The organism is Nitrospinota bacterium (assembly GCA_009873635.1).
In the GTDB taxonomy this organism is placed as follows: domain Bacteria; phylum Nitrospinota; class Nitrospinia; order Nitrospinales; family VA-1; genus LS-NOB.
Genome location: WAHY01000002.1, coordinates 148,530 through 198,063, shown reverse-complemented (window position 1 = coordinate 198,063; position 49,534 = coordinate 148,530). Strand labels below are relative to the sequence as shown.

Genomic DNA, 49,534 nt, shown 5'->3' with positions numbered 1-49,534 from the left:
TATCTATCCAGAATATGTTTTATATAAAATGCGGCTATGGAGAGATTTCGCATGCAGGCTACATATTCAGAAAAAAAGGACCATGTTTTATTTTCTCTCGCACCATGTTCGTCAAGAACACTCTCGAGGTATTCTGTTTCCTGAATCAGGCTGGAGTAAAATTTGCGGGATATATCCTTACCACCCTCAACTTTTTCACAAAACAAGCCACTTACTTTAAAAAATAATCGGGATGGTTCCTGGACAATTTGTAAAAACTCTTCTTCAGTAATAATCTGGATGAGGGATTTTGCTTCCATATGACTTACAATGCACTGGAAAGGGTTGGCATACCAAAAGTTACCTTAGTTTTCAGTATAACCGCATTCGAATTGAGTTAAAAGGCCACAGATTCAACAGAGAATTTTTTAGGCAGATATTTTTGCCAGATCTCGATATGGGAGTCTGGGCCAGATGGGATAACAAAGGGAATATACTGATGTTCCGGTTTTTTAGGGAGTTGAATTAGCTGCATATTCATTTCAAAAGGAGTTCGGTCTCCTTTTTTAAGATTGCATGTTTTACAGGCAACGACAATATTAGTCCAGTTGGTTTTTCCACCGCGTGATTTTGGAACCACATGGTCCACTGTAAGAGGATGATTGGATGTACCACAATACTGGCAGGTGTAATTATCCCGACGAAGGATATTTTTTTTGCTGAAAGCCAAACCCTTCTTACGGTTTCGCCGAACCATTTTCAAGACACGTATCACGGTAGGAAGTTGAAAACTGGTGGAAGGAGTTCGAACTGTATATCCAGCACTATCCAACTCCTCGGCTCTACCACCAAATACCATTGTAATAGCATGGCGTGCACTACAAAACTGGAGCGGTTCGTATGAATAATTCAAAACCAGGCTTTTAAACGAATCGAGCATATTTCCCAACCTCGCAAAGCTGCTTGAACTCTATTGCCAAACCCACATTAATTCGAAAAATTCTACTCCTACACCTTTAAGCTGTCAATAGCAAGAGAAGCAAAAGCGGTTATTATAGAATATTTCCCGCTCCCAGATGGTTTTTGGGGTCCAGACAATATTTAATTTTTTTTAAATCGCTCAAACCCTCTGGCCCAACCATTTTTGCAAAATATTTTTTTTTCAATTTACCTATACCATGTTCTGCGGAAACTGTCCCTCGCCATTTTAATATCTGGTCTGCGATTTGATCATACACTACTTTCGCTTTCTCCATCCTGCTTGATTCTGGCAGAAGATTTATATGCAAATGATTATCCCCTAAATGCCCAAACATAACATAATCCACATCGTTTTCTTCCAGCGTATTCTGGTAAAACCTCATCATTTCTAGAAAGTGATCATCTGGAACGGCCATATCTGTTCCAAGTTTAACTCTGCCAGCGCGACTATTTTCTTCATTTATAATTATTGGTATATCATGCCTGAATTCGTGGAATTTCTGAATATCTTTTGCCTCTTGAGCGAACCATGAATCATCCAGCATGACATTTTCTTCACTCAAAAACTCATACCAGTTTTCCATCGCCAGATCATAATCACTCCGATCAAAGACAGCCTGCTCAAAAAATAAAGCCGCGTTGGAGTTAGAAGGAATATTTGGGTGTTTGCTCATTAACCTTTTTAATGAGTTCTGGTCGAAATATTCTAAAGAACAAGGGTCTATTTTTGTTCCCTTTAATGACCTGATTTTCGGGATCAGTTCCCAGCATAAACTCTCTTTTTCAAAAAACAAAATTCCACTTACAAAGTCATATGGGCTCTTCTCAAGTCGAAGAACAATGTTTGTAAAGATTCCCAGTGTTCCATCTGATCCAATGAATAAGTCCAGCCAGTCCATCTCTGGACGAATATAATATCCAGCCGCATTTTTACAATTAGGACTCTGATAGGAAATTTCTGGAAAAAAAACACTACTGCCATCATCAAAACTCAAGGGTTCGCAAATTTTCAATCCCCTTTTGAGTATTGTTTTTCTTCCATCCACCAAAATAAGCTCTATTTCTTCGACATAATCACGAGTCACTCCATACTTATAGCTCCGTGACCCAGAAGCATTCGTGGCAAGAGTGCCTCCAAGAGAGGCCCATGTTTCTGTAGGGTTGGGCGGATAAAACCAATCAGTAGTTTTTAAAAAACTTTGCAGTTCATTTAAAGTGGTGGCAGCACCAACTTGCACAAATCCTTCGTCCTTTAAATCAATTTTATTTAGTTTCTCCAGCGAAACAATAATACCTTCAGAAGGGATGCGGGAAGCTGTAAGCCCTGTCCCCGCCCCTGCAACTGTTACAGGACGTGTTTCAGTTTTAAGAAAATCTGCAAGCTCTCCTGAAAATTCAGGAATTATAACTTCTTCAGCATTACCCTCAGAATAATTCGAAGCATCTTTCAAATATGGGGAGATGAACTCGGGCTTAGTTTTTCTGATCATTGAATTATCAAAGGTAGTAAAAACCCTGGTAGCCGTTATGTCGTTCAATAAGTTCTAATACTGTATAGACTTTGTCATTTTTCATTTCCGGCTGAGTAAAAATTTGTTTGTTTTCTAGTAGAAAACGTCTGATATAGTCAGCAAAAAAGTCATCGGTTTTTTGACCATGAAGTGTCATGTCATGTATTATTTCTGGATGTAGAATCGTCTTCAGTAGCAGAACCCTGTCGGCGACTCTCTTCCATTTTAGGTTGATTATGAATGAACTTTGCGTATTTGATCATCAAAACCACCATTCCTATTGCAAAGAAAACTGCCAAAGATAAAAATAAGTTTTCCACCCCACCCTCCAGTTAGTCATTTAAATATATTATATCACCACAATAATCTTCATGAAAGCGGGAGAACAAGTTAAGATAAGAGTCCTGCTTGACAGTGGGACTAAAGCATAAGTATCCTGATGTTGCCCAACACAATTTGCCTGTGTTGATTCTTTGAAAAATCTATCGTTAAGGATCAAACATTGAAAACGACTACAAAAAAATCCATAGAAATTGATGGTGTTACTTTACATTTGAGCAAGCCCGACTCGACCCGCCCTGAATGGATTGGACAGGATGAAGTCCTAAAACAAATTGAGGCCTGCTGGATGGTTGTTTCAGAAAAAGATTTTCCTCTCTCTCCAAGAATTACAGGTATGCCTGGAACCGGGAAAACAACCCTGGCAATGGTTGCTGCAAATCAAAGAAAACAGCCCCTGTATATATTTCAATGTACTAGCGACACGCGCCCCGAGGATCTGTTAATAACTCCTGTTTTGTCGGAGCATGGAAAAATTTCCTACCATGCTTCTCCCCTGGTGTGTGCCATGATCGAAGGTGGGATATGTATTCTTGATGAAGGCAATCGTATGAATGAAAAAAGCTGGGCATCGCTTGCCCCCCTTCTTGACCACCGACGTTATGTAGAGTCCATTATTGCTGGAATTCAGATTCACGCTCATAGAGAGTTCCGTGCATGTGTAACAATGAATAACGATGAGTCAACATTTGAGATACCAGATTATATCCTTTCCCGCCTGCAACCCACCTTGCAAATGACGATGCCTAGCTATCAGGATGAGTTGGACATACTTAGATATCATCTTCCATTTTCAGAGGAAGAACTTCTGAAAATGACAACGGACTTCCTGCAGAAATCTCACCAGTTGGAACTGGATTTTTCGCCGCGTGATGGCATCCACATTCTCCAATATGCCTTGAAACGCATCAGTCAAAATAAAGAAAGCCCTTTAGCCAAGGATGAATTATGGAAAGAAGCAGTCAGTAAAGTACTTGGTGAAGAAGCACTTGACCTGGATGCTCTTGCTGCCAGGAATAAAAGAGCTTTGGGAGATGAAAGACTGCCCATGGGACTGGGAGATTTCTTTTTCAATGATGACAGCCCATTGCATCCCGACAGCGATCAATAGGTTTACAAACTAATGAGTCAAATTCTCAAGCTCAGCTCTCGCATCAGCTTTTTGCCTGTGGTGCATGGAAGTGGAAGTTTTGCAAGAGAGATACGTCATCGACTATTATCCAATGCCTATAATTGCCTTGCGGTCGCACTTCCTCCTGAATTCAAACAAACAGTAGAAGAAGGCATCAAAATATTTCCAGGTATTTCACTGAGTTGTCAAGTTGAGAAGGACGGTGCAATGAATTACGTCCCTATTGATCCCAGTCAGCCGTTAATCATGGGATTACGCATTGCCCTGCAAGAGGGAATACCACGACATTTCATTGACTGGAGTACTGAAAGCTATGAAAAAAGAAGCATAGATTTTCCTGACAGCTTTGCTTTGAGCAAGATGTCTTATGAAAAATTAGTCAGTGTGCTTCTTCTAACCCAAAAAAGGCCCAAAGATAAGAGCCAGCACTTTTGGAGAGCCAGATGGATGGCCTACCAGCTTCATCAATTAGAGATGGAATATACAAACATAGTTTGCATATGTTCCATTCTGGATTGGCCTTGGATTAAAGAAGCCTATGATGAAAGGATGGAAGTCAGCCCTCCTAAAAAAGCTGATGGCTTGCCAATATTATATGGAGTTGAAAAACAAACCTTGTTTTTTGCATTAACAGAATTGCCCTATGTCACTTATTTATATGAAAAAAAACGTCAAGATTTGCGTCCTGATAATAATGCCCCAATTGACGGAGTTAAGGAAATACTCCTCCGAGCACGTGAATTATTTATTAAAAAGCACAAGATTCGTTATCACAATCTGACTTCGCAAACTTTCCAGATATTATTGCAATACATTCGCAATCTTACTTTAATGGAGTCCCGTCTTCTTCCAGACCTCTATACTCTCGTTAATTCCGCCAAACAGTTTGGCGGAGACCCTTTTGCCATCGCAGTTTTAGAAGCCGCACGAGAATACCCGTTCGCTCCTGCTGACAAATTACCTGATACGCTTTCACTTGGCATTGATCAGGCTTTGCCTGATGAGGAAGGTGCAAAACCGGTCTCCATGAAAAATCGTTTGTCAGAAACTCATCTCGAGTGGAGAACGCTGAATTTAAAACCAGAGCCCGACATACATACCCAGGAAAAGTGGCAGCATCACTGGGACCCTCATGGACAATGTTCCTGGCCGCCCGAAGATGAAAAAATTGAAAATTTGAATACACATGTGCGCGAACAAACCAAACTACTTTTGAGCCATGATCTGGCACGTACAGAAAAATTCACCTCATCTGTAAAAGACGGTATAGATATCAGGGATACACTTAGACATTGGTATACGGGAGACATATATGTCAAAGAAGTGCCTCCCTCAAGGGGGCAGGTTGAAATTATTGTATTTATATTCGACCCGGATCCCGAGCCCAAAAATTATAGCTGGTGCCAAACCTGGTACGCTGAGCATGATGAGGAATCTACATTATGTTTTTTTTCCACTGAGTATATGAATAATTTGGTTGGACCGGGTATTGGCCAAGCCACTTATGGTGGGTGTATGATGATCTATCCACCCCGCCCTATTCCTGATATCTGGAGAGACCCACGCATACAGTTCTCCGAAACCCTGGAAGAAAGACTGCTTGAAGCTTCTTTTTTTCACTCCCGGGAAACTCATATCACTGTCGTCTCTCCCTGCGCACCACGACTGACATGGAGAAGACTTGCTAAAAAATATGGCAAAAAAATAATTCATATTCCTTTAAAACGTTTTTCAAATCAGACCATAGAGAAAGTAAGGCGATTCCATGTACTGAACGGGAAGAATATCCGTTCCTATGCACAACGATTTATCCAGGACCTGTAAATTAAATGCCGATATATGTTCGCGAAGCCCAGGAAAATGATTTGCCGATATTGGTGCAAAACAACCTGTGTTTAGCGAAAGAAACAGAGGCTTTACAGTTAGACGGAGAAATATTGAGAAAAGGTGTATTGAAAGCCTTGGAAAGAGAAGAATGTCATTATTTTGTTGCTGAGCTTGCCGGGAAAGTGGTGGGACAAATGATGATAACTTATGAATGGAGCGACTGGCGCAATGGACTGATCTGGTGGATGCAAAGTGTATATGTTGTCCCGGAATTTCGTAAACAGGGAGTATTCAGGACTTTATTCAGGCATGTTGAAGAACTTGCGAAAGGCCATCGGCAGGTTAAAGCACTGCGCTTATATGTCATGCATGATAATAATACAGGTCAGAGCACATACAAGAGCCTGGGAATGAAAGACTCCGGTTATATTGTTTTTGAAAAAGAAGGTTTTGATTGAATGAGGTACGTAACAGCTCAGTTTAATTGGCTGGGTTTTTCCAAAGACAAGAAATCTTGATGAAGCGCCACATTACGAGAAAAAGCTTCCTGAACAGCATCCGGGAATACTCGGTCACATTCACTGAGATATTTCATCACAGCAATCATCCAGTCCGACTCATTTGGAGACTCAATGACGGCAATGTTTTCATCCTCGTAATCTTTACAAATTTGATCTGACATCCGAGTTGTTCCTGGCAGAGTGTCTTTCTTTATGATCGTTAGTGGACGAAGAGGATCAATATTTATAATTTCCAACCCCTGATATTGATTTGGAATGTCTTCTTCTACAAACTCCTCTATTGGGATTCCATTCACGTTGGTGAGCCCCGGTTGAGCTAATGAAGCAATATAAATAGGGACTCTTTTTATGGAAGCCTGCTCTGCATAGCCTTCACGAAGTATCGTTTCTTTATTCTCAGTTTGTCCAAAAACAACAAAATCCCAGCGACCATAAGTCAACCTTTTTTGTTTTTGAATAATGACGGTTTTTTCATAGGCCTTTACGAGCTTTTCGTAAACTTTTTGGTCTTTAGTCCTGACTTTAATTTTTGGCATTGAGTTACCTGATAAAAAAACTTACCAAAAACAATTATAACATGCGATGAGTCTTCAAGAATTAAGAGATGACAAAATTTTTACGCTAATGAATAATAAGCGTTATTTTAAATATTTTGGCAATATGGAACTTCAGCTTTGCTATACTAGAATGAGAAAAAACCGCGCTTTTAATAAGTCCCACCTGTAAATATCCTTACTTAATGGAAAGCAATAAGAAAATAAGTAAAGCAGCAGGTACTGTAAGTGGAATGACACTGTTATCCAGAATTTTCGGATTTCTGCGCGATATGGTCATTGCTATGGCTTTTGGTTCTTCCGCATCTGCTGATGCCTTTTTTGTAGCATTTCGAATCCCTAATATGCAGCGTAGAATATTAGGTGAAGGAGCGGTAACAGCTGCTTTCATACCTGTTTTTACCGAGACTCTGACGCAGAAAGGTGAGTCTGCCGCATGGAAATTGACCGCAAATTTATTCAATATCCTGCTTGTAATTTTATCTGCAGTGTCCTTACTGATTTTAGTATTTTCTCCTGCGGTTATTACTGTTTTTGCCCCTGGATTTCTTGATGAGCCGGGAAAGTTTGAATTAACTGTCAAGCTGACTCGCTGGATGGCCCCTTATTTATTTTTCATTGGTTTGGCCGCTTTTTGCATGGGCATACTCAATTCTCTTAAAGTATTTGCCCTACCTGCAGCTGCCCCAATATTACAAAATATAAGCATGATTGTGTCAGTTCTTGTCATTGCCCCACTAATGGATGAACCGATTATGGGTCTTGCCATTGGTGTTGTGGTCGGTGGGGCACTTCAACTATTAGTTCAGCTGCCAACTGTATTTAAAAAAGGTATGTGGCTGGAAATGAGTTTTGATTTCAGGCAGGAAGAAGTTGTCAAAATAGCCCGGTTGATGGGACCCGTTATATTCGGCCTGGCTGTTTATGAGTTGAATATTATGATTGATACCTTGATCGCCTCCATGCTTCCAGGCGGGTCAATTTCATATCTATATTATGGAAACAGATTAGTGCAATTACCGCTAGGTATATTTGCGGTGGCGTTGAGCGTGGCCCTTCTGCCCACATTATCAAGCCAGGCCGCAAAGGGAGATCTTAAAGAGTTGGTAAAAACTATTGGTTTCAGCATCCGGCTCATCCTCTTTATAACAATACCAGCCACAATTGGATTGATCATTCTTAGAGAGCCCATCATTAATACGATATGGGAACGAGGAGAGTTCCTGACAACTACCACTGAAGGCACAGCCATTGCCCTGCTTTATTATTCGGTTGGTCTATGCGCTTATTCGGGAATAAAAGTTATCGCGCCGGCCTTTTACTCCCTTCAAGACACTAAAACCCCAGCCAAAATAGGTATTTATGCCATGGTACTCAACATAGTATTAAATCTCATTTTAATGAAGCCTTTGCAGCATGGTGGTTTAGCACTGGCAACTTCCATAGCAGCCATATTTAATGTTGCTATGTTGATCTACCATTTAAGAAAGCGTCTGGGCCTGATGGGGGGAAGGAAAATATTACGTTCAACGATTAAAATGTTTGCTGCCTCACTGGCAATGGGTGCGGCCACTTTTGTTTGTCGGGAAAGCTTTTTTAATGTCACAGACTCAATTTCAATTCGTTTGATTGCTTTGACCGCTTGCATAACTGTCGGAATACTGGTATATGCCTTAATCTCTCATTACACAAAAAACGAAGAATGGCATTTTCTTCTGGAAATGAGAAAGAAAAAACAGATGCCTGTTTAAATTATGTCCACCAACATGTAAAAAAGGATACCCCCTATGCTCGTGACCTGCTTGGATTTAGAAGGAGTTCTAGTTCCAGAAATCTGGATTGCTTTCGCTGAAAAAACTGGCATTGAAAAATTGCGCCTTACTACCAGGGATATCCCCGACTACAATGAATTGATGCAGGGACGGCTCAAAATTCTCAACGATAACAACCTCAAGCTTTCTGATATAAAAGAAGTCATAGGAGGGATCGAGCCTCTTCCAGGTGCAAAAGAGTTTTTATCCTGGCTGGAAAGTGAATTCCAGGTCATAATTCTTTCTGATACTTTTAATCAATTTGCCGGGCCTTTGATGGCACAACTGGACTACCCTACTCTGTTTTGCCATGATCTGGTTGTTGATGATGCCGGGAAAATTGTCGACTACCGTTTACGGATTCCGGATGCAAAAACCAAAGCAGTGGCGGCACTGAAGGGACTTAACCTGAAAGTCATCGCGGCTGGAGATTCATACAATGATACAGGAATGTTGAAAGAAGCCCATGCCGGGATATTATTCAGAGCACCCGATAATGTTGTACAAGAGTTTCCCCAGTTTCCAGTAACTCGAACCTACGAAGAATTTAAAACAGCTATTCTTGAAGCCAGTAAAAAACTGGCTTGATTATTTTATTTCTGAATCAAGAAGTTTGCTTCCTATCCACCCTATATGGGGCGGCTTTCCGGGTTCTGTCTTGGCGGTGATTTTTGACCACTTTCCTTTTTGGTCAAGAACTTCTACCTGAGTATCACGAGTAAGGACATATAGAATTTTGCCTGTCTTGGTACTGGGTTTATCTCGCAAATTAGCAAAACTCACATTCACCTTAAAAAGCAATTTAAAATCCTTATCTTTTGCTACTTTAAGTGGAGCTTCTTTAATTGCTTCTTTAGGTATCAGGTCCTGTAATTTAATATCCAATTTTGTCACAGCGACCACTATAAATATCAAACCTAACAAAGTAATTCGAATAAAGGTCTGGAATTTGTTCAAACCTTTATCTGGATAAGGCTCTGGAGGTTCAGGAGGGTCGCATTGGATACAAAAATATCCCGGTGCAGGCAAAAGTGTTCCGCATACGTCACAGTATTGAAGCTTTCGTTTTAACTTGGGATAAGTTGCACCAGATTGCATAGTTTTGAAACTCAATTAAGCCGGTAAATTTGACTATATTTATTTTTTAAATATTTAATGAAGCAATCAGGATTGAGGTTTTCTCCTGTAACCTGTCGAACCAAAGCTGGAACTGATAACAACCTGCCCTGCTGATGAATTTTGGCACCAAGCCAGCCCCTTATAAGAGCCAGATTTCCTTCTTCGACCTGTTTTTCAATATCAGGTATTTCCTGCTTTAAGGCTTGATAAAACTGGCTGGCATATATGGCACCCAGCGTATAAGAAGGGAAATAGCCAAAAGCTCCTCCGCTCCAATGCGTATCCTGTAATACTCCGAGAGTGTCTGTTGGCGGCATGACCCCTAGATATTCTACCATTTTTGCATTCCACAACTCTGGTAAATCCTCAACCTTTATTGACTCGTCAAATAATCCTTTTTCCAATTCATAACGCAAAATGACATGCATGGGGTAAGTCACTTCATCTGCTTCAACTCTAATCAATGAAGGCTGACTCACATTAACTGCCTCATAAAACTTTTCTGTAGAGATGTTTGTGAAATTGTTCGGGAATGTATTTGCCAGCAACGGCAGGTATCGTGCACAAAAGGGTTTTCCCTGCGCAACCATACGTTCCCAGAACAACGATTGAGACTCATGAACGGCCATAGTCAAAGCTTCAGATACAGGGAGGTCGCGACCATCCTGCATACGTCCCTGTTCATAAAGACCATGTCCGGTTTCATGTATGACAGCATATAGTGATTCGACAAAGTTATCTTCCCGGTAACGAGTGGTAATGCGTACGTCTGTGGGGTGACTGCCTCCACAAAATGGATGTACCGAGACATCCATCCGTCCTTTGTCAAATATGAATCCCATTTCTTCACTTATTTTTCGACCCAGTGCTTCCTGTTCTTCAATCGGAAAATGGCCCTCTAGAATGGCAGTGTCTGGCTTGTAACCTGAGTCTTGTATGGATTTAATTAACGGGATGAGTTCAGCTTTAAGCTTATCGAACACGGGAGTGATTTCAGTTTGTGAGGTTCCTCTTTCATAAACATCTATATTAGCGTCATAAGCCTGCATATCAGGGAATACATATCCTGCCCATTTAATTTTCAAATCCACTAACCTTTTTAAGGCAGGGGCAAAATCTGAAAATTTATTTTCAGACCTGGCTTTCACCCAAATCTGATGTGCCCGGGAAGATAACTCGGCCAATTCAGTAACCAGTTCTTTCGGGGTCCGTGTTGCCATATCAAAATCCCGTCGGGCTTCACTAATATTGCACCATTCAAAATCATTAAATTCACCTTCATTTTTCTCGGGAAGCTGTTCCAGCAATTTACCCATTTCAGGGTGAGTGGTCTTTTCATGCAGGACTCCTGCCAGGGTTCCAAGTTGCTGGGCACGAGACTCTGCCGCACCGGAAGGCATCATAACTTCCTGATCCCAATGCAAGATACCCATAATCCCACCCAACCTGTTATTCTCTTGTAATCTTTGGACCAGCGCAGAGTAGGCCTCTTTTATTCCTTCATTCATTTTCTCGTATCAAATTATAAGTTAATGATTATTTTTGACTTCTGTCCCGGACAATACGCACCTTGCCTGAATCCATAATCAGAACTCTTTCGCCCGCTTTGAGGTCTTCATCATTCACCTGGACAATTGAATAAGGCTCACCTTCATCCGGCTGGATAATAAATTCGGAAGCATCACCACTCGTGATCACGTCTTCTGTTGCATGGCCCATAACTCCACCAACTACAGCGCCTCCCAGCGCACCCAAAGCACGTGTCGCAGTATTTCCTCCCAGTGTTGATCCGGCAAGCCCCCCTACGGTAGCTCCCGCTACAGCACCGGCTCCTGATTCGGTTCCTTTAATTTCCACATCTCTAACAGAAATAATTACACCCTTCTTAAAATATTGAGGAGAGCCCATTTCACTTCGATCATAAGTAGAACCAGAATGCAGCGAACAACCAGAAACAGATAGAAGAAGGATTATGATTAATAACGCTGTTAAATTTTTATACATTGCACACTCCTTGAAATTTTCTCTGGAATTATTCGGACCCACACCATCGCAAGATAAAATGAAAGGCTGTTTGCAGTCTATTATAATAATATCAAATCCACAGGTATTTATGGAATCCGATAAATAGTCTCTTGACTACCAAATGTTTATCCTTCTATTCCTGTCCTCAATAGATTTTTTGTCATCTATCAGTCATGTAAAATCATCAAATATATCTGTTTTGCGACGAGTGTATCCTTGACTTTTCAAAGGGCTTTTCCTATTATTGATAACAGTTCTCAATTTAAATCAAAGTCTTCCGTCCATAAATCCTCCTTATAATAGCTCAATAATACTTTGAAGGATTACCACATGCTGTTTAAAAAACAAAACTCACAGATCCTGAGGTCTGTTTTTTTTAAAATATTCATAATTTGGTCACTTTTTTTTAGCCAGTCTATTTATTTATTGGACCATGCTGAGGCTGCAAACGAGCAGACAATAGATAGAGTGAAAAAAATTGTCATGATGTTAAACATTGCGGCCAAAGAATTTGAAGAAGGTGTGGTGGATGGCCAAATTGTAGTGCCACCGGAATATGAAGAAAGCCAGGTATTTTTACAACAGGCAATTGAAAGGTTTGAAAGAGTTTCCTCTGAAATAAAAGATCCCCCAAAAAAAGAAGATCTAAAAAATCGTTTCACCTCAATGGCGACTATGGTCAAAGATAAGGTGGATTCGCAGTTAGTTTGGAAAGAAGTCAATAATATTAACTCTGATTTACTGGCAACATTTAATATCAATATCAATAAAATGCCTGTTTCCCCTGTTTCATTGGGAAACGGTAAAAAAATATTTGAGTCAAATTGTTCAGTTTGTCATGGAGTCAAGGGAAACGGAGATGGCCCTATGGCAAGCCAGTTTGATCCACCCCCTGCTGTTTTATCCGATCCTAAGCTTACCGGAGACGCCAACACAACCGCATACGACAATTTTGAGGTCATTAATGTAGGAATTGCCAACACCGCAATGATGGCCTGGTCCGGTGCGCTGTCAGAGACTGAGATCTGGGATGTTACCTACTACATCAGAACTTTTTCTAATGATAATTTAACACTCCCGCCTGTTAATATTGAACTCGAGGCGATGGAATCAGCGGGAGATTCTGAATCTGGAGCGGCCGACCAGGTGATCAGTGAAGTGCGTGGTCTTCTCGAAAATAGTTTGAAGATGTATAAATCCGGCCAGGTGGAAGATGCCGCAGAGATGGCTTTTGATGCCTATCTGATATATGAAAAAATTGAATCCAACCTTATTACCAAGGACAAGGATCTGGGTATCAATTTGGAATCGGCCTTCAGTAGATTCCGGGCAGAAATAAAGCGAAATGCTCCACTTAAAGATGTTGAATCACTACACAAAGAAATCAATCTCGATCTGGCAAAGGGTTTAGAATTACTTAAAAGTAAAGTCGGTTTTACAGGTATGTTTTTTCAGTCTTTCTCCATCATTGTTAGAGAAGGGTTTGAAGCTATCCTCATTATTGCCGCATTAATTGCCTTTTTAGTTAAATCCCGCAATCAGGCGCGTGTTAAATCCATTTACATTGGGGTGATTGCGGGTATTCTTGCAAGTTTTGCCACCGCTTATATCGTCCATGAAGTCCTCCATTTGAGCATGGCTAACCAGGAACTGCTGGAAGGCTGGATAATGTTAATCGCTGTTGTGGTTTTATTCTGGGTCAGTTATTGGCTGGTCTCAAAAATCGAAAACAAAAAATGGCAGAGTTATATAAATAAGAAAATGGTTGGTGCTTTGTCAAAGGGCAATACTTTCACCCTGGGTGCGGTGGCATTCATTTCAGTTTATCGGGAAGGGTTTGAGACGGTACTTTTTTATAAAGCTCTGTTTTTATACGCAGGTGATGAAACAGGCGGAATAATACCTGGATTTTTGGGTGGATGTGCTGTTTTAGGTATTGTCTTTTATTTAATCAATACATTGGGCATGAGAATTCCTATTAAATGGTTTTTTGGATTTACCAGTGTGCTTTTGTATTACATGGCGTTCACATTCATGGGGCGAGGTCTCCATGAGTTGCAAATGGGCGAACAAATTTCAATGACAGCGGCTAACTTTTTGCCATCAATTTCATGGCTTGGCATGTATCCAACCTGGGAAACATTCATTGGCCAGGGAATACTGTTTGGAGCTTTTGTGTTTGCGCTGATTTACACTTTCGTATTTCAAGCTGAGGCTGATTCCTCTCATTTAAAGGAGGAAACCTCTCAACTACAATTAAATATCAACTCAATCCACGACCTTATTGAACATATATCCCAACACGCCAAACGAAGTATGGCTTTCCTCAAAGACACTCCAGACAAGGACCTGCAAGAGCTTACAAATCATTTAAAAGAAATTGATATCAGAACTCACGAGCTGGTTGGGCAGGTAAAACATTTAGAAAACGAGCTTCAAGATGAATACGAAAAGCTCGCTAAAAAGGGGTTGGCAGATAAATAGAAGCGGGTAATTATAGAAAGAGTTAAAAAACTGATTAATGGATGTACCGCTTTTCTTTATTGGAGGTATGAGCGGGAAAAGACTGGTCACGATTTATCATATCCATTTTTTTATATTCTTCCCAGTTATCCCTGAACAAGTTAAATCCGACATAATCTAACGCTTGCATGATTTCCAGTTCAGAAATCTTTCCTTCTCCACCATCTATTTCACGAATCACATCTTCCAACTGTTCACAAAGGTTTGAAAACCGCTCTTCGTCTTCAAACATCATAAAATCTTTCATAAAGTCAAAGGACATCCCCGAATTCCCCCTAATTGGAGTGTTTTGTATTATCTACAATATTTATATTAGAATAAATTTTATTTACTGCAAGTATAAATTCTTCAATTTCTTTCTGTATCACAGAAAACGCCTTATCTGCCATACGCTTTGTGGAAAAAATTGACCCTCCCAATGCTACTGCTGAAGCCCCTGCAGAAAAATAATCCGGTATGTTTTCAGGATTTACTCCCCCTACTGCCATAAGCTTGATCTGCTCAAATGGCCCCTTTAATAGCTTGATATAGTCAGGCCCCATTTGAGAAGCAGGAAAGACTTTTACCATGGTAGCGCCTAACCGCCATGCTTTTTCAATTTCCGTGGGGGTTAAGGCTCCGGGGAAATAAGCTAGTTTATTTTTATTACAATATTCTGCAACTTCTTCATTCAGGTTTGGAGCTACAATGAATTTTGCTCCTGCGTCAATTACCTGTTCAGTGGATTCAGCGGATAATACAGTTCCAGCCCCTATGCAAAAATCTGGAAACAACTTAACAGACTGCTTAATGAGAAGAAGGGCATCAGGCGTGTTGAGAGTGATTTCAAGAAAACGAAGCCCCCCCTCGTATGCTGCTTGAAGGACTCCCTGCAGAGAATCTTTGTCAACTCCCCGTATAATTCCCATTACGGGCTCTTGCTCAAATAAAGTCAGGTCAAATTCAGCCATATTGGCCTAGACGTTGGCCTCTGATGTCAGCTTGTTATAGAATTCCAGGTATTCGTCTTTTTTATCCGAATTTCTAAGTTTCATAGCAGCACGTGGATGCAGATCCAGAATTCCGGTAATAACGTAAGGTATTGTGTAACCCCATTCGACATTTTCTCGCAACTCAACAAAATCACTTTGCAAAACTTGTAATATTGGTCTGATGTCGAATTTAGGATTTTTCAAAAAACCTAATAATAATTCCAAAGGACAGTTTCCAGCGGCTCTTCCTATTCCCCAAATGGTTCCATCCAAATAGTTAATATTTTGAATGATTGACTCAATCGTGTTGGCAAAAGCAAGCTGCTGGTTATTATGAGCGTGAATACCTAGCTCGCGGGTTGGCAATGCAGACTTATATTTTTTAGCTAGATAAGCAATTTGTTCAGAGTATAGTGCACCGAAACTATCGACCAGATAAACAACATCCACAGTACTTTCCTTTTCTATCTGTTCCAGCGCTTCATCCAATTCCCTTTCCCTGGCGTGTGACACAGCCATGATATTAATGGTGGTTTCATAACCTTTAGCGTTCAGTGTGTTAACAAGGTCAATAGCCTTATCAATATCTTTGACATAAGAGGCAACCCTCATCATGTCCACATAACTCTCAGACTTAGGGATAAGTGCGTTGGGATCAAATCGTCCAATATCAGCCATGACAGAAATCTTGCATTTTTTTTCAGTATCCCCGACAATGTTTTCAAGGTCCTGTTCTGTACAAAATTTCATGGGGCCAAATTCACCACGTTTAAACTGATTCTCGTCTGCCTTGTAACCCAGTTCAATATAATCAACACCAGATTGATTAACTGCGTTAAAAACCCTGCGGACAAGATCATCGCTGAACAGGTGATTGTTCATCAATCCCCCGTCGCGAATGGTGCAATCTAATACTTTAATCTCTTTTCGGTACATGATCTTAAATCTCCTAACGGGGGCCGATATGTGCCACCGGGAAAATGTATTTCAGTAAAACTTTCAATGAATTGGAAGTTGCCATTATATTTATTAAATAGGTGGGGGTCAATGAGATAATTCTCAATAGATTCTTTAAAAGTCCTTATATGACAGTAGTTTTCAAAATTTGCCCCCAAACCATTCACTTTGCTATAGAAAACCTCGTATCGGGATACAAAATATGACAAAAAATACATCTTTCTGGCTCGTGAAGCAGGAACCCTCACAATACAGTTGGGAACAATTTATAAAAGACGGGAAAACATACTGGGATGGTGTGCGTAACTATCAGGCACGTAACAACTTGAATGCCATGAAAAAGGGAGATCTGGTGTTCTTTTATCATAGCGTTACGGGAAAGGACATCAAAGGCATCGCAAAAGTTACACGTGAAGCTTATCCTGATCCTACCAGTGATGATCCGAGATGGCTGGTGGTCGACTTGAAACCGGTTAAGGCACTTCAGGAATCTGTCACCCTTGAAGAGATTAAGGCCCATAAGGATCTTCAGGATATAGCCCTGGTCAAACAATCACGTCTTTCTGTTATGCCTCTAACAAAAAAAGAAAGTCATATTATCCTCAAAATGGGTAAGACTTCTATCTAATCCCTTAATGATGATTTAAAGTATAGAAATTGAATTGACTTGAAAAAAATTGAAGTATAAATTTATCAAGCAATATTTTTTAATTAGAATCCCCAAAAATATTCCCTCTATTTAATGATCTTTCATCATATAAACTCTAAATACATGAGATAAGATATATGAAATCTGGCAAAATTCTGATTTTGATTATTAACCTATTGGTATTGATTAGTTGCTCGGGGGACAAACCTGATAATAAATCCCCAAGATCAACAGCAACAGACCCCCATGTTGAAGCAAAGCCTGTTGATCCTGCCCCAAACCCTACAAATTCTCAGAAATCACAACCGGATTTACATATAAGCGGTTCCCAAAATACTCATATTTCAGGTGCAGCTATAGGGTCAAGACATGTCAGCGGCCAATAAAGCTAAACAATTAAAAAACATGAAATCCATCTTAATATTTATTTTAATTTATTTGTTCTCTTCAATATCATTATCAATCGCAAGCCCAATGGAGAAATCAGCTTGCCTCAAAAAAGTGGGTGTCTTGAAGTTACCAAGAGAACAGGTAGCTGAATATGATGGGATTTGGGGACTCTTTCAGAAAAATGCAGAACTCCAAGATAATTCTGTTCAAGGGATTACTTTGGATAAATTAATCAACGCAATCCTTTTTAATCTGGAGTTTTTATGCAACACCATTGATGGGATCCCTTTTGACGAACTATCGGATTATGTCACTGTAAATCTGGCTGAGAAAGGTGAAGAAAAGTTCAGGCAGGAACTACTCAACCTTGGAAAAAATGAAGGGCAAATAGCAGTATGGTTTGAATTTGCTAAATTTGCCATAGCAAAACGTCATCGTTCCCTTGATCCCGAAAAAATCACACGCTCGATCCACTTGGCCCATCCATTTCTAGAAAGTTATTTGGAACTTGCCGAAAAAATAAATCGCAAAGAAGGCAAGAGCAATGCCGTTCAAGAGGCACAAAACCTGATAGACCAAATCCAGAAGTTTTTCGAAACAGACCCATATATGGCACAAGCTATTCACGAGAACTCCCAAATTCCATATGCTGATTGGGATGAAAACTATGGGGGCTCCTGAACTTTATGCGAATCGATTTCATTTTAATATCTAATTAGAGGAAATAATGAGTAATTTTTTAGTCATAGGCGGAACAGGAGTGATGGGAAGTGCAGCGATCCGAGCAATTCGGGAGAAGTATGGGGATTCAGCGAAAATACTGGCGAATTGGTATGGAAAAGAAGAGCCTGGTTTTACCATAGATGGTGCTGATGAAACGCTGTTTGGGGATATAAATGATCCGCAAGTACTAGATAAAATCAAAGCATTCGACAATGGTCAATTCGAAGCATTGTTTTATGCCACTGCCCTTGGTGAAGTGGGAGTCCCTATAGCTGAGGCCACTCCTGAATCAGTATCTCAATCCAATAAACTTTCATTTGATCCAATACCAAGGCTCGAATCAGAATTAGATATAAAAACAATCGTCACCTATTCTACGTTCTATGTGATCCGCCATCAACTTTCCACTTATGGAGCAATGGGTCATTCAAAGGAAGCGATTGAGAAATGGACTGTTGAAACAGGAAAATCCCGGCGTGTATGTATCCGTGCCGGCTTATTTGAGTCTCAATCATCCCGGGGTATTAAACTATTATTGAGAAAAACCGCAAAAAATCCTGATAACTTAAGAGATCCTTTACTCCGGTCCTATTTTGAAGGAAAAAGCTCTAAAGAAGGTATTCAGAAGTTTGAAGAAGGCATTTTTAATGAAGAAAAAGAGGCTTATGGAGATTGCAGAACTACTGCTGATGATTTATATCAATCCCATTTAAAGCTGTTTGAATCTCCAGAAGCTATTTTTATTAATGTCTGCGGAAAACGTATTTGGCTTTCAGATTCCCCTTTACTGCTTAAGGATTATTTATAAAATTCATGTTCTGTTGCAAAAATCCCCTGTTTTTCAATAGAAAACGCTATTGAGTTGAGTATTCGCAATAACAATAATTCATTTCAATTGATTTAACTTTGCTTTTATTTGATAATTGTGTATTCAATTATTTTGAAAACAAAGTACTTTCTCATTTATCCTTAATAAACTATGGATGTTAATGAAGCACAGAAGAAAGATGAGGCTGCAAAACCTCGTAGGTTTTCAAATGATGAAAACTTAAACACTCTTCTTAACAGTGTTGTTGACGAAGTGAGTGTTTACGCTGAGCGCCTGGGCGGACAAATCAAAAAGCTTTCTGATATAGGACGTGCCCTATCAGGTGTTTATGATTTGAACACTCTTCTTGAAATGATTGTTGATCAAGCTAGAAATTTTACTAATGCTGATGCAGGGACTTTATACATTGTTGAAAACAGTACCCTGCGGTTTCAAATAGTTCAAAATGATAGCTTAAAAATACGGATGGGGGGGAAAACCGGGGAAACCATCCCATTCCCACCTGTTGAAATGAAGGAGTCCAATGTTTCTGCTTTTGTCGCCTTAAAAGGGGTGTCTGTAAACATACCTGATGTATACGACACAGATCTTTTCGATTTTACCGGTCCTAAAAAGTTTGATAGTTCAACTGGGTATCGATCAAAATCCATGCTGGTTGTGCCTATGCGCAACCATGAAAACGATGTAATTGGTGTATTACAACTATTAAACGCAACCAATCCAAAAACCAATGAGGTGATCGCGTTTTCACAGGATTATGAAAACCTAAGCGAATCATTGGCATCTCAAGCAGCTGTTTCAATAACAAATGCCAAGCTCATATCCGATATGGGTGATTTGTTTGAAGCATTTGTAAAAGTTATGGCGACAGCCATTGATGAAAAATCTCCTGTTACAGGTGGGCACATCAGAAGAGTTGCAGAACTGACACTGACTATGGCTGAGGTAATCCATGACATCAAGGAAGGTCAATTTAAAGACATTACTTTCTCGCAAGATCAGTTATACGAACTAAGAATTGCGGCCTATATGCACGATATCGGAAAAGTCACAACGCCAGTGGAGATCGTTGAGAAGGCTAAAAAACTACAGACAATTTTTGATCGTATCCATTATGTTCGTTTGAGAATGGATTATATAATTCAAAAAATTAAACTGGAGGGGCAAAATAGTAAGATTGAGTTATTACAAAATGGAAATGACCCGGCCAAAATAAAATCATGTGAACAAGAAACACTCGAAAAAGTCGCAGAGATGGAAGAAATCAGGGATTTTGTTAACAAGTGTAACGAACCTGGCGAATTTCTTGAGGATGAAACTCTGGAAAGGCTCAAAGAATTGTCTAAGAGGACTTATCAGGACGAAGCAGGTGAAAGCCAACCTTTCTTAACTGAGGATGAGCTGTTAAACCTATCTATCAGACGGGGAAGCATAACAGAAGCGGAAAGGAAAAAAATGCAGGGTCATGCTGCTGTTACCCTGAAAATGTTAAAACAGATTCCTTTTACAAAGAAATTAAAAAATATCCCGAATTTTGCTGGAGCTCATCACGAATTCATCAACGGCAAAGGATACCCACTGGGATTGGCTGGGGATGAAATTCCATTTGAAGGAAAATTAATGGCTGTTACCGATATCGCAGAAGCATTAACCGCATCGGACAGACCTTATAAAAAAGCCATGCCCCTGGAAACTGTTTATCGAATTCTTCGCTCTATGGCAGAAAAAGGAGAACTCGACCCCAATCTGGTAGATCTTTTTATCGACAAAGAGGTTTATAAGATTTATCAGGAAAGACACGAAAATGGCGCTAATGAAAAGAAAAGTTCGGAAGCTGAAGTAAAATCTTAATCCTGCTTTTATCCAGTCAAACTATCACTCCCCCTAACCTTCTCCAAATAATATTTTGATTTGATTATTTTTATTTGCTCTTAGGCTTATAAGGTCCTGTGCGCAGATAATTATCATTCATTTTTACATGCTCATCAATCTGGGGAGTCTCCTGTTTCTCTGTATCGGGGTGACCATCCTCGAATTTTTTTGATAGAAGATCTTTAGTCTTATCTGATAGGATTAACGATCTGCGTTTACGGGCTTGGGTCTTTTTTTTCCCAAACGTTTTTTGATATCTTTTTTTGTCCTCATGGGACATATTCAGGATCATATTGCCTCGCAATTTAAAAATATAACATTTTAGAATTATAGCATTTTTTCTCTGAAAATCAGAATATGACAGTTTAAACCAGTTTCATAATAGTTTTTATGCATATTGAAAAAATAAAAACTGCTTTAAAAGAGCCGGAAATCAATGAGTCATTTTTGCGCTCTCTCATTATAGACCTTGATCACTTTGAATTAGCAAGAAGGCTGCACGAATTCAGCATTGAGCATAAAGTGCAGATTTTCCATCTTCTTGAAAGTGATGAGAAAAGGCAGGAGCTCCTCTATGAAACAGATATAGACAGTCGTCTTGAAATTCAAAAGTCCCTGGATCAGGATTATCTGGCCGCTCTCTTGGATGAAATGCCGGAAGATGAGGCAACTGACATCATCCAGGAGCTTCCTGATCAGACCCAGGAGGTGATCCTGGGCAAAATGGAGGCTGAGGATGCAGAAATAATCAAGGACTTGATAAAGTATGAAGAAGAAACAGCTGGTGGTCTAATGACTCCAGATTTCAATAAAGTTCATTTTGACAACAGAGCAGGTGACATCTTCACTAAAATCAGAAGAGAATCTAACAAGGAAATAATTCCATACTTTTATGTTGTTGATGAAAGTGACCAGTTGCTGGGTTTTTTCAAATTAAGAGATCTATTAAACATCCATACTTCCGCATTGGCTAAAGAGATTGTCCGCCCCGAAACCCCTAAAGTTCACCTGGATGATCCTTGCGAAAAAGTTGCCCAGGTCATGGGACAGGAGCATCTAAGCAGTTTGCCTGTTGTAGACAATAATAATGTAATTCAGGGAATCATCACTTTTGATGACGTAATACGTGCCATGCAAGACAGTGCCAGCGAAGATATATATACAATGGTTGGCACAGCTAAAGTTGACCCTTTTGCAAAAAAAATAAGAAATAAAATTATTGCGCGAATACCGTGGCTGTTCACAACATTTATTGGAGGACTGATCAGCGCATGGGTGCTTGGTCTGTATCAGACCACCCTGGCAGATTTTGCGGCGGTTATATTTTTTATTCCGTTTGTAATAGGTCTCGCAGGCAATGTAGGAATTCAGGGTGCTACCGTCATAGTCAGGGGGTTGGCAACTGGAGATATTCAAAAAGAAAATATTGCTACAGTGGTAAAAAGTGAACTTTCTGTTGGAATACTAAATGGAGTGATTTTTGGGTTGTTGTGTGGAGCCCTTGTTCATTTAGCCTCAGAATCGATCTTGCAGACAAACCCTGTTTTGGGTTTGGTGGTGGGCACAGGAATAGTTCTTGCTGTTTCGGTCGCCTCAATAATGGGTTCGTTAGCCCCTATTGTTTTCATAAACCTTGATATCGACCCCGCAATTAGCACTGGCCCTTTTATTACCGTTATCAATGATATACTTGGGTTGGCTATTTATCTTGCAACAGCGGCTTATTTCTTTTCAGTTTTGTGACAAATTATTCTTCTTCTGTAATTTCAACCTCTATTAAAGCGGTGTCTACTTCAACGTAGTCTCCTTCCATAACGTAAAACTCACTTATTATCCCTTCAACCTCTGATAACAGGGTAAAATAACCCTCAGAAATGATTTCAGCCACTGGGGTGCCAGGTGTAACCTTATCCCCTTTCCGGACAAGGTATTTATCAACCTTTCCAGAAGTCATGGTGTTGTACATGGCGGCCATAACAATATATTCCACCATTAGATATCCTCCAAACTATAGGTCTAAATGAAATTTACCAAAATTAGATTTTTCACAAGATAATTAAACAGTATAATGAATTATTTAACTTACAGATAACCATGAAACTAAGAACAGGCGACAGTCTTTATGAACCCTTCTCCAGGAATACTGGAGAAATTACTTCCATCATTGAGCATCCGGATGGAAAGATAGTCAAAGTTCGCTGGCGTATACCTGGCGAACTACCCCATGACACAGAACTTTTTTACAAAAAAGTTCAGCGATGTGTTCGAGATGGTTATTATGAACACACTCCAAAAAAGGACCCCGCCTAGCAGTTTTTAATGCTTATAGACAGTGTGAGAAGGACGCCCTGCAAGAATATTTTCTTTTCCCCAGTTCACCACATTCTTAAATTTATCCGATTGCATAAAGTCGTTGAATGCATCTTCAGAATTCCATTCAGAAACAATCAGGTAAGACTGCGCATCATTCACATCTTTATATAGAAAAGATTTTGAATGGCCTTCCATCTCGTTCATAACTTTTATGACCGCATCAAAAGCATCTTCAAAAACTTTTTCTTTACCGGGTATCATTTTATAATTCATTCCTATAGTAACCACATTTATCTCCTTTTTAGAAAACCAATAGTTAGAAAAGTCAGGCAACAAGTTCCAGCGTTTCGCTCGAACCATCCTGCTCAAAATTGATAGAGTTCATTCCAAATGTATTTTTTAATACAGCAACATTTTCTTTTTTATGCCCCAAAAATTGAGATATCTTTTTGGCCGGAACTTTGAAAGTTATAGACGATGGAACCTGTTCCAGGTTTCTGATCTTGTCTATCATCCGCTCACGAGCAATTCGGCTATCGACCAAATATCGAAATGAAGGGTGAAAAGGACCATCAACAAAATTATTCATTAATGATGAGTCAGGATGTAAACCCGCTCGTATAACCTTGATACCGGCTTGATTGAATTTAATCATAGCTTCTTTAACCGCCTCAATCATCCTTTCCAGATCCCAGGGCACATAAATTCCTTTCCGATACATATCATATAAAGCAGTATTTTTTACAACAAGTGTGGGATATATCCTTACAAAATCTGGCTTAAGCTCTATAACATCCATAACTGACTTGAGAAACTTTTGCTCACTATCCCCGGGAAGACCGGGCATCAACTGCAACCCCAACTGAAACTTCATAGTTCGGATAGTGTTTACAGCAGACTGAACAACATTAAATGGACATTCTCGACCCACCAGTTTTAATACTTCGCAGTCAGTGGACTGGATACCCAGTTCTACAGTTTTAACATGATATTGCCTCAACATAGATAAACGTGAGTTATCGATGAATAAGGCATGAGTAGAAACTCTTAATGATTGGATTTCTCCAGATATAATCCATGGCTGAACAGAGCTTAATAAATACTCCTGACGTTCAACAGGAATTCCAGTGAAACTACCTCCGTAAAAAGCCAGTTCCCTTTTTACGGTTAAAGGAGTTTCGTCCACTTCCCGAAAGTGAGTGCGCAAAGTCTCTCTCAACATCTTCCTGTCAGACTTCTTTTCAGCACCTGTGATTTTTTCTTGATTGCAAAAAGAGCAACGATAAGGGCAGCCTTCATGCGGAACAAATACTGGAATGACTAGTTGTTTTTTGTGTGTCACGAATATGATGTCAGCAAACAGAATTAATCAAAATAAGTTGGAAAGATAATTGAGGAACTGATTAAAGGATATCTTTTATCAGCTTTAGAGCTTCCTGATTTTGCATTATTGCGTCCTGAAATAACTTTAGCTGACTAATTAAGATAAGATATTGCTAAAGGGTCAACTATTTTTCCTGGCACTCACAACATCCATCATCAGTCCAGGTTACAGTAATATAATCAGGGAAAATAGTCTGTTTGTCAAAATTAGCCAATTCTATCTGATCACAGGTCAGATTGACAACTCCTTTGAGGTTGGCACCATGCAGGTAGGTGTCCATAAGCTCTGTCCCTTCCATATCAGCATCAGAAAGGTTGGCTTCGCTTAATACAGCGGCTGTCAAATCTGTTCCAATTAAGTTTGCATTACTAAGATCCGCTCGTATTAAATAAGCCGACGTCAAATCTGCATGGGCCAGGTTTGCGCCTTCAAGCTCCGCTCTCATTAATTTTGCGTTACAGAGATCCGCACCTTCCAGGTTGTGCTTTGACGCCTCAATTTCTTTTTTCTTTATAATCCATTCTTCGAGCATGATCTCGTATTACTTAAAAGTTTTATTCTGGGCCATTTAGTATCCAACTCTTCTAATTTTAAATCACACTATGTGAAAAAGTGAAATTAAAAGAATTCTCAGTTTTTAGGATAATCCGGAAAGCTTTCTATGGCCATTTTGGCAGCTGCCTGTTCGGCTTCCTTTTTACTTTTACCCAATCCTTGTCCTTTAACCTGGCTTTTTATCATCACAGCGACTTCAAACTTCTTGGCATGATCTGGACCTAATTCATTAATCACCTTGTAGGAAGGAGTGCAAATCCATTTTTCCTGTGTATATTCCTGCAATTCACTTTTAAAGTCTCTGAAAACGCCAGAGTGCGCAAAAGATGATATTTCTATTTCCAAGAGAGGAAGAAAAACCCTGGAAGCGGCCTCCAATCCACCATCTCTAAATAAAGCTCCTGCAACAGCTTCAAAAGCATCTGCAAGGATAGACGATTTATCTCTTCCTCCAGACAAGTCCTCACCCTTGCCCAGAAGAATATATTTACCCAATTCTATTTTCCGGGCGATTTTTGCCAGGCAACTTTCATTGACCACACCCGCACGAATTTTCGACAAGGTTCCTTCGGCATAGTCACTGTATTTACATACCAAGTAGTCACTTACTAAAACATCAAGTACAGAGTCGCCTAAAAATTCAAATCTTTCATTATGTTTTAAAGCTCCATTTCTTTCATTCACATATGATTTATGAGTGAGGGCTTTATTGAGGAGTCTCAGGTCAGAAAACTGATAACCAAGGGTGTCTTGAAGTGGTGCAACTTCATTTCTACGATCAGTGGATACTTCGATCATGATTGAAATTAATTTTGGAATTTTTTGAAAATTATTACTCCATTGGTTCCACCAAAACCAAAAGAATTGGAAACACACACATTCAGTTTTTTCTCACGAGCTTCATTCGGCACATAATCCAAGTCACATTCCGGATCCGGGGTTGTATAGTTGATGGTAGGGGGGATCATTTGTTTTTGTAGTGAAAGCAGGGTATAAATCGCTTCTACTCCCCCTGCAGCTCCCAACAAATGCCCTGTCATGGATTTAGTTGAACTGACTGCAAGCTTATAAGCATGATCTCCAAATGTGGTTTTAATAGCTTGGGTTTCAGTGGCATCGGCAGCAGTCGAGGTTCCATGAGCATTTATATAATCTACCTCTTCCCTGTTGATTCCTGCATTATTCAGGGCAAGCTTCATACAGCGTGAAGCGCCTTCTCCATTAGGCGAAGTTGCCGTTATGTGATGCGCATCACCATTAAGACCATACCCAATAATTTCCCCATAGATCCTGGCACCACGTTTTTTGGCAATTTCTAATTCCTCAAGAATGAGAACCCCACATCCCTCACCTATGACAAAGCCATCCCTGTCTTTATCGAATGGGCGACTGGCTCCCTGGGGGTTGTCATTACGGTGCGACAAAGCTTTAGCGGCATTAAAGCCAGCAATACAAAGTGGGGTGATAACCGATTCAGTACCCCCCGCAAACATCACATCCGCATCTCCATACTGGATGAGACGAGCGGCTTCTCCAATTGAGTGAGTCCCTGTAGCACAGGCCGTCACCACACAGGAATTCGGCCCTTTTGTTCCCATCAATATAGAAACCTGACCCGATGCCAGATTGGCAATAAGCATCGGAATAAAAAAAGGTGTGATTTTTTTTACACCGCGTTCCCGAATAATATCGTGATATTTTTCAATGGCAGGTAAGCCTCCCAGGCCAACTCCAATCATAACTCCGGCCCGTTCAGCATTCTTATCGTTGATCTCAATACCGGAATCTTCTAAAGCCATTTTGCTGCAGGCAACAGCATAATGGATAAACCGGTCCATCTTTTTTACTTCTTTACGATCTATGTATTCTTGTGGATCAAACCCCCTGACTTCTCCAGCAATCTTGACAGGAAAGTTTTCATCGGGAGTGAAGGTTTCAATGGAATCAACCCCAGAACGGCCTTCGAATAAAGCCGTTTCGTTTTCGCTCACTCCAAGACCAAGAGGCGATACGATCCCCAATCCAGTAACAACAACGCGTCTTTTCATGCATGCACCCTGGGGATTAAATGAAGGTCAATTAGTTGGTACGGCTGGTAATATAACTTGTTGCGTCTTGAACCGTTGCTATTTTCTCAGCCTCTTCATCTGGAATTTCGATATCAAACTCCTCCTCAAGCGCCATAACCAATTCCACAGTATCGAGGGAATCTGCTCCGAGGTCGTCGATAAATGAAGCTTCCGCGGTAACCTGCTTTTCATCAACACCTAACTGATCAACAATGATTTCTTTAACTTTCTCTTCAACTGACATAATTATTAAAACTCCTTGTTGGAATCACATCAACATACCACCATTTAAATTAATGACCTGCCCTGTAATATAACTAGACCTGTCAGATACTAAAAAAGCTACACAACGCGCTACATCCTCAGGCAGTCCCAGTCTTGCAAGTGGAATCTGCTCAATCAATTTCTGACGCACATCCTCAGCCAAAACCCGTGTCATTTCCGTATCTATAAAACCGGGTGCTATGGCATTAACCCTTATTCCCCTGGATGCTACTTCTCTTGCCAGAGTTTTTGTCAAGCCAATTACTCCGGCCTTGGAAGATGAGTAGTTTGCTTGCCCAAAATTACCCATCACTCCAACGATTGAAGCTATGTTAACAATAACTCCGGATTTTTGTTTCATCATCTGCTTTGCAGCCTGCTGGCTGCAAAGAAAACTCCCTTTGAGGTTGATATTGAGAACCAGGTCCCAATCACTTTCTTTCATCCTCACCATCAAACCATCGCGGGTAATTCCTGCGTTATTAACCAGAATGTCTACCGGTTTCCTGTCCTTTGAAATCGAATCAAAAACCTGTTGCACCTCTTCTGCGTTGGACACATCAATTTTAACAGCCGAGGCAGAACCTCCATTACTATTGATCGAGTCCGCAGCAGCCTGAGATCCTTCCAGATTCACATCACCAAGAACAACATGTGCACCTTCACGGGACAACTCTTCACTGATGGTTTTGCCAATACCCTGAGCTCCACCTGTGACCAAAGCTACCTTGTCCTGCAGTTCCATTTAACACCCCACTTGAACAATTAAATCAATTACCTTTCAGGGTAGCCAGGGTTTGCAACAAGCTTTCTCGGTCACCCACTTGAAAACAAGCAATGTCCCTATTAAATCTCTTCATCAGGCCAGACAAGACTTTACCCGAACCCAGCTCAACAACCCTCTCAATACCCTGATCAACCAATACCTGCATTGTTTCTGACCAACGTACGGGGGAACAAACCTGTTTAACAAGGGCTGATCTTGCATCGCTGCCTTTTGTGATGGGTTGGGCCTCGATGTTGGTGATTACAGGTATGGACAAATCAAAAAACTCAGTTTGTTCCAATTCTTTTTGAAGTTTAACCTCAGCCGGCTTCATAAGAGCACTGTGAAAAGGGGCACTCACCGGCAAAGGCACTGCCTTTTTTGCTCCAGCCTCCAAGGCTTTTGCAGATACCTGCTCTACAGCCTCCTTATGGCCCGCAATAACCGTTTGTACCGGGCTGTTCAAGTTAGCAGGTTGGACAACAGAAGATTCTGTGGAAACCTGATCGCACAATTCCTGTAGGGAGTCAATCGGCAATCCAATAATAGCGGCCATAGTCCCTACACCTACAGGAACCGCTTCCTGCATGAACTGGCCTCTCAACCTGACCAATCTCACCGCATCCTTAAATTGAAGGGCACCCGCAGCAACCAGAGCTGAAAATTCACCCAGGCTATGGCCCGCTGCAACTACCGAATCTATACCATTTTCCCTTAGTATTTTCAAGGCCATTGTACTGTGTACCAGTAGTGCTGGCTGAGTGTTTTCAGTTAACTTTAAAGTTTCTTCAGGGCCATTAAAACAGATACTTGCAATGTCAAACCCTAAAACATCGTTGGCCTCTTGCATTAGTTCACGAGCAGCTGGTAAATGGTCATAAAAGTCTTTCCCCATTCCAACAAACTGGGACCCCTGCCCTGGAAAAACAAAAGCTGTTTTTACCATTTAATCACCGCCGATCCCCAGGTCAACCCCGCACCAACAACTCCTAACATGGTTGTATCCCCTGACTTAATACGTCCGCTTCGCCTGGCTTCATCAAGCCCAATGGGTATTGAAGCACCAGAGGTATTTCCATACTTGTGAATGTTCATGAATACTTTTTCCATGGGGAATTTCAACCTCTCTGCAACCGCACTTATTATTCTTTGATTAGCCTGGTGAGGAACCAGAAGTTCAACATCTTCAGTGCTTAACTCATTGGCCCCCAAGGCTTCACGTATAACATCCGTCATCCTTTTAACCGCAACCTTGAATGTTGCATTTCCTGACATTTTAATAAAATATTTTTTATCAGTGATATCTTGCTTATTCACTCCTGTTCTCCCAATCCCGCCTGGAACACAGATGAGATCCGACAACCGACCATCTGAATAAATATGAGTGGACAAAATTCCTTTTGGTTCTTTCTGGTCTACCTTTTTTAACAGTAGAGCTCCTGCCCCATCTCCAAATAAAATGCAGGTGGATCTGTCTGTCCAGTCAACTATTCTGGAGTTGACTTCACTTCCAATGAGCAAAACATTTTCGTAACGCCCATTTTTCAAATATTGCTCGACAATTGAAAGCCCGAAAACATAGCCTGAGCATACTGCTGATATATCATAAGCAGCAGCTTTGAAAGCTTGCAGTTCATTTTGCACAAAACAGGCTGTTGAAGGAAATAATACGTCAGGGCTGGAAGTGCAGACTATAATTAAATCTACCTCATCAGGGCCAATACCTCCCTCTTCCAAAGCCTGTTTTGCGGCTTTTGCCGCCATCGTTGAAGCCGATTCATGTTCCGCCGCAATTCTTCGCTCACTAATGCCTGTACGTTCAATGATCCACTCATTAGATGTATCCAGAATTTTTTCAAGGTCTTGGTTGGTGAGAACTTTTTCTGGTAGATAAGCACCCGTACCTGCGATTACAGCCTTATAAGTATTGATCATCAGAATAAGAAGTTGTCAGGTTTAGTCAGTGCTTTTATCATTATTTTGATCAGAAATTGGTTCTTCCTTTTGAGGTTCTTCAGAATCACCTCCGAAAGCCATATTTTTAATTTGTTTCCAAATAGTACCTTTTGCGGCCTCAACGTCCATCAAATTGGATTCGATATCTTCACGAATATGAGCATTGATATTTTTCTCGCTTAATTCTCGAGCACAGTTGATGGCATTTTTTATGGCCTTGGGGGACGAACTACCATGAGCAATGATGACAACACCATTCACACCTAATAAGGGCGCCCCGCCCGTCTCTGAATAATCAACCTTTTTCTTGAACTGGTCCAACTGAGGTTTTAACAGCAAATACCCCAACTTGCTGAGCCAATTAGTTTGAAACATTCGCTTGAGGTTTGTTCCAATCATTTCAGCAAGGCTTTCGCTAATTTTGAGTGCCACATTTCCAGTGAAACCGTCACAAACGATTACATCTGCATTACCCCTGTATACCTCCTTGCCTTCCACATTTCCAATAAAGTTGATATGACTGGACTTGAGCATTTGAAAAGCCTCTTTGACGATTTCGTTGCCCTTGCCGTCTTCTTCCCCGATACTCAGCAATCCAACACGGGGCTTTTCCTTGCCCAGTATGTATTCAGCGAAAACATGCCCCATTATGCCAAATTGAAATAACTGGCTGGTTTTGCAGTCTACATTTGCTCCTGCATCAAGAAGAATCGCGTTGCCTTTCAAAGTGGGTAATTGAATTGTAATAGCAGGTCTGTCGACTCCATTCAAAGGCCTTAAAATTAACGTAGAATAAGCAAGAACGGCACCGGTATTACCGGCACTTAAAAAAGCCGATGCGGTACCATCTTTGACAAGGTCTAAACCAATTTTCATTGAGGATTTGCGCTTCGAACGCAGGACCTTGCCCGGGCTGTCGTGCATTTCTACGACTTCATCGGCGTGGACGACCTGAATCGGAAGGTTGTGATCGGGGTCGAATTTTTCTAAAACCTTATGAACCTGATCGGATATTCCGGTAAGAATGATTTCCGTTTCATATTCCCTAGCCGCCATAACCGCACCTTCAACAGCGGCTTCCGGAGCGTGATCGCCCCCCATCGCGTCAACCACGATCTTCATTTCTGGGTGTGGCTCCTTTCCGGCGAGCGTTGGGTATAATCTAGAGGGAAACTAATAACCAGTTATTGAGACAAGTAAGGTTTTAAACAGATTCGACTTCCATCACCTCTTTGCCCTTATAATATCCGCAATGCGCACAAATATGATGCGGACGAGCCATTTCATGACACTGAGGGCACTCGACAAAGGATGGAGCGCCCAGCCCATCATGAGACCGACGCATTCCCTGTTTTGATTTAGATGTTTTCTTCTTTGGGACAGCCATAATATCTCCCTATTTCAACTTGTCTTTTAATTGTTGTAATACAGCCAATCGCGGATCGAATGATCCTTCTTTTTCACAGCCGCAGTTTGTTTCATTAAGGTTTGCTCCACATTCTGGGCATAACCCTGCACAATCTTCCCGACACAAAGCAACTTGCGGCAGGCTCAATAATATCAAATCTCGAACTGGACAGGACAAGTCAATTTGACCCTCATCATAATATTCCTGTTCAACATCCAAGTCTGTAAGTTCAATTTCATCAGGTAGGTTATTATCTTCTACTCTGGGGATGAAATGAGCCTTAAGTTTTCCATTCACTGTAAAGTTAAAATCTTTCAAACATCTGGCGCATGTAACATGGAGCCCTGTTTGCACCCTGCCCTGACATAAAATCTCTGGGCCGATTTTTTCCAACCTTCCCTGAATCTTGATATCTTCAGTTAATGTACAGTCATCAATACTGAAGTGTTCTTTTGACTCACGCAACTCAAAATCCAGACCTTCTTCATAAATATGCTCAATATCAAAAATCATGGTTCGAAAAGCCTTTGAATTCAAACCCTTTACATTTCCGGAAGCCAATTCAGAAGGAGGGAAAAAAATTGAATGTTAGCTTTTCTAGTAATTTCAGTCAAGAAAATAATTCCCACCAGACATGAAGCCAACAAAAACCACTGAGCGTGGGGCCCAAAAAGACCGGCTAGCCGACGATAGTTGCTGAAGTCTGGAACAGCTTTTTAAAAAGCTCCCGAGCCTCTCGGGTGGAACCGGTCATGAACTTCAAGCATTCTTTTATCAAGGACATGAGTGTAAATTTGCGTGGTAGAGATATCTGAATGCCCTAACATCTGCTGCACTGACCTCAAATCTGCTCCTCTATCCAGCAAATGAGTGGCAAATGCATGTCGTAATGTGTGAGGTGATACATCGGTTTTTATATTGCACTGTTTTACATAATTTTTAAGTATTTTCCAGAATCCTTGCCGTGTCATGGGTTTGGCTCGCCGGGTCAGGAACAATTCTTCAACTTTATGCCCTTTGGCAAGCACAGGTCTTGAGTTTAATAAGTAGTCTTCCAAGACCTTTCTCGCAACCATGCCTATGGGAACAATTCGTTCTTTACTGCCTTTTCCCATGGTTCTTAAACAACCAGCAAGCATATCGAGATTATTGCCTTTCACAGAAACAAGTTCTGACACTCGCATTCCAGTCGCATAGAGCACTTCAAGCATCGCCTGATCTCTGAGGCCAATAACTGTTCCTGTATCAGGGCAATTTAAAAGTTTTTCAACATCTGAAATCGATAATACATTAGGGAGCTTTCTTAGCCTTCCAGGAGTTTCCAGAATTTCAGCGGGATTATTTTTGAGTTGCTTATCCTGAAAAAGATAACGGTAAAAAGACTTTATCGATGACAAACTCCGCGCAATGGAAGATGGTGACAACTCCTCATCACGCAATGAAAGAAGAAAACCGCGGATATCGTTAGTTGTAAGATCAAACAGGTCTTTATCTGAAAAAAATCTTGCAAAACGGCTTAAATCCCTACAATAGGCCTCAATTGTATTGGGAGATTGCCTTTTTTCGATTCTCAAATAATCGGAATATTCTTTAACCAAAGGGTTCATACAGAAATTATCATATAAAAATCAATAAGTTACAATTCTTATTTTCCTCTAGGTAAATTTCAACCAATCTGCTAAACTCGATAACTTGATTTGTTAAGACTGAAATTTTTAGCGCAATGAAACTAACCCTTTATTGGTTTTTACCCTTCCATAAGCTTAGGATTATTTAACCTCTCTGCAGGTCGCTTTCTATTTCCCGTTTGTCCAAACTGAATCGTACATCAATTAATTAACAACTACACTTAGACAACTATGTTGAATCAGGAGTTTATCAGAAATATTGGGATTATCGCCCATGTTGACCATGGGAAAACCACTTTGGTCGATTGCCTTCTAAAGCAAAGCGGTATGTTCCGGGATAGTGAACTCTCGGAAAGCTGCATCATGGACAGCAACGAACTGGAAAAAGAACGGGGGATCACAATATTCTCAAAAAATGCGGCGATAAACTACAAGGGATACAAGATCAATATCGTTGACACACCAGGACATGCTGACTTTGGGGGTGAAGTAGAAAGAATTTTAAAAATGGTCAGCGGAGTATTACTCCTGGCTGATGCGGTAGAAGGTCCAATGCCTCAAACAAGATTCGTATTAAAAAAATCTCTTGAACTTGGTTTAAAGCCAATTGTTGTTGTTAATAAAATTGACCGGCCGGCAGCGCGGGTAGAAAAAGTAGTCGACGAAGTTTTTGATTTATTCGTTGAACTGGGCGCAAATGATGAACAATTGGATTTTTCTGTTATCTATACATCTGCCAAACAAGGTATTTCCAGGTTGAATCCAGATGACCCGGATAGTGATATCACCCCTCTTCTCGATATGATTATCGAAAAAGTTCCCGCTAGCGAGGGTGATTCCGAAGGTCCTTTTCAAATGCTGGTATCATCGATGGATTACGATGATTACGTGGGAAGAATAGCAATAGGAACAATAACACGTGGCAAAATTCAAGCAAAAACCAGCTACACGCAAATTGATCGCGAAGGGAATAAACAGGTTTTTTCCCTTTCAAAATTATATACTTATCAGGGATTATCAAAAGTAGAGTCTGAATCCGCAACCACTGGCGATATCATCGGCATAGCGGGAATGAAGGAAGTCGAGATTGGTGAGACCATTGCTGATAACAATTGTCCAGAGCCACTGCCTGTCATTGAAATAGACGAACCAACTTTATCCATTCACTTTTCTTCAAACACCTCTCCTTTTGCTGGCCGGGAGGGTGAGTTTGTAACATCCAGACAAGTACGGGACCGTTTATTCAGGGAAACGCGATCCAATGTTTCTCTCAGGGTTGAAGAAACAGACACTCAGGACACTTTCAAGGTTTCCGGTAGAGGTGAATTACATTTAACTATTTTGATAGAGACCATGCGCCGTGAAGGTTATGAGTTTTCCATCTCCCGCCCAGAAGTATTGGTCAAAAATGTAGACGGAGTTCCGCATGAGCCGGAAGAGTTTGTCATCCTTGATGTTGATGAGGCTTATTTGGGTGCCGTAATGGAATCCATGGGAAAACGCAAAGGCACTTTACAAAATATGGATCAAGGAGAAACCACAGCCAGGCTTGAATTTGTCATTCCCACCCGCGGCCTTTTTGGGTTTCGTTCTGAATTCTTAACCTTGACCAAGGGAACAGGAATCATCAACCGTACCTTTCATAAGTTTATTCCGCATTGTGGAGATATTGCCCAGCGAATCAATGGTGCATTGATAGCAATGGAAGATGGCAAATCTACCGGGTTCTCTCTTTTCAATCTTCAGGATAGAGGCTCTATGTTTGTCGGGGCCGGTGAAGAGCTATATGCGGGAATGATTGTGGGTGAGAACAAAAAAGACAACGATCTAGTGGTTAATCTTTGCAAGGAAAAAAAACTGACCAATATGCGGGCAGCCGGGTCAGATGTGAATATTATTCTAACCCCACCTGTAGTTATGAGCCTCGAGCAAATCCTTGGTTTTCTGAATGAAGACGAACTAGCGGAGATCACACCAAAAAGCATACGCTTGCGTAAGAAGATTTTGAATGAAAATGACAGGAAGAGATACCAGAAAACACTGAATAATATTCCCGTTTCCACATCATGATTTCCATTTTCATTGCCCTGTTATTTGAAATGTTGTAAAATCAGCTACCTTTCAAATGTAATAGGGTTTTTCGAAATACGTATTTCGTTATTCAATCCCTTCAGACAATTTCGACAAGCAAGCCTACTGTAACGCAATATAAACATTTAGCCAATAACTGACTCCTTATGGAACACACAACCTTGGTTCAACACATCAGGCAACAGGAAAAAGTTACTCCCGGTGCAACGGGAGAATTTACCAGCCTGATGAATGAGATCATGGTAGCGGCAAAAATTATTTCCCAGGAAGTCAATAGTGCAGGAATCGGGGAAGATATTTTCGGGCTTACGGGAAAGATAAATGTACAAGGAGAAGAAGTAAAAAAACTCGATGAGTTTGCCGACATCACATTTACCAAAATAATTGGGCAATCAGGCACAGTTTGCGCAATTACTTCCGAAGAAAGAGAAGATGCTTATATCATTCCACCTGAAGATAATCCCGGTAAATATATATTTATGATGGATCCCCTGGATGGATCTTCCAACATCGATGTGAACGTAAGTATTGGAACTATATTTTCTATATATCGCAAGAAAAGTCCCGGGGACCAGATTACGGATGAAGACCTGATGCAAAAAGGAGATGAGCAAATTGCCGCAGGTTATATTGCATATGGATCCAGCACAATATTCGTGTACACAACGGGCAACGGTGTTCATGGGTTCACACTCGACCCTGCACTGGGTGAGTTTTTTCTTTCGCATCCAGATCTGGTCATACCTGACAAGGGATCCACCTACAGCATTAATGAAGGAAACTGGGTCGTCTGGGATGAACCGCAAAAAGATCTGGTGGCCTATTTGAAAGAAGACGCCTCATCTTCAGGCCGCCCTTACAAGTTACGTTATATAGGTTCTCTGGTTGCTGATTTTCACAGAACTTTATTAAAGGGTGGGATTTTCATGTATCCGCATGATACGAAAAGTCCTAACGGTAAGTTAAGATTTTCCTTTGAAGCCGCCCCACTTGCGTTCATTGTGGAGCATGCTGGTGGTAAAGCATCTACAGGGAAACAACGTATATTGGATATTACACCATCAGGAATTCATGATCGGCTGCCACTGTTCATTGGAAGTAAAGAAGATGTGGAATTGGCAGAACAACGTCTGGCAACCTCAGTAAAAAAAGGTGGCTGGTTTAAGTGGCTGAACGGTTAACCTGATACAGTTGACAGGCATTAAATTTCATTCTTATTGCAAACAGATTCATCGTTACCAGCCTTTTTATTTCCTAATCATCAATTGTTATGAAAATTCAAAGCATACGCGGTGTTAAAGATATACTGCCCGATGAAATTTGGAAATGGCAGCACATTGAGTCTGCAGCTCATAGCATTTTTCCTCGTTATGGATTCACAGAAATTCGCCTCCCCATTTTTGAAGACACACGTTTGTTTTCCCGGAGCATTGGTGAAACCACTGACATCGTTGAAAAGGAAATGTACACGTTTCAGGACCGTGGGGGTGATTCCGTCACATTGCGCCCAGAAGGTACAGCATCTGTAGTGCGAGCCTATGTAGAGCACAAGATGTATAATCCTCCTTCTGTTCTTAAGATGTTTTATATTGGACCGATGTTTCGCTACGAAAGACCTCAAGCAGGGCGATTGCGTCAATTCAACCAGATAGGGGTCGAGGCTATGGGCTCACCCAATCCCACCGTTGATGTGGAGGTGATGACCATGCTCATGGAGTTTTTCAGAGAGCTTGGCCTTAAAGACATCAAACTGCAGGTAAACAGCCTGGGAAGCCAGGAATGCCGCCCCCAATATCGCGAGCTCCTTAAGACAGAAATTGAAAAACACCTTGATCAACTTTGTTCAAATTGCACAAAACGATACCAGCGTAATCCTTTAAGGGTTCTTGATTGTAAAGCGGAACGATGCAGTGAAATAGCAAAAGGGCTCCCAAAACTTATTGACCACCTCGATCCAGCCAGCGCTGAACACTTTACAGAAGTGCGCTCACTTCTTGATTCAGCTGGCACCCCCTATTCCGTTAATCCAAATCTGGTGCGCGGATTAGATTATTACAATCGCACTGCATTTGAAGTCACATCGGAAAACCTTGGCGCGCAAAATGCCATATGCGGTGGAGGACGTTATGACACCCTGGTTGAAGAACTGGGAGGACCATCAACCCCTTGTTTTGGTTTCGCGCTTGGCCTTGAACGTCTGGTATCGCTGGTGCCTTTCGAAAACATAAAAACTTCACAAAAAGTTCCAGATATTTTTCTTGTATGTCTAGGCGAAGAAGCCAAAACAGAGGCATTTAAAATTGCCCATGATTTAAGGTTGAAAGGCTTTCGAGTTGAAAGAGATTATGAAGCCGGCAGCATGAAAAGCCAAATGAGAAAGGCCAATAAATCTCAGTGCAGGTTTTGCCTGATTCTCGGGGAAAACGAAATCCGGTCTGGAAAATATGTCTTGAAAAATATGGAAAATGGCGAGCAGTTGGAATGCCCTGCATCAAAATTGGAAACTGAATTAAAGGCACTTTCTTCCAACTCGGAATAATTTTATTTTACAAAACTTTTTCTATAATCAGGCATCTTAAGTTCAGCGGGGTGATTGACCCTTTAAAGTGACCATGCTAGATTAACCATTGTATTAATTGAACTGATAAAATTATGGCCAGCAAAGAATTAGAAGTTCTTGAAGACTATATAGTTCAGAATAAACTGAAGATAACCAAGCAAAGGCGGGCAGTTCTTAATGCCTTTCTTGAATGTGAAAAACATGTCAGTGCCGAGGAACTTTACAATCAAGTCATCCAAACCGATCCTAAAGTTGGCCTGGCTACAGTTTATCGAACGCTGGCATTGCTCACACAGAGCGGACTTGCATCAGAACTTGATTTTGGTGATGGCCAGAAAAGGTATGAGCACAAATATATGCACGGCCACCATGACCACATGATATGCACTGAGTGTGGAAAAATTATCGAATTCAACCATCCCTTAATAGAAAAACTTCAGGAAGAAATAGCCAGCCGCAACGGATTCACGATAACTTCTCATAAGCTTGACATGTTTGGCCTATGTAGCGAATGCAGGTAATCTCTCATTTGCCACTTCACATTGTTGGTGAGTGAATTCCAACTGCTTTATTTTTTTGCCCAAACCTTCCAATACAATCATTAGCTGTATCCTTAGCAGATAGCACTCCTGTTAAACTTTTTTATTCCTTTCTTGTTAAGAGGCGGATGTTACATTGCTGCATTTCATACAATGCTTTCAGTGTCTATCGAAATTAATTAACGGGTCATGAAGGAATGAACAAAGAAGAGGTGATCAAAGTTTTTTCATCGCTTACCTCAGAAGGGAAGATAGATAAAAATGTCACAGACATCCTTTTCGATAATTACGATTAATTAAACAGAACACGCAAAACAGCGCAGGCAGAACATGACAAAACTTTGAAAGCATTTTGGGAGAAGTCAAAAGAATTAGCTCACTGATAAATCGTGAGCTATACCAGGTTACACGACTACAGTCAGTCTTTTGGAATGGATTGAGCACAACGAAAGCCAATATAGTTGAATATTTCATTCATTATCTGGCCATAAGTAGTCACTTTCGGAAACACTTTATTTTTTGGGTGCAACCAGACCCGGTTTGTTATCCGCAATGCCCCTGCTGATGAATCAAAGGATCCGCCTCGAACAACTTTTGATTCTCCCGTCTCCGGTCCCTTAGGATTCTTCTTCGAGCGAATTTTATAATAAGGCTCGTACCAGTCGTTGACCCATTCCCAGACATTTCCCATCAAATCATAAACACCATACTGGTTCGGAGCTTTACTTCCCACCGGGTGTGTGGTTTCCCCTGAGTTATCTTCATACCAGGTATAATCTTCATGAACCATATTTCCCCAGAAGTATCTGGTCGATGCTCCTCCTCGAGCCGCGTATTCCCACTCAGCTTCCGTGGGCAAACGACAGGCACCCTTCGATTTCTTGATGAACTTTTGCACATCCAAATAATTTACCTGCTCAACAGGCAAGTCCGCACCGACAAACTTGGAAGGATTAAATCCCATCACTTTTTCCCAGCGGGCCTGTGTCATTTCATATTTATCCAAATAAAAATCATCCAGGCAAACCTCATGCTCCGGCTTTTCATCTTCCTGGGTATAGTCATTGCCCATAATAAAGCAACCGCCTTTGATGAATACCATTCCTTCAGGAGCCTTGCTGGCTATTGCTTTATCTTCAGCTGAAATTGGAATCGGAACAACCCGTTCAATCGATTCAGAAGATGATTCCTGCGATACTTCAGGAAGCTCAGAAAAGCTTGGGTGGATATCATCGTTACTTTGTTCATTGTCTTTATCGGCGCAACCTGAAACCAGGAAGACAACGCTGATAATTATGAAAAATTTATATAAACGCATTGTTTTAGCAGGGGTTGTGAAAAGATTGGATCATAACATTTTACAGGGCTTTTACAAAAAAAAATCTAGTCTTTTGCTATTTATACTGTTTTTCCCTTAAAACAGCCCAAAAACGAGGTTAACATCGCATTTTTAACAATAAATAGCTTAAATAATTTCTATAAAAACCGATAAATTAATAGATAATTGACCCCGTAAATGGAGTTGGGACTTGCGATTTTTAAAAGAATTCACCTGCTTTATCCTCCTGATATTCACTGGAACTGGTTGCAGCACACTTGAAAACAGCTATCGTAAAACGCGAGAGGCTGTTGACAAACTTGTTTATGCCTTTGAAGACACTTATCGCCCTGCCCTGGGTTTAGACAAAGACATTGACCTGCAGTTTGCCAAACATCAATTCAACCGCAGAGAATATGCAAGTTCTGAATTTTATTTAAAGAAAACCCTGGCCAGTCAGCCGGAAAATAAAGAAGCCATCCAACTTCTACCCTGGTCATATTTTTTCCAAAAGCGTTTTGACAAGGCCTTAGAGTCTTTCAAACACGCTCACACTCTTCACAAAAAAGATCCTGTACCTTTACTGGGTATGGGGTGGAGCTATTTCAGCCTAAAGCAATATCAACAGGCCATGGATAGTTTTGAACGTGCAGAGAGGTTTTCCCCTCACTCTTATGAAGTTCATAAGGGAAAAGCTTTTATCCACTTGGAACAAAGAAGAATACAGCCTGCCAAAAAAGAGCTCGCAAAAATTTTCCGTTCGATAAATGTTAATAAATTGATGGAGGATTGGCAGGCCTCTAATCAGGGTGATATCACAAAACGATGGGAGGTAGTTCCTTCGAACTTCGAGTCCAATTCAATATTCACATTATCCGTTGAGTTTCCACGATACCGAAGCCTTCTTTTGGGGATGCCTTCAGAAGATACTAACGCTCTGGATTCTGCATGGAAAAGTTATTATCAAGGCAAATATTCTAAGGCTTCGAATCAATTCGAAAGTCTAGCACGCTCTAATTCACCTAACCTGGACGCTGTAAACGGATTGGCCTGGAGTCTCCTGCATGCCAAGCAAATTAATAAATCAGAAAAAACCTTCAAGGAAATTCTGGAGCTTTACCCTAAATTCATTGGAGCTTCCAAAGGCCTTCAGAAAATAGAGGAAATTAAAAAGCACCAGGCTGTTTATGTACAAAACTACATAGACCTGGGTAAATACCAACTTGCAGCTAACAAGCTGGATGATTTACTCGATAGATACGATGACTGGGCTCACCTTTACAACCAGTATGGAAAAATTTTTCTCGCCCGGAAAGAGTATGAAAAAGCTCGCGAGTATTTTTTAGACGCGCAAAAATATTCACCCCATGACAGCGTCTCAAAACTGGGTCTTGAGCAGGTACAATTGGCCTTGGACAAACAATTATATAAGGCTGACCGGGCTTTCAACAAGGGTGACTACAAATTAGCAACCATTATTTATCACGACTATATAGATGTAGATACCTGGCCCTCCCCAAAATTTAACATGGCACACGCTTATAACGGACTTGGATGGAGTCAATACCACAAAAAACAATACGAGTATGCCATTGATAAGTTTTTAAAATCAATCGAGCATGATGACTATAAAGTCTCTGCTGCCAAAGGACTTGGTTTTTCACTGTATGCCATAAAAAATTATCAGGATGCTGTTCCCTATCTGAAGATTGCCCTTAAGCATGATCCTGAAAACAAGGAACTGGCGTATAAACTTGATTGGAGTATCCTTAGAAGCGAGTCTTTAAGTTCATCTCAAAAATATTTTGAAAAAGTTCTAAAAGATCATCCTCTACGAGCTTCCCCTTATATGGCCCTCGGATGGATTCATCACAATTTGAAAAATCCTGATCTGGGTGTTGAATATTTTCTAAAAGCAATATCACTGGACCCAGACTTCGCCATGACCCCTGAGTTCCTGGCATTGCTTGCAAAAGAACGTTTCGGCTGGCAAGTATATAATTCCCTTGGTTGGACGTATTACCAAAACCATTTGTATGACAAGGCCATGCAAATGTTTAAATTTTCTTTACAACTCCAACCCAACAAGTCTGAGTCCCGCAAAGGCATGGGCTACATTTATTTCAAGCTGGGCAAATATGACTCAGCAATAACCATGTTGGAACAGTGTCTTGCATTGAACCCGGAACCAAACCCTGTATTTGAGGAAGTGACAGGATCCAATGCCATCAGTCCATACAAAATGCAGACGACAGCCAGAACCAAATTGGGAAGAGCCAATTATATACAGGGAAATATCATCGGAGCCATCAACGCTTATAACGAAGAAATCCGCCGTAACTCAAGTCAGCCAGATGCTTATGATGGTTTGGGATGGTCTTATCTTGAAAAAGGTCGTTTTCTGGAAGCCAGAACCGCATTCACTACCGCAATTCGCCTGGAACCCCTTAATAATTCAGCACATAAAGGATTGCTCAAGGCAAAATATGCAATTACCAAGAAACGTTTGAAAACTAAAGCTGAAACCGATTTCTACTTCCCCCAAACAAGTCCGAACTAGCGCAATAATGATTTATCTATGAAAAATCAAAACTTTCGATTGACAGTTGCTATTATTCGCTTAAAATATATAGTTATCCCACTGGCTGTTAGTTAATTAAAGACGCTCAAACATTTGGGGAGGGAGGGGCACCTTTCTCTTTTCACTGTAGGGGTGAGAAATCATGGAGTTGAATCTTATTCGACTCCATGATCCCGGTTCTGTATTGCCTATTTTATTAGCAGTCCTGTTATTTTTTCCCTGAAAATATATTCACATAAGTTGCCTTAAGATTATCAACAACCGATGGGTCTGCCAAAGTTGAAATATCTCCCAATTGATCTGCCTCATTAGCAGCAATTTTTCTTAATATTCTTCTCATAATTTTTCCAGAACGGGTTTTAGGAAGAGCAGGAGCCCAGTGAATAACATCTGGCGCAGCTATTGGTCCTATTTCATTTCTTACAAACTGCACCAATGTTTTCTTCAACTCATCATCGGGCTGTACATCGTCCATGAGAGAAACATATGCATAGATTCCCTGCCCCTTAATGTCATGTGGAAACCCGACCACAGCAGCCTCAGCCACAGTTTCATGAAGCACAAGGGCCGACTCCACTTCAGCCGTTCCCATTCTGTGTCCGGAAACATTAATTACATCATCAACTCGACCGGTAACCCAATAATAACCATCTTCATCACGCCGACAACCATCCCCGGTAAAATAATAACCGGGGTAGAGCTTAAAATAGGTCTCCTCAAAACGTTTGTGGTCGCCAAATACCGTTCTCATCTGTCCCGGCCAGGGTTCAGATATAGCAAGAACACCTTCTACTCCATTTCCTTCCAGAACTTTACCGGTTTCAGCCTCAATCACTTCGGGCACCACACCAAAAAAAGGCAGGGTTGCTGAGCCCGGTTTTGCAGGGGTACAACCGGGTAATGGTGTGATCAAAATACCGCCTGTCTCAGTTTGCCACCATGTATCTACAACGGGGCATTTCTCTCTACCTACATTTTTATAGTACCAGCGCCAAGCCTCGGGGTTGATGGGTTCCCCAACCGAGCCCAGAACTCGCAACGTAGAAAGATCATATTTTGAGGGAATATCTTCTCCATGAGACATCAGTGCCCTGATTGCAGTTGGTGCTGTATAAAACTGGGTAACTTTAAGACGTTCCACAACATCCCAGAATCTGCCACAGTCTGGATAAGTAGGTATGCCTTCAAACATGACTGTTGTGGCACCATTTGCCAGGGGGCCGTAAACAATATACGAATGTCCGGTAACCCAGCCAATATCGGCGGTGCACCACCAGATATCACCATCCTGGTAATCAAAAATGTATTTGTGGGTCAATGCTGTATAAACCATGTATCCACCAACATTATGCTGAACACCTTTAGGTTTTCCTGTTGATCCAGAGGTATAGAGAATAAAAAGTGGATCTTCGGCTGACATAATTTCAGCGTCACATTCAGGACTGGCACCTTCCATTTCATCGTGCCACCAGGTATCGCGTCCCTCTTGCATTTCAGATGGAACCTTATCGCCCACACGTTTAAACACTATGCAGGAATTAACCACAACGCCTTCCTTTTCTGCCAGCTTCATGGCTTCATCAGCATTGGTTTTGATGGGTACCGGCTTGGCACCACGAAAACCACCATCGGTTGTTATAAGCACCGTACAGTTGGAGTCAACAATACGATCTGCCAGTGCTGTGGGAGAAAAACCCCCAAACACTATTGAGTGAACGGCCCCGACTCTTGCACAAGCCATCATGGCAATAGAAAGTTCCAGCACCATAGGCATATAAATAGAAATCCGGTCCCCTTTTTTTACTCCGTGGTTTTTTAAAACATTAGCGAATTTACAAACTTCTTCATGGAGTTGTTTGTAAGTCAAACTACGATTATCACCTGGCTCATTTCCCTCCCACAAAATAGCCGTTTGGTCTCCACGCTTTTCCAGATGGCGATCGAGGCAATTTACCGTGATATTGGTTGTTGCGCCTTTGAACCATTCGATACGGATATCTCCTTTTCTTACATCGTAATTATAGTCACGGACCTGATCCCATTTTTTAAACCAGGTAAACTTATCCGCTTCTTCCGACCAGAACTGGTCAGGATTAGAGATCGATCGTTCATACATTTCCCTATATTGATCCATACTTGAAATCAAAGCACGGGAAGCAACAGATTCAGGAGGATTATATATTTCCTCAGTCATTTTATTTCTCCAACTATTCTTTAGTAATTAAACATTGTATGGTTTTAAAGAGAGCGGACTGCTCTTGCCGCTTCAGTCAAAGTCCACAGTCCATCTGGATGACTAAACTCCCCGTCACGAATATTTAATACAAAAACACGCATACGGCCAGGCACCTGTTGAGCAATCATGGAAAATCCCCCACCAGAGGCAAATTGATCACTAATATGGATGGTTTTGCCAAACTGGTCCGAATTTTCAAAACTTTTATCATACAGAGTTGCCATTTCATCTTTAGAAGGGAGTCTCCAATCCTCATATCCGGCAAATTTATTGTCGTTCAACCCTCTTACATAATCAACGCTCTCCTGATAATTGACCCATTTCTTCAAATCAATCATTGAGTCGGCTTTACACCACATCAGGTTGTGAGCTTTAGAGGTGACAGTACCATCTCCATTATCAATAAAAATATTGTTATCAGAACTCATAATGATATAAACATCAACTCAGGTTAAAAAACTAAGATAAAATAACACAACTAGCATCTAAATTTCAGGGCAGAACTTATGGAAATAGTAACCTTATTTTTAAAAATAAGAAATTATTTATCTCAACAAACCTTTTCATATTACTCTCATATCTAGCGAAATTTTAACGTATCTCAAATGCCAGAATCCCATAAAAAGGTTTTATTGACTCATCTTGACTGGAACCTGCAAAGGTTAGACGAAGCCCTGAAGCAAGAGAGCACTGATTATTTTAAGAGTGCTGCCCTGCAAAGGTTTGGCCATACTTATACCATGGCGGTCAAGTGCATCAAGGGGTTTGGGGAGCTTGAAGAGAGCGCTGCCAACGAAGAGCAATGTTTTGAATTGGCCATAGAAAGCGGCTGGACAGAAAATCTTCTCCAATGGCGGCAAATGGTTGAAGACTACCAATCAATAAACAAAAAACCCCAGCAGGATACTGAAGCTATATACCAAAAACTACCGGGCTATCAAAAAGCGATTACCAATTTATATTCTCAGCTGCAAAACTTACTTTAAAATTTCCTTCAATTCGTCTAATGCCTGTTTTCTATGAGAAATGGCATTTTTTTCCTGAGAAGCCATTTCTCCATAAGTTCGTTCATGACCTTCCGGCACAAAGATTACATCCCAACCAAATCCGTTTTGTCCGCGAATACTATCTGCAATTGTGCCTCGAACGTCACCTCGTGCAACCATGATATTCTTGCCATCATAAACAGCGAAACAGCAGACCGCAGTCGCCCCACGATCCGGGAACCCTTCAACCATTTTCAACATGCCCTCACACCCTACCGTTTCTTCAAACCATTTTACCAATGCACCGGGCAGGCCATTCCATGCATGGAACAATAGGCCGGAATCCTCCACCATTACCGGACAGTTTAATGCAGAGTATGCCTGAAGAGCTTTATGTCTTACGACTACGTCCAAGTCCGGGGACTGGATTTCAACAAGACCATCAACTTGAACAGGCTCAAGATCAAGACTTAGAATTTCACAAGCCTCCCGAACCTTATTGGGGTTACCCGTTACAAATTTATAATTCTTCAAACCAGAGACTCCACAAGTGATAAACCGCTTTTACCTATGCGTAGTTTATTGAACTGAAAGGGGTATTGACGAGCAACAGCACATTTGTTATACATTGAAACTTTCCTCTTACTTTTCCACCTAACTATAATTGATGGATTCTGCAAAACAATTTTTTATTTATATATTTTTTCTTTTGTTTTTCACTTCATGCAGTCAGATATTCGAAGTGGATTCAGATGTGCAGGCTCGCCAGGCTCTTTTTGACCTGATGAAAATACAAGACAAGTTTTATCAGGAAAACAAGAGATACGCTACCGGGCATGCTGAAATAGAAAAATATAATTTGAAATATCACTCAGGCATCGTTTACCTCGAAATAGAAAAAGCCGGGAAAGATGGCTACAGAGCTATTGCCCTTCCTGCTGAATCAACCACCGCCCGGGTTTTCGCATATGACAGTGAGCAGGGTGGTTTTTATGAAATGGATGAAGACGAGGTTTCACGTTATGTGCTGGGAGCGTTGAAACACATCCGCGATGAAAAGCATAAAAAAAACCTCAATGAACTTGTCGGCTGGATATTGTTGGGGGGCATGGCTTTTCTAGGATTGCGCTTTTTTTCACGCTATCGATCGCCCGATAACAACACCGCCATTTGGTCCTACATATTATGCCTGCCCTCGCTGGGATGGGCTGTAGCCCTGCTCTCAAACATGGAGAGCAATGTTATTTATACCAGCACCATTCAACAGGCAACCTGGTTCAACCTGATAATTGCACTGGCAGCATTAGGACTGGGTTGCACATGGATTAAGAAAAGTATCAATACTCACCCCCCTGCCCCCCTGATAAGTTTATTGGGCTGTACACTTGCAATTGCTTTTTTGAGTGCCGGAGTAATGGGCTATATTCTTAAAACGTATGGGTGAGAACTTAATCCAGCCGGACGGTAAGCCTGTGAAGAACATTATGACTACCACCTGACCTGAGCGTAAAGGTCTGCCCATCCCGAGTGTCAATAGGCAGGACAAACTTTATCGGTCCTTCAGAAGAGTTTAAAGTCAAAACCTTTTTATCTGCAATTTGATCAGACGGTATTTTCATTTCGTAAGAAAAGCATGAGTTTTCAAGGCCTGGAGCGAATGAACTGGGCACATGAAGGTTCAAAATCAAGTCCCCTCGCCTTTTAGAAAACAGGCTGCTCTCTCCCTTTCCTTCAATTTTCAGTGACATTTGATTCCATTCACCAGAAGGAATCTTGACCTCAATGCGCTCTTTGCCAGATTTCAAATTTAGACTTCCACCTTTTTGAAGAATAGACCTGGATAATTTTATGTCTTTATGAATGTCCAACTGAAAAACTTTATCATCTAAATTTTCAAGCAAGTTCAAACTCGCATTAATCGCTGACTGAACAGCAGGATTACTGGAAACAACTTTAATCCATCTCTTCCAATTAGTCTGTTCCCGACCACCTTTTTCCTGATAGACAGACAAACCACTAGCTTTATAATGAGTTTCGAGCTTTGCAAAAGCCTGATTTATTTGTTTCAGCCTTGAATCATCAAAATGAGATTTGGATTGGTTGATATCGGGATGGAGTTGCCGGGCAAGGGAGTGGTATGATTTGCGCACTTTATGCCATTCTTCCCCTGGAAGCACATTCAGGATCTTATAACATTCAGCTAATTGCATAGAATCTTCTGTATTCAGGTTTTATGCCAAGTCATGCAAGGTGTTTAGACGGCCTAAATATCAAGAGGATATAAAAATATCGCCTTTTTATAGACGTTGCAACCGGGAAAAAGCATCGTAAGCGTCTGAAAGATCTAGTTATTTGTTTTTCAATAAGTTATGTTGGTTAAAACGATTATTATTTATTTATGAATTGATAGCTCGGCAAAACTTTCCTATATTTTTATTTTTTAGGGTTTAGTTTTTCTTATCAGATCTTTATGAATCCACTTCACAAACTACAAGCTCAAAACTTTTTTGGAACCACTGAAACAGACCTTAAAGGAATTTTTTCAAGTTGGGGGGTTGAGCCCTATAGAGCCCAGCAGGTGTTCACCTGGGTTTATCATAATAATTGTCGCGACTTTAGCGAGATGAGTAATATCTCCAAGTCACTACGAATGAAACTGTCTGAGCATTTCTATTTTTCACTTCCTGAAATCAAGTACCGAACCCATTCAGAAGATGGATCCATTAAATACTTGTTGGAGCTGGATGATGGAGAGGTTGTAGAGAGTGTCTGGATGCCGTCTGACTCCAGAAAAACTTTATGCCTCTCCACTCAAGTTGGCTGCCGGTTAAATTGTTCGTTTTGTTTAACAGCTAGTCTCGGTCTGAAAAGAAATTTAACGGCTGGTGAAATTATAGGTCAGCACATTGCCATCAACCAGGAGTTGGAAGAAAAAGATCAAATCACAAATGTTGTTTTTATGGGAATGGGGGAACCGCTAGACAACTTTCGTCCGGTAGTGGATGCATTGCGTCTCATGACCTCGCCAGAAGCCATGAAACTGTCAACCCGAAAAGTCACGGTATCCACTTCAGGACTGGTTGAAAAAATCAAGGCATTTCAAAATGAAGATATCCATATAAACCTTGCTATATCGCTCAACGCTTCAGACAACACCACTCGCGATCGTTTAATGCCTATCAACAAAAAATATCCCATCGAAAAATTAATAGACTGTCTTAAACACTACCCTCTCAAACCCCAAAGGCGCCATACCATCGAGTATGTCTTGCTGGAAGGCATCAACGATTCAGATGAAGATGCAGTAAGACTTGTAAAACTACTGAGAGGAGTGCCTTGCAAGATAAACCTGATTTCATTTAATGCTTTTGATTCTTCTGAATACAGGCCGCCATCGCGCCAAAGAGTTTTGAAGTTTCAAAATTATCTCATCGAACATAATTTTTCTGCCTTCATCCGAGAAAACCGTGCGACCGACATTCTTGGCGCTTGTGGACAACTCGCCGCACAGTCATGAAATTGACAAGTTTTGGAGTACAAGTTGATAAACCTTCTCAGTTTGTATGGATCTGAGGTTTTCAGGTTGAGCTTGCATTCCTTAATCCCATCCTAATTAAGTCCTTAACTTTCAAATATTTATTTATTCAGACCTTCCCTGTCAGCAAAAATCAGCCCCAAATACCTAATAAGAGATTGACATAACTCATTAATTTTCCATATACTACTCAAAATTGAAAATCATTTTCAAAAATTAAAGGTGGGTTCTGATTACTCACTGCTTAGGGTGAGTGATGCATTAAGAATCCAAAGGAATTTTATTGTCTGCATAAATCAGGTTAATAACAAAATATGATTGATACATTTTTTTCCGGAATTGAATTGATGGGTAAAGGGGGCTTCATGATGTACCCCATTTTCCTGGCATCCGTCATTGCACTCACTATCATTATCGAAAGATTGATTTATTTCAAAAAAAGCAACGAAAATCCTGACGATATTTTAGCGGCTATCAAAGATTTGGTGAGTGATGACAAAAAAACCGGCAAAATCGATTCAGGAAAATTCGATGACGGTCCTGTATCAAGAATGTTGGCGGTTGGTGTTGAAGCACGCAATGAACCTCTTTGGAAACTTGAAGAGAAGTTAACCGTTAATGGACAGGAAGAA

49 protein-coding genes are annotated in these 49,534 nt (G+C 40.8%); 20 read left to right on the top strand and 29 right to left on the bottom strand.

All coding sequences use genetic code 11. The features are described 5' to 3' along the window. Positions 1-376: 376 nt before the first annotated feature. Both F3741_02580 and F3741_02575 read right to left on the bottom strand, forming a co-directional pair. The gene (locus tag F3741_02580) at positions 377-919 is read right to left on the bottom strand and encodes an HNH endonuclease (GenBank protein ID MZG29684.1); all 543 of its coding nucleotides are present in this window, start codon (positions 917-919) and stop codon (positions 377-379) included. A gap of 112 nt (positions 920-1,031) precedes the next feature. Beyond that, positions 1,032-2,450, bottom strand: a complete 1,419-nt coding sequence (locus F3741_02575; protein ID MZG29683.1) for an FAD-binding oxidoreductase — start codon at positions 2,448-2,450, stop codon at positions 1,032-1,034. A 523-nt stretch (positions 2,451-2,973) separates the two neighbouring features. Here F3741_02575 and F3741_02570 point away from each other — a divergent pair. Genes F3741_02570 through F3741_02560 form a run of 3 tightly spaced genes read left to right on the top strand, consistent with a single transcriptional unit; the run spans position 2,974 to position 6,227 of the window. Further along, complete coding sequence (locus F3741_02570; GenBank protein MZG29682.1) at positions 2,974-3,921, top strand: AAA domain-containing protein; 948 nt, start codon at positions 2,974-2,976, stop codon at positions 3,919-3,921. Positions 3,922-3,933: 12 nt separating this feature from the next. Beyond that, complete coding sequence (locus F3741_02565) at positions 3,934-5,766, top strand: hypothetical protein (GenBank protein ID MZG29681.1); 1,833 nt, start codon at positions 3,934-3,936, stop codon at positions 5,764-5,766. 5 nt (positions 5,767-5,771) lie between these two features. Beyond that, on the top strand, positions 5,772-6,227 hold the full coding sequence (locus F3741_02560) for a GNAT family N-acetyltransferase (GenBank protein ID MZG29680.1): 456 nt from the start codon (positions 5,772-5,774) through the stop codon (positions 6,225-6,227). 17 nt (positions 6,228-6,244) lie between these two features. On the opposite strand, the gene F3741_02555 is transcribed toward F3741_02560, so the two are convergent. Further along, positions 6,245-6,826 carry a hypothetical protein gene (locus tag F3741_02555; protein MZG29679.1) on the bottom strand — a complete coding sequence of 194 codons (582 nt, stop codon included), beginning with the start codon at positions 6,824-6,826 and terminating at the stop codon, positions 6,245-6,247. Positions 6,827-7,029: 203 nt separating this feature from the next. On the opposite strand from F3741_02555, the gene murJ reads away from it, so the two are divergent. Next, positions 7,030-8,595: a murein biosynthesis integral membrane protein MurJ gene (gene murJ, locus F3741_02550; GenBank protein ID MZG29678.1), complete on the top strand. Its 1,566-nt coding sequence runs from the start codon at positions 7,030-7,032 to the stop codon at positions 8,593-8,595. 36 nt (positions 8,596-8,631) lie between these two features. Continuing rightward, the gene (gene thrH / locus F3741_02545) at positions 8,632-9,243 is read left to right on the top strand and encodes a bifunctional phosphoserine phosphatase/homoserine phosphotransferase ThrH (GenBank protein ID MZG29677.1); all 612 of its coding nucleotides are present in this window, start codon (positions 8,632-8,634) and stop codon (positions 9,241-9,243) included. Here thrH and F3741_02540 read toward each other — a convergent pair whose 3' ends face one another. The 3 genes from F3741_02540 to F3741_02530 are packed head-to-tail and all read right to left on the bottom strand — an operon-like array spanning position 9,244 to position 11,778. After that, positions 9,244-9,753 carry an SH3 domain-containing protein gene (locus F3741_02540; protein MZG29676.1) on the bottom strand — a complete coding sequence of 170 codons (510 nt, stop codon included), beginning with the start codon at positions 9,751-9,753 and terminating at the stop codon, positions 9,244-9,246. It lies immediately after the preceding gene. An 11-nt stretch (positions 9,754-9,764) separates the two neighbouring features. After that, positions 9,765-11,282, bottom strand: coding sequence for a carboxypeptidase M32 (locus tag F3741_02535; protein MZG29675.1), 1,518 nt, complete (start codon positions 11,280-11,282; stop codon positions 9,765-9,767). 28 nt (positions 11,283-11,310) lie between these two features. Then, positions 11,311-11,778: a glycine zipper 2TM domain-containing protein gene (locus F3741_02530; GenBank protein MZG29674.1), complete on the bottom strand. Its 468-nt coding sequence runs from the start codon at positions 11,776-11,778 to the stop codon at positions 11,311-11,313. Positions 11,779-12,282: 504 nt separating this feature from the next. Here F3741_02530 and F3741_02525 point away from each other — a divergent pair. Then, positions 12,283-14,283, top strand: a complete 2,001-nt coding sequence (locus tag F3741_02525) for a c-type cytochrome (GenBank protein MZG29673.1) — start codon at positions 12,283-12,285, stop codon at positions 14,281-14,283. A gap of 34 nt (positions 14,284-14,317) precedes the next feature. Here the strand turns inward: F3741_02525 and F3741_02520 are convergent, their stop codons facing one another. From F3741_02520 to F3741_02510, 3 genes are read right to left on the bottom strand one after another with little or no spacing between them, the layout of a single operon-like run. Next, entirely contained in the window at positions 14,318-14,584 is a 267-nt protein-coding gene (locus tag F3741_02520) for a hypothetical protein (GenBank protein ID MZG29672.1), read from the bottom strand. A 13-nt stretch (positions 14,585-14,597) separates the two neighbouring features. Continuing rightward, entirely contained in the window at positions 14,598-15,272 is a 675-nt protein-coding gene (locus F3741_02515; protein ID MZG29671.1) for a bifunctional 4-hydroxy-2-oxoglutarate aldolase/2-dehydro-3-deoxy-phosphogluconate aldolase, read from the bottom strand. A gap of 6 nt (positions 15,273-15,278) precedes the next feature. Further along, the gene (locus F3741_02510; protein MZG29670.1) at positions 15,279-16,229 is read right to left on the bottom strand and encodes a nucleoid-structuring protein H-NS; all 951 of its coding nucleotides are present in this window, start codon (positions 16,227-16,229) and stop codon (positions 15,279-15,281) included. 223 nt (positions 16,230-16,452) lie between these two features. Here F3741_02510 and F3741_02505 point away from each other — a divergent pair, with 223 nt between their 5' ends. The 4 genes from F3741_02505 (at position 16,453) to F3741_02490 (ending at position 20,692) form a co-directional block, all read left to right on the top strand. Continuing rightward, complete coding sequence (locus tag F3741_02505; protein ID MZG29669.1) at positions 16,453-16,878, top strand: EVE domain-containing protein; 426 nt, start codon at positions 16,453-16,455, stop codon at positions 16,876-16,878. 495 nt (positions 16,879-17,373) lie between these two features. After that, on the top strand, positions 17,374-17,970 hold the full coding sequence (locus F3741_02500) for a hypothetical protein (protein MZG29668.1): 597 nt from the start codon (positions 17,374-17,376) through the stop codon (positions 17,968-17,970). A gap of 46 nt (positions 17,971-18,016) precedes the next feature. Next, positions 18,017-18,820 (top strand): hypothetical protein, encoded by an 804-nt coding sequence (locus F3741_02495; GenBank protein MZG29667.1) that lies wholly within the window; start codon positions 18,017-18,019, stop codon positions 18,818-18,820. Between the two features lie 171 nt (positions 18,821-18,991). Continuing rightward, positions 18,992-20,692 carry a GAF domain-containing protein gene (locus F3741_02490; GenBank protein MZG29666.1) on the top strand — a complete coding sequence of 567 codons (1,701 nt, stop codon included), beginning with the start codon at positions 18,992-18,994 and terminating at the stop codon, positions 20,690-20,692. 70 nt (positions 20,693-20,762) lie between these two features. On the opposite strand, the gene F3741_02485 is transcribed toward F3741_02490, so the two are convergent. Continuing rightward, the gene (locus F3741_02485) at positions 20,763-21,005 is read right to left on the bottom strand and encodes a hypothetical protein (GenBank protein MZG29665.1); all 243 of its coding nucleotides are present in this window, start codon (positions 21,003-21,005) and stop codon (positions 20,763-20,765) included. A gap of 98 nt (positions 21,006-21,103) precedes the next feature. Here F3741_02485 and mgtE point away from each other — a divergent pair, with 98 nt between their 5' ends. Next, positions 21,104-22,456 (top strand): magnesium transporter, encoded by a 1,353-nt coding sequence (gene mgtE / locus F3741_02480; protein ID MZG29664.1) that lies wholly within the window; start codon positions 21,104-21,106, stop codon positions 22,454-22,456. A 4-nt stretch (positions 22,457-22,460) separates the two neighbouring features. Here the strand turns inward: mgtE and F3741_02475 are convergent, their stop codons facing one another. Continuing rightward, entirely contained in the window at positions 22,461-22,706 is a 246-nt protein-coding gene (locus tag F3741_02475) for a hypothetical protein (protein MZG29663.1), read from the bottom strand. A gap of 101 nt (positions 22,707-22,807) precedes the next feature. On the opposite strand from F3741_02475, the gene F3741_02470 reads away from it, so the two are divergent. Next, the gene (locus F3741_02470) at positions 22,808-23,023 is read left to right on the top strand and encodes a hypothetical protein (GenBank protein ID MZG29662.1); all 216 of its coding nucleotides are present in this window, start codon (positions 22,808-22,810) and stop codon (positions 23,021-23,023) included. Between the two features lie 6 nt (positions 23,024-23,029). Here F3741_02470 and F3741_02465 read toward each other — a convergent pair whose 3' ends face one another. The 13 genes from F3741_02465 to xerD form a co-directional block, all read right to left on the bottom strand. Next, complete coding sequence (locus F3741_02465) at positions 23,030-23,314, bottom strand: antibiotic biosynthesis monooxygenase (protein ID MZG29661.1); 285 nt, start codon at positions 23,312-23,314, stop codon at positions 23,030-23,032. 37 nt (positions 23,315-23,351) lie between these two features. Then, positions 23,352-24,368 (bottom strand): radical SAM protein, encoded by a 1,017-nt coding sequence (locus F3741_02460; protein MZG29660.1) that lies wholly within the window; start codon positions 24,366-24,368, stop codon positions 23,352-23,354. A gap of 166 nt (positions 24,369-24,534) precedes the next feature. Beyond that, entirely contained in the window at positions 24,535-24,942 is a 408-nt protein-coding gene (locus F3741_02455; GenBank protein MZG29659.1) for a pentapeptide repeat-containing protein, read from the bottom strand. A gap of 98 nt (positions 24,943-25,040) precedes the next feature. Then, positions 25,041-25,763 carry a ribonuclease III gene (gene rnc, locus F3741_02450; protein ID MZG29658.1) on the bottom strand — a complete coding sequence of 241 codons (723 nt, stop codon included), beginning with the start codon at positions 25,761-25,763 and terminating at the stop codon, positions 25,041-25,043. An 8-nt stretch (positions 25,764-25,771) separates the two neighbouring features. Further along, a complete protein-coding gene (fabF, locus tag F3741_02445; GenBank protein ID MZG29657.1) occupies positions 25,772-27,013 on the bottom strand; it encodes a beta-ketoacyl-ACP synthase II in 1,242 nt (413 codons plus the stop codon). Between the two features lie 31 nt (positions 27,014-27,044). Continuing rightward, positions 27,045-27,278: an acyl carrier protein gene (gene acpP, locus F3741_02440; GenBank protein MZG29656.1), complete on the bottom strand. Its 234-nt coding sequence runs from the start codon at positions 27,276-27,278 to the stop codon at positions 27,045-27,047. A gap of 24 nt (positions 27,279-27,302) precedes the next feature. Continuing rightward, positions 27,303-28,043 (bottom strand): 3-oxoacyl-[acyl-carrier-protein] reductase, encoded by a 741-nt coding sequence (gene fabG, locus F3741_02435; protein ID MZG29655.1) that lies wholly within the window; start codon positions 28,041-28,043, stop codon positions 27,303-27,305. A gap of 25 nt (positions 28,044-28,068) precedes the next feature. After that, entirely contained in the window at positions 28,069-29,010 is a 942-nt protein-coding gene (fabD, locus tag F3741_02430; protein MZG29654.1) for an ACP S-malonyltransferase, read from the bottom strand. Further along, a complete protein-coding gene (locus tag F3741_02425) occupies positions 29,004-29,999 on the bottom strand; it encodes a ketoacyl-ACP synthase III (GenBank protein ID MZG29653.1) in 996 nt (331 codons plus the stop codon). The genes fabD and F3741_02425 overlap by 7 nt, the downstream gene beginning before the upstream one ends. Positions 30,000-30,020: 21 nt before the next feature. Further along, on the bottom strand, positions 30,021-31,142 hold the full coding sequence (gene plsX / locus F3741_02420) for a phosphate acyltransferase PlsX (GenBank protein ID MZG29652.1): 1,122 nt from the start codon (positions 31,140-31,142) through the stop codon (positions 30,021-30,023). 82 nt (positions 31,143-31,224) lie between these two features. Beyond that, positions 31,225-31,407 carry a 50S ribosomal protein L32 gene (gene rpmF, locus F3741_02415; GenBank protein MZG29651.1) on the bottom strand — a complete coding sequence of 61 codons (183 nt, stop codon included), beginning with the start codon at positions 31,405-31,407 and terminating at the stop codon, positions 31,225-31,227. A 9-nt stretch (positions 31,408-31,416) separates the two neighbouring features. Further along, complete coding sequence (locus tag F3741_02410) at positions 31,417-31,941, bottom strand: DUF177 domain-containing protein (protein ID MZG29650.1); 525 nt, start codon at positions 31,939-31,941, stop codon at positions 31,417-31,419. Between the two features lie 203 nt (positions 31,942-32,144). Further along, positions 32,145-33,035 carry a site-specific tyrosine recombinase XerD gene (xerD, locus tag F3741_02405; protein ID MZG29649.1) on the bottom strand — a complete coding sequence of 297 codons (891 nt, stop codon included), beginning with the start codon at positions 33,033-33,035 and terminating at the stop codon, positions 32,145-32,147. Positions 33,036-33,287: 252 nt separating this feature from the next. Here xerD and typA point away from each other — a divergent pair, with 252 nt between their 5' ends. From typA to F3741_02385, 4 genes are all read left to right on the top strand, one after another. Continuing rightward, positions 33,288-35,126, top strand: a complete 1,839-nt coding sequence (gene typA, locus F3741_02400) for a translational GTPase TypA (protein ID MZG29648.1) — start codon at positions 33,288-33,290, stop codon at positions 35,124-35,126. 167 nt (positions 35,127-35,293) lie between these two features. Beyond that, a complete protein-coding gene (locus tag F3741_02395; GenBank protein ID MZG29647.1) occupies positions 35,294-36,328 on the top strand; it encodes a class 1 fructose-bisphosphatase in 1,035 nt (344 codons plus the stop codon). 89 nt (positions 36,329-36,417) lie between these two features. Beyond that, entirely contained in the window at positions 36,418-37,686 is a 1,269-nt protein-coding gene (locus F3741_02390; GenBank protein MZG29646.1) for a histidine--tRNA ligase, read from the top strand. A 113-nt stretch (positions 37,687-37,799) separates the two neighbouring features. Then, positions 37,800-38,228, top strand: a complete 429-nt coding sequence (locus F3741_02385) for a transcriptional repressor (GenBank protein MZG29645.1) — start codon at positions 37,800-37,802, stop codon at positions 38,226-38,228. Positions 38,229-38,664: 436 nt separating this feature from the next. Here the strand turns inward: F3741_02385 and F3741_02380 are convergent, their stop codons facing one another. Beyond that, a complete protein-coding gene (locus F3741_02380; GenBank protein ID MZG29644.1) occupies positions 38,665-39,564 on the bottom strand; it encodes a formylglycine-generating enzyme family protein in 900 nt (299 codons plus the stop codon). A 211-nt stretch (positions 39,565-39,775) separates the two neighbouring features. Between F3741_02380 and F3741_02375 the strand changes: the two genes are divergently transcribed. Beyond that, positions 39,776-42,124, top strand: coding sequence for a tetratricopeptide repeat protein (locus tag F3741_02375; protein ID MZG29643.1), 2,349 nt, complete (start codon positions 39,776-39,778; stop codon positions 42,122-42,124). 229 nt (positions 42,125-42,353) lie between these two features. Here F3741_02375 and acs read toward each other — a convergent pair whose 3' ends face one another. Together acs and F3741_02365 are read right to left on the bottom strand one after the other, a co-directional pair. Further along, positions 42,354-44,339, bottom strand: a complete 1,986-nt coding sequence (acs, locus tag F3741_02370; GenBank protein MZG29642.1) for an acetate--CoA ligase — start codon at positions 44,337-44,339, stop codon at positions 42,354-42,356. 44 nt (positions 44,340-44,383) lie between these two features. Beyond that, a complete protein-coding gene (locus F3741_02365; GenBank protein MZG29641.1) occupies positions 44,384-44,809 on the bottom strand; it encodes a DUF1566 domain-containing protein in 426 nt (141 codons plus the stop codon). 177 nt (positions 44,810-44,986) lie between these two features. Between F3741_02365 and F3741_02360 the strand changes: the two genes are divergently transcribed. Continuing rightward, complete coding sequence (locus F3741_02360) at positions 44,987-45,367, top strand: hypothetical protein (GenBank protein ID MZG29640.1); 381 nt, start codon at positions 44,987-44,989, stop codon at positions 45,365-45,367. Here the strand turns inward: F3741_02360 and rdgB are convergent. Next, positions 45,359-45,901 (bottom strand): RdgB/HAM1 family non-canonical purine NTP pyrophosphatase, encoded by a 543-nt coding sequence (gene rdgB, locus F3741_02355; GenBank protein MZG29639.1) that lies wholly within the window; start codon positions 45,899-45,901, stop codon positions 45,359-45,361. The two genes, F3741_02360 and rdgB, sit on opposite strands and share 9 nt — an antisense overlap. A gap of 133 nt (positions 45,902-46,034) precedes the next feature. Here rdgB and F3741_02350 point away from each other — a divergent pair, with 133 nt between their 5' ends. Next, entirely contained in the window at positions 46,035-46,811 is a 777-nt protein-coding gene (locus F3741_02350) for a hypothetical protein (GenBank protein ID MZG29638.1), read from the top strand. A gap of 4 nt (positions 46,812-46,815) precedes the next feature. Here the strand turns inward: F3741_02350 and F3741_02345 are convergent, their stop codons facing one another. Beyond that, the gene (locus tag F3741_02345; protein ID MZG29637.1) at positions 46,816-47,577 is read right to left on the bottom strand and encodes a DnaJ domain-containing protein; all 762 of its coding nucleotides are present in this window, start codon (positions 47,575-47,577) and stop codon (positions 46,816-46,818) included. 260 nt (positions 47,578-47,837) lie between these two features. Here F3741_02345 and rlmN point away from each other — a divergent pair, with 260 nt between their 5' ends. Then, positions 47,838-48,884, top strand: a complete 1,047-nt coding sequence (gene rlmN / locus F3741_02340; protein ID MZG29636.1) for a 23S rRNA (adenine(2503)-C(2))-methyltransferase RlmN — start codon at positions 47,838-47,840, stop codon at positions 48,882-48,884. Positions 48,885-49,534 lie beyond the last annotated feature (650 nt).

Coding starts and splice junctions, on each gene's coding strand:
- F3741_02580 (MZG29684.1), bottom strand. CDS start 919: ATGCTCGATTCGTTTAAAAGCCTGGTTTTGAATTATTCATACGAACCG.
- F3741_02575 (MZG29683.1), bottom strand. CDS start 2,450: ATGATCAGAAAAACTAAGCCCGAGTTCATCTCCCCATATTTGAAAGAT.
- F3741_02565 (MZG29681.1), top strand. CDS start 3,934: ATGAGTCAAATTCTCAAGCTCAGCTCTCGCATCAGCTTTTTGCCTGTG.
- F3741_02560 (MZG29680.1), top strand. CDS start 5,772: ATGCCGATATATGTTCGCGAAGCCCAGGAAAATGATTTGCCGATATTG.
- F3741_02555 (MZG29679.1), bottom strand. CDS start 6,826: ATGCCAAAAATTAAAGTCAGGACTAAAGACCAAAAAGTTTACGAAAAG.
- murJ (MZG29678.1), top strand. CDS start 7,030: ATGGAAAGCAATAAGAAAATAAGTAAAGCAGCAGGTACTGTAAGTGGA.
- thrH (MZG29677.1), top strand. CDS start 8,632: ATGCTCGTGACCTGCTTGGATTTAGAAGGAGTTCTAGTTCCAGAAATC.
- F3741_02540 (MZG29676.1), bottom strand. CDS start 9,753: ATGCAATCTGGTGCAACTTATCCCAAGTTAAAACGAAAGCTTCAATAC.
- F3741_02535 (MZG29675.1), bottom strand. CDS start 11,282: ATGAATGAAGGAATAAAAGAGGCCTACTCTGCGCTGGTCCAAAGATTA.
- F3741_02530 (MZG29674.1), bottom strand. CDS start 11,778: ATGTATAAAAATTTAACAGCGTTATTAATCATAATCCTTCTTCTATCT.
- F3741_02525 (MZG29673.1), top strand. CDS start 12,283: ATGATGTTAAACATTGCGGCCAAAGAATTTGAAGAAGGTGTGGTGGAT.
- F3741_02520 (MZG29672.1), bottom strand. CDS start 14,584: ATGTCCTTTGACTTTATGAAAGATTTTATGATGTTTGAAGACGAAGAG.
- F3741_02515 (MZG29671.1), bottom strand. CDS start 15,272: ATGGCTGAATTTGACCTGACTTTATTTGAGCAAGAGCCCGTAATGGGA.
- F3741_02510 (MZG29670.1), bottom strand. CDS start 16,229: ATGTACCGAAAAGAGATTAAAGTATTAGATTGCACCATTCGCGACGGG.
- F3741_02505 (MZG29669.1), top strand. CDS start 16,453: ATGACAAAAAATACATCTTTCTGGCTCGTGAAGCAGGAACCCTCACAA.
- F3741_02500 (MZG29668.1), top strand. CDS start 17,374: ATGGAGAAATCAGCTTGCCTCAAAAAAGTGGGTGTCTTGAAGTTACCA.
- F3741_02495 (MZG29667.1), top strand. CDS start 18,017: ATGAGTAATTTTTTAGTCATAGGCGGAACAGGAGTGATGGGAAGTGCA.
- F3741_02490 (MZG29666.1), top strand. CDS start 18,992: ATGGATGTTAATGAAGCACAGAAGAAAGATGAGGCTGCAAAACCTCGT.
- F3741_02485 (MZG29665.1), bottom strand. CDS start 21,005: ATGATCCTGAATATGTCCCATGAGGACAAAAAAAGATATCAAAAAACG.
- mgtE (MZG29664.1), top strand. CDS start 21,104: ATGCATATTGAAAAAATAAAAACTGCTTTAAAAGAGCCGGAAATCAAT.
- F3741_02475 (MZG29663.1), bottom strand. CDS start 22,706: ATGGTGGAATATATTGTTATGGCCGCCATGTACAACACCATGACTTCT.
- F3741_02470 (MZG29662.1), top strand. CDS start 22,808: ATGAAACTAAGAACAGGCGACAGTCTTTATGAACCCTTCTCCAGGAAT.
- F3741_02455 (MZG29659.1), bottom strand. CDS start 24,942: ATGCTCGAAGAATGGATTATAAAGAAAAAAGAAATTGAGGCGTCAAAG.
- rnc (MZG29658.1), bottom strand. CDS start 25,763: ATGATCGAAGTATCCACTGATCGTAGAAATGAAGTTGCACCACTTCAA.
- fabF (MZG29657.1), bottom strand. CDS start 27,013: ATGAAAAGACGCGTTGTTGTTACTGGATTGGGGATCGTATCGCCTCTT.
- acpP (MZG29656.1), bottom strand. CDS start 27,278: ATGTCAGTTGAAGAGAAAGTTAAAGAAATCATTGTTGATCAGTTAGGT.
- fabG (MZG29655.1), bottom strand. CDS start 28,043: ATGGAACTGCAGGACAAGGTAGCTTTGGTCACAGGTGGAGCTCAGGGT.
- fabD (MZG29654.1), bottom strand. CDS start 29,010: ATGGTAAAAACAGCTTTTGTTTTTCCAGGGCAGGGGTCCCAGTTTGTT.
- F3741_02425 (MZG29653.1), bottom strand. CDS start 29,999: ATGATCAATACTTATAAGGCTGTAATCGCAGGTACGGGTGCTTATCTA.
- plsX (MZG29652.1), bottom strand. CDS start 31,142: ATGAAGATCGTGGTTGACGCGATGGGGGGCGATCACGCTCCGGAAGCC.
- rpmF (MZG29651.1), bottom strand. CDS start 31,407: ATGGCTGTCCCAAAGAAGAAAACATCTAAATCAAAACAGGGAATGCGT.
- F3741_02410 (MZG29650.1), bottom strand. CDS start 31,941: ATGATTTTTGATATTGAGCATATTTATGAAGAAGGTCTGGATTTTGAG.
- xerD (MZG29649.1), bottom strand. CDS start 33,035: ATGAACCCTTTGGTTAAAGAATATTCCGATTATTTGAGAATCGAAAAA.
- typA (MZG29648.1), top strand. CDS start 33,288: ATGTTGAATCAGGAGTTTATCAGAAATATTGGGATTATCGCCCATGTT.
- F3741_02395 (MZG29647.1), top strand. CDS start 35,294: ATGGAACACACAACCTTGGTTCAACACATCAGGCAACAGGAAAAAGTT.
- F3741_02390 (MZG29646.1), top strand. CDS start 36,418: ATGAAAATTCAAAGCATACGCGGTGTTAAAGATATACTGCCCGATGAA.
- F3741_02385 (MZG29645.1), top strand. CDS start 37,800: ATGGCCAGCAAAGAATTAGAAGTTCTTGAAGACTATATAGTTCAGAAT.
- F3741_02380 (MZG29644.1), bottom strand. CDS start 39,564: ATGCGTTTATATAAATTTTTCATAATTATCAGCGTTGTCTTCCTGGTT.
- acs (MZG29642.1), bottom strand. CDS start 44,339: ATGACTGAGGAAATATATAATCCTCCTGAATCTGTTGCTTCCCGTGCT.
- F3741_02365 (MZG29641.1), bottom strand. CDS start 44,809: ATGAGTTCTGATAACAATATTTTTATTGATAATGGAGATGGTACTGTC.
- F3741_02360 (MZG29640.1), top strand. CDS start 44,987: ATGCCAGAATCCCATAAAAAGGTTTTATTGACTCATCTTGACTGGAAC.
- F3741_02350 (MZG29638.1), top strand. CDS start 46,035: ATGGATTCTGCAAAACAATTTTTTATTTATATATTTTTTCTTTTGTTT.
- F3741_02345 (MZG29637.1), bottom strand. CDS start 47,577: ATGCAATTAGCTGAATGTTATAAGATCCTGAATGTGCTTCCAGGGGAA.
- rlmN (MZG29636.1), top strand. CDS start 47,838: ATGAATCCACTTCACAAACTACAAGCTCAAAACTTTTTTGGAACCACT.